The sequence below is a fragment of the Rhodopseudomonas sp. WA056 genome (genome assembly GCF_010906995.1).
GTDB classification, from domain to species: domain Bacteria; phylum Pseudomonadota; class Alphaproteobacteria; order Rhizobiales; family Xanthobacteraceae; genus Rhodopseudomonas; species Rhodopseudomonas palustris_G.
Map to the genome: position 1 here is coordinate 1 of NZ_QPFS01000001.1, position 55,646 is coordinate 55,646.

The 55,646-nt window shown below is 65.5% G+C and carries 57 protein-coding genes and 1 pseudogene; 36 read left to right on the forward strand and 22 right to left on the reverse strand.

Annotated elements, in window-relative coordinates; all coding sequences use genetic code 11:
* Positions 1-83: 83 nt before the first annotated feature.
* Complete coding sequence (locus tag DU475_RS00005; RefSeq protein ID WP_164629977.1) at positions 84-2,300, forward strand: 3-hydroxyacyl-CoA dehydrogenase NAD-binding domain-containing protein; 2,217 nt, start codon at positions 84-86, stop codon at positions 2,298-2,300.
* A gap of 310 nt (positions 2,301-2,610) precedes the next feature.
* On the opposite strand, the gene gstA is transcribed toward DU475_RS00005, so the two are convergent.
* Both gstA and DU475_RS00015 read right to left on the reverse strand, forming a co-directional pair.
* Entirely contained in the window at positions 2,611-3,225 is a 615-nt protein-coding gene (gstA, locus tag DU475_RS00010) for a glutathione transferase GstA (protein WP_164629979.1), read from the reverse strand.
* An 81-nt stretch (positions 3,226-3,306) separates the two neighbouring features.
* Entirely contained in the window at positions 3,307-4,218 is a 912-nt protein-coding gene (locus DU475_RS00015; protein ID WP_142881834.1) for a hydrogen peroxide-inducible genes activator, read from the reverse strand.
* Positions 4,219-4,321: 103 nt separating this feature from the next.
* Here DU475_RS00015 and DU475_RS00020 point away from each other — a divergent pair, with 103 nt between their 5' ends.
* The 6 genes from DU475_RS00020 (at position 4,322) to DU475_RS00045 (ending at position 9,334) form a co-directional block, all read left to right on the forward strand.
* On the forward strand, positions 4,322-4,963 hold the full coding sequence (locus tag DU475_RS00020; RefSeq protein ID WP_013500768.1) for a peroxiredoxin: 642 nt from the start codon (positions 4,322-4,324) through the stop codon (positions 4,961-4,963).
* Positions 4,964-5,038: 75 nt separating this feature from the next.
* Positions 5,039-5,482 (forward strand): Dps family protein, encoded by a 444-nt coding sequence (locus DU475_RS00025; RefSeq protein ID WP_164629981.1) that lies wholly within the window; start codon positions 5,039-5,041, stop codon positions 5,480-5,482.
* 66 nt (positions 5,483-5,548) lie between these two features.
* Positions 5,549-6,421, forward strand: a complete 873-nt coding sequence (locus tag DU475_RS00030) for an MBL fold metallo-hydrolase (protein WP_142881836.1) — start codon at positions 5,549-5,551, stop codon at positions 6,419-6,421.
* Positions 6,422-6,680: 259 nt separating this feature from the next.
* Positions 6,681-7,172 (forward strand): MarR family winged helix-turn-helix transcriptional regulator, encoded by a 492-nt coding sequence (locus DU475_RS00035; RefSeq protein ID WP_164629983.1) that lies wholly within the window; start codon positions 6,681-6,683, stop codon positions 7,170-7,172.
* A 93-nt stretch (positions 7,173-7,265) separates the two neighbouring features.
* Positions 7,266-8,636 carry a glutamate--cysteine ligase gene (locus tag DU475_RS00040; protein WP_164629986.1) on the forward strand — a complete coding sequence of 457 codons (1,371 nt, stop codon included), beginning with the start codon at positions 7,266-7,268 and terminating at the stop codon, positions 8,634-8,636.
* 146 nt (positions 8,637-8,782) lie between these two features.
* On the forward strand, positions 8,783-9,334 hold the full coding sequence (locus DU475_RS00045; protein WP_041807070.1) for a PAN domain-containing protein: 552 nt from the start codon (positions 8,783-8,785) through the stop codon (positions 9,332-9,334).
* 18 nt (positions 9,335-9,352) lie between these two features.
* Here the strand turns inward: DU475_RS00045 and lepB are convergent, their stop codons facing one another.
* Positions 9,353-10,123 carry a signal peptidase I gene (lepB, locus tag DU475_RS00050; protein WP_164629988.1) on the reverse strand — a complete coding sequence of 257 codons (771 nt, stop codon included), beginning with the start codon at positions 10,121-10,123 and terminating at the stop codon, positions 9,353-9,355.
* Complete coding sequence (tldD, locus tag DU475_RS00055; RefSeq protein WP_013500775.1) at positions 10,120-11,547, reverse strand: metalloprotease TldD; 1,428 nt, start codon at positions 11,545-11,547, stop codon at positions 10,120-10,122. The genes lepB and tldD overlap by 4 nt, the downstream gene beginning before the upstream one ends.
* 123 nt (positions 11,548-11,670) lie before the next feature.
* Between tldD and DU475_RS00060 the strand changes: the two genes are divergently transcribed.
* The 3 genes from DU475_RS00060 to DU475_RS00070 all read left to right on the forward strand — a co-directional run bounded on the left by DU475_RS00060 (position 11,671) and on the right by DU475_RS00070 (position 13,205).
* Positions 11,671-11,886 carry a DUF433 domain-containing protein gene (locus DU475_RS00060; protein WP_047308288.1) on the forward strand — a complete coding sequence of 72 codons (216 nt, stop codon included), beginning with the start codon at positions 11,671-11,673 and terminating at the stop codon, positions 11,884-11,886.
* A gap of 300 nt (positions 11,887-12,186) precedes the next feature.
* Entirely contained in the window at positions 12,187-12,657 is a 471-nt protein-coding gene (locus DU475_RS00065) for a MarR family winged helix-turn-helix transcriptional regulator (protein WP_164629989.1), read from the forward strand.
* 122 nt (positions 12,658-12,779) lie between these two features.
* Entirely contained in the window at positions 12,780-13,205 is a 426-nt protein-coding gene (locus DU475_RS00070) for an organic hydroperoxide resistance protein (protein WP_047308290.1), read from the forward strand.
* 222 nt (positions 13,206-13,427) lie between these two features.
* Here DU475_RS00070 and DU475_RS00075 read toward each other — a convergent pair whose 3' ends face one another.
* Positions 13,428-13,976 carry an invasion associated locus B family protein gene (locus DU475_RS00075; protein ID WP_013500780.1) on the reverse strand — a complete coding sequence of 183 codons (549 nt, stop codon included), beginning with the start codon at positions 13,974-13,976 and terminating at the stop codon, positions 13,428-13,430.
* Positions 13,977-14,398: 422 nt separating this feature from the next.
* On the opposite strand from DU475_RS00075, the gene coxB reads away from it, so the two are divergent.
* The 14 genes and pseudogenes from coxB (at position 14,399) to DU475_RS00145 (ending at position 25,913) form a co-directional block, all read left to right on the forward strand.
* Positions 14,399-15,256, forward strand: coding sequence for a cytochrome c oxidase subunit II (coxB, locus tag DU475_RS00080; protein ID WP_164629991.1), 858 nt, complete (start codon positions 14,399-14,401; stop codon positions 15,254-15,256).
* A gap of 68 nt (positions 15,257-15,324) precedes the next feature.
* Entirely contained in the window at positions 15,325-16,950 is a 1,626-nt protein-coding gene (gene ctaD, locus DU475_RS00085) for a cytochrome c oxidase subunit I (protein WP_164629993.1), read from the forward strand.
* 72 nt (positions 16,951-17,022) lie between these two features.
* A complete protein-coding gene (locus DU475_RS00090; protein ID WP_047308293.1) occupies positions 17,023-17,961 on the forward strand; it encodes a heme o synthase in 939 nt (312 codons plus the stop codon).
* Between the two features lie 11 nt (positions 17,962-17,972).
* A complete protein-coding gene (locus tag DU475_RS00095; RefSeq protein WP_013500784.1) occupies positions 17,973-18,140 on the forward strand; it encodes a cytochrome c oxidase system small membrane protein in 168 nt (55 codons plus the stop codon).
* A gap of 25 nt (positions 18,141-18,165) precedes the next feature.
* A pseudogene (locus DU475_RS00100) lies at positions 18,166-18,781 on the forward strand (cytochrome c oxidase assembly protein); the annotation flags it as partial.
* A gap of 71 nt (positions 18,782-18,852) precedes the next feature.
* On the forward strand, positions 18,853-19,707 hold the full coding sequence (locus tag DU475_RS00105) for a cytochrome c oxidase subunit 3 (RefSeq protein ID WP_164629997.1): 855 nt from the start codon (positions 18,853-18,855) through the stop codon (positions 19,705-19,707).
* A 161-nt stretch (positions 19,708-19,868) separates the two neighbouring features.
* The gene (locus tag DU475_RS00110; RefSeq protein WP_164629999.1) at positions 19,869-20,264 is read left to right on the forward strand and encodes a DUF983 domain-containing protein; all 396 of its coding nucleotides are present in this window, start codon (positions 19,869-19,871) and stop codon (positions 20,262-20,264) included.
* Positions 20,261-21,043, forward strand: coding sequence for an SURF1 family protein (locus DU475_RS00115; protein WP_164630001.1), 783 nt, complete (start codon positions 20,261-20,263; stop codon positions 21,041-21,043). Before DU475_RS00110 ends, DU475_RS00115 begins: the two co-directional genes overlap by 4 nt.
* A gap of 91 nt (positions 21,044-21,134) precedes the next feature.
* The gene (locus tag DU475_RS00120; protein WP_013500789.1) at positions 21,135-21,365 is read left to right on the forward strand and encodes a type II toxin-antitoxin system HicB family antitoxin; all 231 of its coding nucleotides are present in this window, start codon (positions 21,135-21,137) and stop codon (positions 21,363-21,365) included.
* A 1-nt stretch (position 21,366) separates the two neighbouring features.
* Entirely contained in the window at positions 21,367-21,603 is a 237-nt protein-coding gene (locus DU475_RS00125; protein ID WP_013500790.1) for a type II toxin-antitoxin system HicA family toxin, read from the forward strand.
* 208 nt (positions 21,604-21,811) lie between these two features.
* A complete protein-coding gene (gene thrC / locus DU475_RS00130; protein WP_164630003.1) occupies positions 21,812-23,230 on the forward strand; it encodes a threonine synthase in 1,419 nt (472 codons plus the stop codon).
* Entirely contained in the window at positions 23,227-24,516 is a 1,290-nt protein-coding gene (locus DU475_RS00135) for a M16 family metallopeptidase (RefSeq protein WP_164630005.1), read from the forward strand. Before thrC ends, DU475_RS00135 begins: the two co-directional genes overlap by 4 nt.
* Before the next feature lie 60 nt (positions 24,517-24,576).
* Positions 24,577-25,164 (forward strand): GNAT family N-acetyltransferase, encoded by a 588-nt coding sequence (locus DU475_RS00140; protein WP_164630006.1) that lies wholly within the window; start codon positions 24,577-24,579, stop codon positions 25,162-25,164.
* 95 nt (positions 25,165-25,259) lie between these two features.
* Positions 25,260-25,913, forward strand: coding sequence for a hypothetical protein (locus DU475_RS00145; RefSeq protein ID WP_142881850.1), 654 nt, complete (start codon positions 25,260-25,262; stop codon positions 25,911-25,913).
* A gap of 516 nt (positions 25,914-26,429) precedes the next feature.
* Here DU475_RS00145 and DU475_RS00150 read toward each other — a convergent pair.
* The 5 genes from DU475_RS00150 to DU475_RS00170 form a co-directional block, all read right to left on the reverse strand.
* Positions 26,430-26,921, reverse strand: a complete 492-nt coding sequence (locus DU475_RS00150; RefSeq protein WP_013500795.1) for a F0F1 ATP synthase subunit B family protein — start codon at positions 26,919-26,921, stop codon at positions 26,430-26,432.
* A 4-nt stretch (positions 26,922-26,925) separates the two neighbouring features.
* Positions 26,926-27,483, reverse strand: coding sequence for a F0F1 ATP synthase subunit B family protein (locus tag DU475_RS00155; protein WP_047309309.1), 558 nt, complete (start codon positions 27,481-27,483; stop codon positions 26,926-26,928).
* 57 nt (positions 27,484-27,540) lie between these two features.
* Positions 27,541-27,768, reverse strand: a complete 228-nt coding sequence (locus DU475_RS00160; protein WP_009796340.1) for a F0F1 ATP synthase subunit C — start codon at positions 27,766-27,768, stop codon at positions 27,541-27,543.
* Positions 27,769-27,816: 48 nt separating this feature from the next.
* Positions 27,817-28,563 carry a F0F1 ATP synthase subunit A gene (locus DU475_RS00165; RefSeq protein WP_013500797.1) on the reverse strand — a complete coding sequence of 249 codons (747 nt, stop codon included), beginning with the start codon at positions 28,561-28,563 and terminating at the stop codon, positions 27,817-27,819.
* A gap of 69 nt (positions 28,564-28,632) precedes the next feature.
* Positions 28,633-29,019, reverse strand: coding sequence for an AtpZ/AtpI family protein (locus DU475_RS00170; protein WP_013500798.1), 387 nt, complete (start codon positions 29,017-29,019; stop codon positions 28,633-28,635).
* A gap of 302 nt (positions 29,020-29,321) precedes the next feature.
* Between DU475_RS00170 and DU475_RS00175 the strand changes: the two genes are divergently transcribed.
* From DU475_RS00175 to DU475_RS00185, 3 genes are all read left to right on the forward strand, one after another.
* Positions 29,322-29,945 carry a 2-hydroxychromene-2-carboxylate isomerase gene (locus DU475_RS00175; protein ID WP_164630008.1) on the forward strand — a complete coding sequence of 208 codons (624 nt, stop codon included), beginning with the start codon at positions 29,322-29,324 and terminating at the stop codon, positions 29,943-29,945.
* Positions 29,946-30,008: 63 nt separating this feature from the next.
* Positions 30,009-30,599, forward strand: coding sequence for a hypothetical protein (locus DU475_RS00180; protein WP_164630010.1), 591 nt, complete (start codon positions 30,009-30,011; stop codon positions 30,597-30,599).
* 23 nt (positions 30,600-30,622) lie between these two features.
* The gene (locus DU475_RS00185) at positions 30,623-31,096 is read left to right on the forward strand and encodes a secondary thiamine-phosphate synthase enzyme YjbQ (RefSeq protein ID WP_164630012.1); all 474 of its coding nucleotides are present in this window, start codon (positions 30,623-30,625) and stop codon (positions 31,094-31,096) included.
* Positions 31,097-31,237: 141 nt separating this feature from the next.
* Here DU475_RS00185 and DU475_RS00190 read toward each other — a convergent pair whose 3' ends face one another.
* Positions 31,238-32,902 carry an MFS transporter gene (locus DU475_RS00190; RefSeq protein WP_164630014.1) on the reverse strand — a complete coding sequence of 555 codons (1,665 nt, stop codon included), beginning with the start codon at positions 32,900-32,902 and terminating at the stop codon, positions 31,238-31,240.
* A gap of 335 nt (positions 32,903-33,237) precedes the next feature.
* Between DU475_RS00190 and DU475_RS00195 the strand changes: the two genes are divergently transcribed.
* Positions 33,238-33,915: a response regulator transcription factor gene (locus DU475_RS00195; RefSeq protein ID WP_013500803.1), complete on the forward strand. Its 678-nt coding sequence runs from the start codon at positions 33,238-33,240 to the stop codon at positions 33,913-33,915.
* Between the two features lie 164 nt (positions 33,916-34,079).
* Here the strand turns inward: DU475_RS00195 and DU475_RS00200 are convergent, their stop codons facing one another.
* The 5 genes from DU475_RS00200 to DU475_RS00220 all read right to left on the reverse strand — a co-directional run bounded on the left by DU475_RS00200 (position 34,080) and on the right by DU475_RS00220 (position 43,491).
* Entirely contained in the window at positions 34,080-37,589 is a 3,510-nt protein-coding gene (locus DU475_RS00200) for a hybrid sensor histidine kinase/response regulator (RefSeq protein ID WP_164630015.1), read from the reverse strand.
* A gap of 177 nt (positions 37,590-37,766) precedes the next feature.
* Positions 37,767-38,996: a 5-aminolevulinate synthase gene (gene hemA, locus DU475_RS00205; RefSeq protein WP_013500805.1), complete on the reverse strand. Its 1,230-nt coding sequence runs from the start codon at positions 38,994-38,996 to the stop codon at positions 37,767-37,769.
* A 225-nt stretch (positions 38,997-39,221) separates the two neighbouring features.
* Positions 39,222-40,283, reverse strand: coding sequence for an MBL fold metallo-hydrolase (locus DU475_RS00210; RefSeq protein WP_142881856.1), 1,062 nt, complete (start codon positions 40,281-40,283; stop codon positions 39,222-39,224).
* Positions 40,284-40,423: 140 nt separating this feature from the next.
* Positions 40,424-42,562 (reverse strand): methyl-accepting chemotaxis protein, encoded by a 2,139-nt coding sequence (locus tag DU475_RS00215; RefSeq protein WP_013500807.1) that lies wholly within the window; start codon positions 42,560-42,562, stop codon positions 40,424-40,426.
* A gap of 224 nt (positions 42,563-42,786) precedes the next feature.
* Positions 42,787-43,491, reverse strand: a complete 705-nt coding sequence (locus tag DU475_RS00220) for an outer membrane protein (protein WP_047307079.1) — start codon at positions 43,489-43,491, stop codon at positions 42,787-42,789.
* A gap of 371 nt (positions 43,492-43,862) precedes the next feature.
* Between DU475_RS00220 and DU475_RS00225 the strand changes: the two genes are divergently transcribed.
* The 8 genes from DU475_RS00225 (at position 43,863) to DU475_RS00260 (ending at position 50,001) form a co-directional block, all read left to right on the forward strand.
* Positions 43,863-44,054, forward strand: coding sequence for a hypothetical protein (locus DU475_RS00225; RefSeq protein ID WP_349644143.1), 192 nt, complete (start codon positions 43,863-43,865; stop codon positions 44,052-44,054).
* Positions 44,055-44,056: 2 nt separating this feature from the next.
* Positions 44,057-44,806: a metal ABC transporter ATP-binding protein gene (locus DU475_RS00230; protein WP_164630020.1), complete on the forward strand. Its 750-nt coding sequence runs from the start codon at positions 44,057-44,059 to the stop codon at positions 44,804-44,806.
* An 8-nt stretch (positions 44,807-44,814) separates the two neighbouring features.
* The gene (locus DU475_RS00235; RefSeq protein ID WP_013500810.1) at positions 44,815-45,684 is read left to right on the forward strand and encodes a metal ABC transporter permease; all 870 of its coding nucleotides are present in this window, start codon (positions 44,815-44,817) and stop codon (positions 45,682-45,684) included.
* 5 nt (positions 45,685-45,689) lie between these two features.
* A complete protein-coding gene (locus DU475_RS00240) occupies positions 45,690-46,595 on the forward strand; it encodes a metal ABC transporter substrate-binding protein (RefSeq protein ID WP_164630022.1) in 906 nt (301 codons plus the stop codon).
* Between the two features lie 122 nt (positions 46,596-46,717).
* Complete coding sequence (locus tag DU475_RS00245; protein ID WP_047307085.1) at positions 46,718-47,767, forward strand: CobW family GTP-binding protein; 1,050 nt, start codon at positions 46,718-46,720, stop codon at positions 47,765-47,767.
* Positions 47,764-48,783, forward strand: a complete 1,020-nt coding sequence (locus DU475_RS00250) for a WD40 repeat domain-containing protein (protein ID WP_047307081.1) — start codon at positions 47,764-47,766, stop codon at positions 48,781-48,783. Before DU475_RS00245 ends, DU475_RS00250 begins: the two co-directional genes overlap by 4 nt.
* A 34-nt stretch (positions 48,784-48,817) precedes the next feature.
* Positions 48,818-49,540 (forward strand): MgtC/SapB family protein, encoded by a 723-nt coding sequence (locus DU475_RS00255; RefSeq protein WP_164630024.1) that lies wholly within the window; start codon positions 48,818-48,820, stop codon positions 49,538-49,540.
* A gap of 107 nt (positions 49,541-49,647) precedes the next feature.
* Complete coding sequence (locus DU475_RS00260) at positions 49,648-50,001, forward strand: hypothetical protein (RefSeq protein WP_013500815.1); 354 nt, start codon at positions 49,648-49,650, stop codon at positions 49,999-50,001.
* 269 nt (positions 50,002-50,270) lie between these two features.
* On the opposite strand, the gene DU475_RS00265 is transcribed toward DU475_RS00260, so the two are convergent.
* The 6 genes from DU475_RS00265 to DU475_RS00285 form a co-directional block, all read right to left on the reverse strand.
* The gene (locus tag DU475_RS00265; RefSeq protein WP_164630026.1) at positions 50,271-51,701 is read right to left on the reverse strand and encodes a homospermidine synthase; all 1,431 of its coding nucleotides are present in this window, start codon (positions 51,699-51,701) and stop codon (positions 50,271-50,273) included.
* A gap of 118 nt (positions 51,702-51,819) precedes the next feature.
* Positions 51,820-52,224 carry a nucleoside diphosphate kinase regulator gene (gene rnk, locus DU475_RS00270; RefSeq protein ID WP_164630028.1) on the reverse strand — a complete coding sequence of 135 codons (405 nt, stop codon included), beginning with the start codon at positions 52,222-52,224 and terminating at the stop codon, positions 51,820-51,822.
* A 264-nt stretch (positions 52,225-52,488) separates the two neighbouring features.
* The gene (locus DU475_RS00275) at positions 52,489-52,875 is read right to left on the reverse strand and encodes a RidA family protein (protein WP_013500818.1); all 387 of its coding nucleotides are present in this window, start codon (positions 52,873-52,875) and stop codon (positions 52,489-52,491) included.
* 96 nt (positions 52,876-52,971) lie between these two features.
* A complete protein-coding gene (locus tag DU475_RS23995) occupies positions 52,972-53,139 on the reverse strand; it encodes a hypothetical protein (RefSeq protein WP_205524146.1) in 168 nt (55 codons plus the stop codon).
* Positions 53,140-53,149: 10 nt separating this feature from the next.
* The gene (locus DU475_RS00280) at positions 53,150-53,737 is read right to left on the reverse strand and encodes a GNAT family N-acetyltransferase (RefSeq protein ID WP_013500820.1); all 588 of its coding nucleotides are present in this window, start codon (positions 53,735-53,737) and stop codon (positions 53,150-53,152) included.
* 212 nt (positions 53,738-53,949) lie between these two features.
* Entirely contained in the window at positions 53,950-55,092 is a 1,143-nt protein-coding gene (locus DU475_RS00285) for a type III PLP-dependent enzyme (protein ID WP_013500821.1), read from the reverse strand.
* Positions 55,093-55,646: the final 554 nt, after the last annotated feature.

Sequence of the window (55,646 nt, forward strand, 5' to 3'; positions counted from 1 at the left end):
CCGACCCCTCCCCGCAAGGGGGAGGGGAGATGAACAACAACCGCCGCGCCGCAATGGCTGCTGGCAGCGAAGGAGCTAATCAGATGACCTTCAAGAACTTCAAAGTCGAGACCGACACCGACGGCATTGCGCTCGTCACCTGGGATCTGCCCGGCAAGTCGATGAACGTGCTCGACGCCACGACGATCGAGGAACTCGGCGCGATCGCCGAGCAGACCAGTAAGGACGCCGCGGTCAAGGGCGTGGTGATCACTTCGGCCAAGGAGGCGTTCTGCGCCGGCGCCGATCTGTCGATGCTGGAGGGCATGAACCAGCAGTTCGCCCAGATCCGCAAAGACAAGGGCGAGGAAGCCGCCCAGAAGATGCTGTTCGATGAGAGCCGCAAGCTGTCGCAGATCCTGCGCGGCATCGAGACCTGCGGTAAGCCGTGGGTCGCGGCGATCAACGGTCTGGCGCTCGGCGGCGGCTTCGAAGTCACGCTGGCCTGCCACTATCGCGTCGCAGCCGACAATCCGAAGACCCGGCTCGGCCTGCCCGAGATCAAGGTCGGCCTGTTCCCGGGCGGCGGCGGCACCCAGCGGATTCCGCGCATTGTCGATCCGCAGAGCGCGATGACCATCCTGCTCAAGGGCGATCAGATCAAGCTCGACAAGGCCAAGGCGCTGAAGCTGGTCGACGCCGTGGTGCCGGCAGCCGAGCTGATCGACGCCGCGAAGGCGTGGATCAAGAACGGCGGCAAGGCGGTGGCGCCGTGGGACGAGAAGGGCTTCAAGCTGCCCGGCGGCCCGGTGTTCTCCAAGCAGGGCATGATGATGTTCCCGGCGGGCAATGCCATCTATCGCCGCGAGACCTACGACAACTATCCGGCCGCGCGCGCGATCATGAGCTGCGTCTATGAGGGCCTGTTGGTTCCGATCGACGTCGCGCTGCGCATCGAGTCGCGCTACTTCGCGCACGTCCTGCAGACCAAGGAAGCGGCGGCGATGATCCGCAGCCTGTTCCTGTCGATGCAGGAGCTGAACAAGGGCGCGCGCCGCCCGCAGGGCGTGCCGCCGACCAAGGTCAAGAAGCTCGCCATCATCGGCGCCGGCTTCATGGGCGCCAGCGTCGGCTACGTCTCGGCCAAGGCCGGCATCGAGGTGGTGCTGATCGATCGCGACCAGGAGAGCGCCGACAAGGGCAAGGCGCATTGCCAGTCGGTGATCGAAGGTCTCATCAAGAAGGGCCGCGCCAAGGAGGTCGACCGCGACGCGCTGATGTCGCGGATCACCGCAACCGCAGACTTTGGTGCGATCTCGGATGCCGACCTCGTCATCGAAGCGGTGTTCGAGGATCGCAAGGTCAAGGCCGAGACCTACGCCAAGGCGCAGCCGCTGCTGAAGGAAGGCGCGATCTTCGCCTCCAACACCTCGACGCTGCCGATCAACTCGCTGGCCGAAGAGTTCAAGGATCAGTCGAAGTTCATCGGCATCCACTTCTTCTCGCCGGTCGAGAAGATGATGCTGGTCGAAGTGATCCTCGGCAACAACACCAGCGACGCCACGCTGGCGGCCGCGCTGGACTACACCCGCCAGATCGGTAAGACCCCGATCGTGGTGAACGACAGCCGCGGCTTCTTCGCCAACCGCTGCGTGCTGCGCTTCACCGCCGAAGGTCTCGAGATGCTGATGGAAGGCGTCCCAGCGCCGATGATCGAGACCGCCGCCAAGATGGCCGGCATGCCGGTCGGCCCGCTGTCGCTGGCCGACGAGGTGGCGCTCGACCTGATCCTGAAGATCATGAAGGCGACCGAAGCCGATCTCGGCGAACAGGCGGTCGATCAGCAGCAGAAGAAGCTGATGGTCGAGCTGGTCGAGAAACAGGGCCGGTTCGGCCGCAAGAACGGCAAGGGCTTCTACGTCTATCCGGAGAAGGGCAAGGGTCAGAAGAGCCTGTGGGACGGCATCGCCGCGCTGCAGCCGAAGCACCTCGACCCCGACACCATCGACGTCGAAGAGCTGAAGCAGCGCTTCCTCGCCGTGCAGGCGGTGGAAGCCGCGCGCACCGTCGAGGACAACGTCATCGTCGATCCGCGCGAGGCCGATGTCGGCTCGATCCTCGGCTTCGGCTTCGCGCCGTTCACCGGCGGCACGCTCAGCTACATCGACTTCATGGGCACCAAGGAGTTCGTGGCGCTGTGCCACAAGCTCGAGGGCAAGTACGGCTCGCGCTTCACCCCGCCGAAGCTGCTCGAAGACATGGCCAAGACCGGCGACACCTTCTACCACCGCTTCGCCCCGAAGAAGCAGGCGGCGGCGTAAGGGCCGGGCACAGCCCTCATCCTGAGGAGCGCGCTCTTGCGCGCGTCTCGAAGGATGAGGAGCCCGGGGCTTCATGGTTCGAGACGGCGCTACGCGCCTCCTCACCATGAGGGTTTTGCAAATAACAAGGGCCGGATCATCGCGATCCGGCCCTGTTTATTTTCGTCGTCGTCTCACCTCGTCATTGCGAGGAACACCCGGATCGGCGCTTCGCGCCGTCCGAGCACAGGCTCCGCGACGAAGCAATCCAGCTTCGTGCTCGGCGCTGGATTGCTTCGCTGCGCTCGCAATGACGCTGCTGGGAAAGCGCTCACGCCTTCTGCATCAGCCCTTCTCGCTGCATCGCTTCCTGCACCTTCGGGCGTGCGGCGACGCGGGCCTTGAAGGCGGCGAGGTTGGGGTAGGGGGCGAGGTCGATCTTCATCCGGTCGCACCAGCTCAGGATCACGAACAGGTAGCCGTCGGCGACCGTGAACGACGAGCCCATCAGGTAGTCCTTGCCGGCGAGCTGCTTGTCGACGTAGCCGAGGTGGCGGGCGATGCGGTCCTTGAAAAAATTCTTGGCGTCCTCGCCGAGCGTCGGGGCGAACAGCGGGCCGAAGCTCTTGTGCAGGTCGGTCGAGATGTAGTTCAGCCACTCCTGCAGCCGGTAGCGTTCAATCGTCCCGGCCTTGGGCGCGAGCTTTCCGGAGCCTTCCTGGTCGGCGATGAACTGCACGATCGCCGGTCCCTCGGTGAGCACGCCGCCGTCGTCGAGGCCGAGCGCCGGCACCGAGCCCTTCGGGTTGATGGCGGCGTAGTCATCGCCGTTCTCGAGCTTCTTCGCCCGGAGGTCGACTTTGACGAGGTCGAACTGCAGGCCGGCCTCGCTGAGCGCGATGTGCGGCGACAGCGAGCAGGCGCCGGGCGAATAATACAGCTTCATGGGCGGGTCCTTCCGAGCCGGGGTGAGTGTCGGCGATGAAATGCAGATGCATGAAACTGTCAAGCGCGGCCCGGTCGCCGGTCAAGCCTGCGATGGACCGACGAGCCCGCGGGTGCGGCGGAAGATGTCGCCGAGCCGGCGAAACAGAGCGGCGCGGGCGCTGGTGGTCCGCCACGCCAGCACCACCCGGCGCGGGCAAGCGTCAGGTAGCGGCGCGATCGCCACGTCCTGGCCACCGATCACGCCAGCGTCGAGCGCCAGATCGGGGAGCAGGGTGATCCCCAGGCCCTCGCTCACCATCGAGATCAGCGTCGGCAGCGAAGTGGCCGAGAAGCTCTCGTCCTGCTCGATGTTGCGATCCGGAAAGGCGCTGAGGGCGTGGCGCTGCAGGCAATGGCCGCGCTCCAGCAGCATCAGCCGCGCCCCGTCGAGCTGCGCGCCGCGCACCGGCTCCGGCCCGAAGCTGCCCGGCGGTGCAGCCAGGTGATAGCCGTCCTCGAACAGTTCGATCGTCTCCAGCCCTTCGGCTTCGAACGGTAGCGCGAACAGAATCAGGTCGAGCCGGCCGCGCTGCAGTCCGTCGAGCAGTTGTTCGGTCATCTCTTCGCGCAGCAGCAGGCGCAGCTTCGGGAAGACGCGGCGGATTTCAGGGAGCGCACGCGGGATCAGATACGGGCCGATGGTCGGGATCGCGCCGAGCCGCAGGTCACCGCTGTCCGGAGCGCCCTCGGCGGCGGCCAGCGCCTCGATCTCCTGCGCGGCCAGCAGCAGCGCGCGGGCGCGCTCGGCGATGACCGCGCCGATCGGCGTCAGCAGGACCGAGCGCTTGGTGCGTTCGGCCAGCACCACGCCGAGCCGGTCCTCCAGTTCCTTCAGCCCGGCGCTGAGGCTGGGCTGGGTCACGAAGCACGCCTCGGCCGCGCGGGAGAAATTCAGGGTATCGGCAACGGCGACCAGGAAGCCGAGCTGCCGCAGGGTGATGGCAGGAGACATAGAAATAGGCTATCACAGATACAAATATAATCAATTTCACCAATGAGATCGCCTCGCCTACATCCGCAGTGCCCGGGACCTCCCGACCGCCAGGAGACTGCAGATGATCGAATTCGCAACGCCCGCCCCACAGCTCAACGCCCCCGCGCCTGCATTCAATGCACCGACCACCCACGGCCCCAAGACGCTGGCCGACTACGCCGGCAAGTGGCTGATCCTGTTTTCGCATCCGGCGGATTTCACCCCGGTCTGCACCACCGAATTCATCGCCTTCGCTAAAAAGCACGACGCGTTTGCGGCGCGCGGTGCCGAACTGCTCGGCCTGTCGATCGACAGCCACTACTCGCACATCGCCTGGATGCTCAACATCAAGGAGAAGTTCGGGGTCGAGATCAGATTTCCGATCATCGCCGATCTCAGCATGACCGTGGCCCGGGCCTACGGCATGATCCAGCCGGGTGCGTCCGACACTTCCGCGGTGCGCGCCACGTTCCTGATCGATCCCGAAGGCAAGCTGCGCGCGATGGTCTACTACCCGATGATCGCCGGCCGTTCGGTCGACGAGATCTATCGGCTGCTGGTGGCGCTGCAGACGGCCGACGCCAACAAGTGCGCGATGCCGGAGAGCTGGCAGCCGGGCGATGCGGTGATCGTGCCGCCGCCGTCGACGGCGGCCGCCGCGCTCGCCCGTGCCGGTGAGGGCTACGACACGGTCGATTGGTATTACTCGACCCGCACCCTTTGAGGCTCGCGCAAGCTCCGGTACGCGCCGGGGCTACTCCTTCAACTCACTCGTCTGATCACCACGGAGGACCAAGCCATGACCAATGCTGCGCAGACCACGACCGAAGCCCTCTCCCGCGTCCTCGGCCGCACCTTCGGCCTCTATGTGCAAACCCACGGCTACCATTGGAACGTCGTCGGCCCGGAATTCCGCCGTCTGCACGCTGCGTTCGAGGAGCAATACAACAACCTCTGGAACGCGCTCGATGACATCGCGGAACGAATCCGCAGTCTCGGCGCTCATGCTCCTGGTTCGCTGGCTGAACTGACGGCGTTGGCGGGGCCGGCACCGGCGCCGACGCAGTCCGCCGAAGCCATGGTCGGCGCGTTGATTTCGGGCCACGAGGCGCTGACCGACGAGCTGCGCCGCGCGATCGCCTCGGCGCAACAGGACGGGGACGAGCCGACGGTGGGACTGTTGAGTGATCGCCTGGCCTGGCATCAGAAGCAGCTCTGGATGATGAAAGCCGGCCGCGCCTGAAGATCGCCGCGGCGCCCCCTCCTGAACGGCGGGCGCCGCGGTCTACCGACACCGGAGAATCGAACGATGAGCAAGCCGATCGTGAAGCCGTTCTGGGACCAATCCACCGGAAGCTGGCAGTACGTGTTTCACGATCCGGATACGATGCAGGGCGCTGTCGTCGACCCGGTGTGGAACTACGACCCGAAAGCCGGCGCCACATTCACCCGCAGCGTCGACGAGATCGTGACCTATGTGCGAGAGGCCGGCATCGACATCGTGTGGGTGCTCGACACGCATCCGCACGCCGATCATTTCTCGGCGGCTCCGCTTCTCGCCGAACGCCTGAAGGCACCGACCGGAATCGGCGAGCGCGTCACCGAGGTGCAGAAGCTGTGGCAGAAGATCTATCATCTGCCGGAGTCGTTTCCGACCGACGGCCGCCAATGGGATCGGCTGTTCGCGGACGGCGACGTCTTCATGGTCGGCGACATTCCGGTGCGGGTGATGTTCTCACCCGGGCATACATTGGCGTCGGTCACCTATGTGGCCGGCGACGCCGCCTTCGTCCACGATACGCTGATGATGCCGGACAGCGGCACCAGCCGCGCCGATTTTCCCGGCGGATCGTCGAAGCAATTATATGCCAGCCTGCAGCGTATTCTGGCGCTTCCCAACGATACCCGGCTGTATGTGGGGCACGACTATGCGCCCGAGGGGCGCGACGCGCAGTGCATGGCGACGGTTGCCGAACACAAAGCGCGCAACATCCATCTTGCCGGCGGTCGCACCGAAACGGAGTTCTGCGCTGTCCGGGATCAGCGCGACGCGTCTCTGCCGCTGCCGAAATTGATGCTGGCGGCGCTGCAGATCAACATCCGCGGCGGTCGCAAGCCCGCGCCGGAAGCCGACGGGCGCTCGTACTTGAAGATTCCGCTCGACTATTTCGAGCCGCGCTGATCGCACCGCCCACGCGGCCGGAAGCCGGAAGCCGGAAGCACCCGGTCGTTGCACCGGTGTCTTCCGGCCTTGGCGCCATTTCTCGCGCTCGCCCATCCAGTCCGAGCCGCCGTCACCCGATCCTGGGCCGAAAGCAGCATTGTGAGGCTGCGATCTTGGCTTTCCCGGCGGCTGGCATTAAATGCGATTGCATGGAAGACACGCGATTGCCGCCTTTGCGGCCCGTGCGCTAGAGTTCGTGCGCACCATGGATGGAGCGATGAAACGCAAGCCGTCGACTGAGGCCACTGCCGCCTGGGTCCGCCTGATGCGGGTCCGGAGCCGGGTGTTGGACGCGGTCGAGCAGGATCTGAAGAAGGCGGGCTTCCCGCCGCTGGCCTGGTACGACGCGCTGCTCGAATTGTCGCGGGCGCCGGGCGGCGAGATGCGCCCGGTCGAGCTCGAAAGGCAGATGCTGATCCCGCAATATTCCACCTCGCGCCTAGTCGACCGGCTGGTCGACGAGCGGCTGGTGGTGCGCCGCGAATGCCGCAGCGACAAGCGCGGCCAGTTCGTGGAAATCACCGAGGCGGGACGCGAATTGCAGAAGAAGATGTGGGCCGCCTATTCGGCGGCGATCGAAAAGCACGTCGGCTCGAAATTATCCGATGCCGACGCCGTCCGGCTGTGCGGGCTGCTCGACCGGCTCGGCTGCTCGTGCGACGGCTCCGCCGCTGCGCTCGATGCGCGAGACACCGCAGTCTCGCGATGATAAACAGCTCTCGCTTCGTGTTCGCGGTTGCTTCCGGCCGCGGCTTCCACCACCTCGCGTCGCCCGATCCCGCGCGCTACTTCCGGACCCCCCATGGCGCGTGACCAACTCGATATGACCCCGCTGAATTCGCGTGACGAACTGGTCGCGTGGCTCGAAGCGGGCGTGAAATCGCCGGCTGACTTCCGCATCGGCACCGAACACGAAAAGACCCCGTTCACGCTCGACGGCCATCATCCGGTGCCCTACGAGGGCGCCCGCGGCATCGGCGCCCTGCTCGAAGGCATGCAGATCCTGCTCGGCTGGGAGCCGATCATGGAAGGCGCGCACATCATCGGACTGCACGACGTCACCGGCGGCGGCGCGATCTCGCTGGAGCCGGGCGGCCAGTTCGAATTGTCCGGCGCGCCGGTCGAGACCGTGCACCAGACCCATGCCGAGCTGATGGCGCATCTGGCGCAGGTGCGCGAAGTGGCGACGCCGCTGGGGATCGGCTTCCTCGGCCTCGGCCTGACGCCGTCCTGGTCGCGGGAGCAAATCCCGGTGATGCCGAAGGGCCGCTACAAGATCATGACCAACTACATGCCGAAGGTCGGCCGTTACGGCCTCGACATGATGTATCGGACCTGCACGGTGCAGACCAATCTCGACTTCTCCTCGGAAGCCGACATGGTCAAGAAGCTGCGGGTGTCGCTGGCGCTGCAGCCGGTCGCGACCGCTTTGTTCGCCAATTCGCCGTTCACCGAAGGCAAGCCGAACGGTCTATTGTCGTTCCGCTCGGAAATCTGGCGCGACACCGACAACGATCGCTCCGGCATGCTGCCCTGGGCGTTCGAGGACGGCATGGGTTTCGAGCGCTGGGTCGACTACGCGCTCGACGTGCCGATGTACTTCGTCAAGCGTGGCGACGACTATATCGATGTTGCCGGCTCGTCGTTCCGCGATTTCTTCGACGGCAACAACGACAAGCTGCCCGGTGAGCGGCCGACGCTGTCGGACTGGGCCAACCATCTGTCGACGATCTTCCCCGAGGTGCGGCTGAAGCGGTATCTGGAAATGCGCGGCGCCGACGGCCAGCCGTGGGGCCGCCTGACGGCGCTGCCGGCGTTCTGGGTCGGTCTGCTGTATGACGACACCAGCCTCGATGCGGCCTGGGAACTGGTCAAGGGCTGGAGCGCCGAGGAGCGTCAGACGCTGCGGGACGAGGTGCCGCGGCTCGGCTTCAAGGCCAAAATCGGCAATCGCTTCCTGTTCGAGATCGCCAAGGATTGCATGGTGCTGGCGCATGCCGGGCTGCGTCGCCGCGCCCGGATCGATGCCACCGGCCTCGACGAATCGCGGCATCTGGCGCCGCTCGATCGGATTCTCGATAGCGGCCACACCCCGGCCGAGGAGATGCTCGAGAAGTACCACGGCGCCTGGCGGGGCTCGGTGGAGCCGGCCTACGAGGAATATGCGTTCTGAACGCTAGCGGACCGAGGCCGCGCTGGCCTGTGCCGTTCATCCGCCATACAGGTTGCCGGCCGTCAGATGCGGCCTCGGGGCTGCGCCGCGGACCGGCCTGATGTCTATCGGCCAGGGGTCCGGGCCTAACGCGAAAGCAAGTCTGAATGCGAAGCGGCCTGCTCAGGGCATGTTGGCTCGTGCTCGCCGTGGCTGCGGCGGCGCTGTCGCCGCACGCCTCGCACGCGCAGGCCAATATCGACCGGATCGGCGGCGACTATCTGCGCACGCCGGTGACAAGCGGAGATCCGGCCGAATGCGCGCTGATGTGCGAACGCGACAAGCGCTGCCGGTCGTGGACCTTCAGCTATCCACGCTCGCCGGAAGACGGTGCGATGTGTTGGCTGAAGAGCACGGTTCCGCCGCGTACGCCGAATTCGTGCTGCGTGTCCGGCGTCCGCGGCGCCGGAGTGCTGGAGCCGCGCAACGATTCCAACGAGGTCTCGATCGACCGCTTCGGCGGCGATTATCGCAATTTCGAGCTGAAGTCCGGCGAGGGCGACGAGGCCTGCAAGGCGGCGTGCGTCGACGAGCACAAATGCCGGGCCTGGACCTATGCCCGTCCCGGCTATGTCGGCCGCAATGCCCGCTGCTTCCTGAAAAGCCAGATCAAGCCGCCGCGGCGCAAGCCCGGATTTATTTCGGGCGTGGTACGCTGACGCGCGAAACGCCGCGTCTCAATGCACCTTGGTGAAGAACCGCGCCACCCGGAAGCCGGACAGCCAGTCGCTGACCGGCTGGTGGCGAACGCCGGGATTCCACGAGCCGACGATGGCATCGACCCGGCCGACCAGATCGTCGATCGGGACCATGCCGACGCCGCCATCGCGCACCGGCACGCGGCTGTCGGCGGAATTGTCGCGGTTGTCGCCCATCACGAACAGATGGCCGGCCGGCACCGTGACTTCCGGCATGTTGTCGAGTCGGCCGTTATCGTACAGCTTGAAGATCGGGTGGGCGACGCCGCCGGGCAGTGTCTCGATGTAGCGCGCGGCCGTTTCGGAGGAACCGTTGTCGTCCTCCGCGCGACCGACGCCGTCCGGCGTCACCTTGGCGGCTTCGCCGTTGATGAAAACCCGGCCGCCGTCGATCTGCACCCGATCGCCAGGCAGACCAACCACGCGCTTGACCCAGACCTCAGAGCGGTCGCCGGCCCAGCGAAACACCACGACGTCGCCGCGGTGCGGCGTGGCGCCGAACACCCGGCCGCTCTCCGGCACCGAAACGTGGATCGGCAGCGATGCGGTCGAATAGCCGTAAGGATATTTCGAAGCGAGCAGCGCATCGCCGATCAGCAGCGTCGGCTCCATCGAGCCGGACGGCACGTAGAACGGCTCGGCCAGCGCGGCCTTGCCGACCAGCACGATCGCCACCACGGCGACGAGCTGCGTGAGCTGCGAGCCCCAGCGCCGTGCCGGCGCGCTTTCCGAATTCGTCTCCGACGTCATCCGCCGGTGCCTCCGATCGTGATCCTGTCCATCCGCAGCGTTGGCTGGCCGACCCCGACCGGCACGCCCTGGCCGTTCTTGCCGCAGGTGCCGATGCCGTCGTCGAGCTGCATGTCGTTTCCGATCATGGAAATGCGGTGCAAATCGGTCGGCCCGTTGCCGATCAGCATCGCGCCCTTCAGCGGCGCGCCAATCTTGCCGTTTTCGATCCGGTACGCCTCGGTGCACTGGAACACGTATTTGCCTGAGGTGATGTCGACCTGACCGCCGCCGAAGTTCACCGCGTAGATACCGTTTTTCACCGAGGCGAGGATTTCGGCCGGGTCGCGCTGTCCGGCCAGCATGTAGGTGTTGGTCATCCGCGGCATCGGCACGTGGGCGTAGGACTGCCGGCGGCCGTTGCCGGTCGGCTTCATGCCCATCAGCCGGGCGTTCTGGCGATCCTGCATGTAACCGGTGAGGATGCCGTCCTCGATCAGCACGGTGCGGCTGGTCGGGGTGCCCTCGTCGTCGATCGACAGCGAGCCGCGCCGCGCCGAAATGGTGCCGTCGTCCACCACGGTGACGCCCTTGGCGGCGACCTGCTGGCCGAGCAGGCCGGCGAAGGCCGAGGTCTTCTTGCGGTTGAAGTCGCCCTCCAGGCCATGGCCGACCGCCTCGTGCAGCATCACCCCGGGCCAGCCCGGGCCGAGCACCACGTCCATCTCGCCGGCGGGCGCCGGGACCGATTCCAGATTGACCAGCGCCTCGCGCAGCGCGCCGTCGGCGGCGTCGCGCCACGCCTTGGTCTCGATGAACCGCGCATAAGGCTCGCGGCCGCCGTAACCCTTGGAGCCGCTCTCCTGGCGGTCGCCCTGGCCGGCGACCACCGAGACGTTGACGCGCACCAGCGGACGGATGTCGCGATAGCTCTCGCCGTCCGGACGCAGGATCTCCACCACCTGCCAGGTCGCGCCGACCGACACCGACACCTGCCGCACCCGCGGATCCTTGTCGCGCACATAGGCGTCGATCTCGGCCAGCAGCTTGACCTTGGCCTCGAAGCCGGGCGCATCGAGCGGGTTGTCGTCGCCGTACAGCCGCACATTGGTGTGCGGCGGCGCCACCGACAGGCTGCCGCTGTAATCGCCACGCACCGCAGCAACCGCATCCGCCGCCCGGATCAGCGCCGGCAGCGACACGTCGGAGGAATGCGCATAGCCGACCGCGTCGTCCTTAACGGCGCGTAAACCGAAGCCCTGCGCGGTGTCGTAGGTCGCCTGCTTCAGCCGGCCGTTGTCGAACGCCAGCGCCTCGGTCTGGCTGTATTCGAGAAACAGCTCGCCATCGTCCGCCCCGGCCAGCCCGCGCGCGATCTCGCGCCTCACCTCGTCGCGATCGAGATTGGCGCGGTCGATGAGCGAGGTCTGGGCTGGGTTGGTCATGAGGTTCTGTTCCCGAAGTTGTTCGGGGCACAAGATAGGCGCTCGGCAGGTGTTCTGCGAGGGGGTGGCGACAGGCTTTGCCGCACGTCCGCACCAGCGAGATAAATATGCTATGCTTCTCGAATGGACTATCGCGGGATCATCACGCTCGAGCCGGGCAAGCGCGGCGGTCGGCCCTGCATTCGCCACATGCGGGTCGCCGTCGCCGATGTTCTGGGATGGCTCGCGGCGGGGCAAACGCCGCAGCAGATTCTAGCCGACTTCCCGGAACTGACCGAGGACGACATCCGGGCGTCGCTGGCTTACGCCGCGGATCGTGAGCGGCGTCTGAATCACTGAGATTCACGCGCCCAGCCACAGTTTCAGAATTTCGATGAGTTCGCGGGCGACGCTCAGCAACGCGAACAAAACGTCCAGTACACGATTCCAATCAATCGGAAATTTGGGTCCAACCATTCTTCTCTCCTGATCCGGTCGGAATGCTGTCGCTTCCCGATCAGGTCCGCTGTACGGGCGTGATGGTTGCCGCCACCCGTCCGGTTGGCCGATCTCCTTTCCGAGAAGGTGCTCGGTAGCGGCGCCAAAAATACTTGTTGGGGGTGCTTGCATTTATATCGCGCGCGATATAAATCACCGTCCATGAAATCGCCCCCGACATCGTCACGCGCGCCGCGATCGGCCGACAAGCAGAAGCTGGAGAACCAGCTCTGCTTTGCGCTGTACTCGACGCTGCTCGGGGTCAACAAGGTGTATCGCGCACTGCTGCGCGAGTTCGACCTGACCTATCCGCAGTATCTCGTGATGTTGGTGCTGTGGGAAAGGGACCAGCTCAATGTCTCGGAGATCTGCGATCAGCTCTATCTCGAGACCACCACGCTGACGCCGTTGTTGAAGCGGCTAGAAGCGCGCGGGCTGATCAGCCGGCGGCGGTCTGCCGAGGACGAGCGGCAGGTGATCGTCGGCCTCACCGAGGAGGGACGCGCCCTGCGCCAGCAGCTCAAGCATGTTCCGGACTGTCTCGGCGCCGCGATGGGCGGCTCGCTCGACGACATCGTCGAGCTGCGTGACAAGCTGACCAAGGTCCGCGCCAAGCTGTTTCAGGCGGCGTGACGCGGAAAGGGCGGCCGGACAAATCGACAAACGGTACCGAAAATATCGTGCGCGATAATTATGTGGACGATCTAAATCGATCACCAGAGTTCCAGACCCCTCAACCCGAGAAGGACCACACCATGTCAGTCGAGAAAGTTCTCTACCGCGCCACCGCGACCGCCACCGGAGGCCGTGACGGCCGCGGCGTCAGCAGCGATGGGCATCTCGACGTCGCCCTCACGACGCCGAAGGAGCTCGGCGGCGGAGGCGGCGCCGGCACCAATCCGGAGCAGTTGTTCGCGGTCGGCTATTCGGCCTGTTTCCTCGGCGCGATGAAGTTCGTCGCCGGGCGCGACAAGCTGCCGATCCCGAAGGACGTCAGCGTCACCGGTTCGGTCGGCATCGGCCCGATTCCGACCGGCTTCGGCATCGAAGTGGAGCTGAAGATCAGCCTGCCGGGCATGGATCCGGCCCAGGCGCAGACGCTGGTCGACCGCGCCCACATCGTCTGCCCGTATTCCAACGCCACGCGTGGCAACATCGACGTCACGCTGACGCTGGTCTAATGGCTCGCTGCCGCCTTTCGGCGGCAGGCGAAGCTCAATCCCTTCTCGTCGCAAAGATCGTCATGCCCGGGCTTGTCCCGGGCATCCACGATTTCGGGCGAGGCTGTGCTTGTGGCCGTGGATGGCCGGGACAAGCCCGGCCATGACGGTGCTTACGGGGATACGCTGCAATTAGTTGAGGCGTCGCGATGAAACACGCCGAGGCATCTCGATCGACGCTGCCTACGGCAGCTTGTCGTAGCCTTCGCCGATGCCGTTGAGGCTGAGCGGGAAGCCGATGCCTTCTTCCGGCGTTTCGAAGATGATGAACGTCGCGGTCTTGGCGGTGCGGAGCTGGCCGAGCAACTTGTCGTCCATCACCACTTCGGCGACGCAGCCGTTCGGCAGGCAGCGCACGAACCCCGCGCGGCCGATGTCGGCGTTGTCGAGCTTGAGTCCGAGGCCCGACGGCAGCAGCACGCCGAGCGGCGCCACCACGCGCATCAGCTTGCTCTTCTGATCGGCGGTCTTGAGGATGATGACGGTGAGCCCGGCGTTGGAGCGGTCTTCCGCAACCACGCTCTGAATCAGCGCGCACTGCTCGGCCTTGGCGCCCGGCGGGGTGTCGCAGCGGATCTGCCAGTCGCCGTGCACCGACCGCACCGCGCCCTGGGCGAGGGCCGTGCCGCTGCCGACTGCAGCGGCCAGTGCGATCAACCCGGCCGCCAACATGGCCCCGGACGCAGCGCGGCGGCTCGAGGCGAGGATCGGCGAAAGTCTGGCGAAGCCCATCAGCGATGTATCCGAGGTGGTGACGGTTGAACGGCGTGGTCGGCGGCGGGTTCCGACTGACCGGCAATGACGGCGCCATGAAGGCAGCTCGCGCGCCAGCGAATCAGGCTTCCGTGACGTCCCGATGCTTTGCCTACAGCGAGGGGCACATCTGTCAAGCCGGCCTCACATGGGGCGGCGCGGTCCGCGCGCCGCTGTGTCAGCTCTCCGAGACGGAATCTCCGGCGCCGCGCAGGCCAGGGCTGTTTGCTCGCGCGATCCCTCACTCCTGCATTGCGAGGGGCTTCGAATTGTGATTTGAAAAGTAGAATAAGAAGCGTTCGCACTTTGGCTACGCTCTTGTGCCGAGCGCAACAAACTGCACGGCCGGTCACGCCGAATACGGCGGGCTTGCTGTGACTAGTCATAGGGAGCGCGGCGGCATGAGGATGTCGAAGGGGCGAATGGGCCGGTGGTCGCTGGGATTCGCGATCGCCTGCTGTGTGGCGACGGCCGGCGGGGCCGCATTCGCCCAGACCGGACAGCCTGCACCCTGGGAAATGACCCTGCAGCAGCCCGCCTCACCGGTGATGGAAAACATCGTCTGGTTTCACAGTTTCATGCTGTGGTTGATCACGTTGATCACGCTGTTCGTGCTGGCGCTGCTGGTCATCGTGGTGGTGAAGTTCAACGCCAAGGCCAATCCGATCCCGTCCAAGACCACGCACAATACGCTGATCGAAGTCGCCTGGACGATCGTCCCGGTGCTGATCCTGGTAGCGGTCGCGGTTCCATCATTCCGGCTGCTGTTTCTCGAACTGGATATTCCGAAGCCGGACCTCACCGTGAAGGCCACCGGCAATCAGTGGAACTGGACCTACACCTACCCTGACGACAAGATCGAGTTCACCTCGATCATGCTGACCGACGAAGAGCGGGCCAAGATGAATCCGGTGCCGCCGCGGCTGCTCGGCGTCGACAACGAAATGGTGGTGCCGGTCGACAAGGTGGTGCGGATCCAGACCACCGCCTCCGATGTGATCCATTCCTGGGCGATCCCGTCCTTCGGCGTGAAGATCGACGCCATTCCCGGTCGACTCAACGAGGCCTGGTTCAAGGCCACGAAGGAGGGGCGTTACTACGGCCAGTGCTCCGAACTGTGCGGCCGCGACCACGCTTTCATGCCGATCGTCGTTCGTGTCGTGAACGATCAGGAGTACGAAGCCTGGAAGAAACAGCAGCAGGTCGCCTCGCGCACGCGCGACGGCTCCTACGCCTCGGCCGCTGCCGCCCCGCGCTGAGCGCGGCGGGATCGCAAGACGTCGAACGGGGACCGTAAGGTCCGAGGTTTTCAAGTCAGGATCTGAAGATGGCAATGGAAGCTGCAAGGGTCGCTCATTCCGATCATGCGCACGACGATCACGCTCATGCGCATCCGACCGGATGGCGACGCTATCTGTATTCGACCAACCACAAGGATATCGGCACCATGTATCTGGTGTTCGCCGTGATGGCGGGCATCATCGGTGCGGCGATGTCGATCGCGATCCGGGTCGAGCTGATGTTCCCCGGCGTGCAGATCTTCCACAACAGCCACACCTACAACGTATTCGTCACCTCGCACGGTCTGATCATGATCTTCTTCATGGTGATGCCGGCGATGATCGGTGGTTTCGGCAACTGGTTTGTGCCGCTGATGATCGGCGCCCCCGATATGGCGTTCCCCCGGATGAACAACATCTCGTTCTGGCTGCTGCCGGCGGCGTTCGCGTTGCTCGTCATCTCGACCTTCGTCGAGGGCGAGCCGTCGTCGAACGGCGTCGGCGCCGGCTGGACGATGTATGCGCCGCTATCGACCACCGGGCATCCCGGGCCGGCGGTCGATTTCGCCATCCTGGCGCTGCATCTGGCCGGCGCGTCGTCGATCCTCGGCGCGATCAACTTCATCACCACCATCTTCAACATGCGGGCGCCGGGCATGACCCTGCACAAGATGCCGCTGTTCGTCTGGTCGGTGCTGATCACCGCGTTCTTGCTGCTGTTGTCGTTGCCGGTGCTGGCCGGCGCCATCACCATGCTGCTGACCGATCGCAACTTCGGCACCACCTTCTTCTCGGCCGAAGGCGGCGGCGACCCACTGCTGTTCCAGCACCTGTTTTGGTTCTTCGGCCACCCAGAGGTCTACATCCTGATCCTGCCGGGCTTCGGCATGATCAGCCAGATCGTGTCGACCTTCTCCAAGAAGCCGGTGTTCGGCTATCTCGGCATGGCCTACGCGATGGTGGCGATCGGCGTGATCGGCTTCGTGGTGTGGGCGCACCATATGTACACCGTCGGCATGTCGAGCACGACGCAGGCCTATTTCGTCGCCGCCACCATGGTGATCGCGGTGCCGACCGGCGTGAAGGTGTTCTCGTGGATCGCCACGATGTGGGGCGGGTCGATCGAGTTCAAGACGCCGATGCTGTGGGCGGTCGGCTTCATCTTCCTGTTCACCGTCGGCGGCGTCACCGGCGTTGTGCTGGCCAATGCCGGCGTCGACCGGGTGCTGCAGGACACCTACTACGTCGTGGCGCACTTCCATTACGTGCTGTCGCTCGGCGCCGTGTTCGCGATCTTCGCGGGGTGGTACTACTGGTTCCCGAAGATGACCGGCTACATGTACAACGAGACCATCGGAAAGCTGCACTTCTGGCTCACCTTCATCGGCGTCAACATGGTGTTTTTCCCGCAGCACTTCCTCGGCCTGTCCGGGATGCCGCGGCGCTACGTCGACTACCCGGACGCGTTCGCCGGCTGGAATCTGGTGTCGTCGATCGGCTCCTACGTCTCCGGGTTCGCCGTGCTGGTGTTCTTGTATGGGATGGCGCTCGCCTTCATCCGCAAGGGGCGCGCGGCCGACAATCCGTGGGGGGCCGGCGCCACCACGCTGGAATGGACGCTGTCGTCGCCGCCGCCCTTCCATCAGTTCGAGGTGCTGCCGCAGGTGCGCTGAGGCCGGTGTTGGAACCTGCGTCCGCCGCCGTCGTTGCGGCAGCGGATGCAGCTCGAAAGAAGAGGTGAGCCCGTGTCGGTCATCGACGTCAATCCGATCCCGCTTGCGCCCCGGATCTCCGAAGCCGGCGTCGCCGACTACATCGCGCTGCTGAAGCCGCGGGTGATGTCGCTGGTGGTATTCACAGCCCTGGTCGGCCTGTTGATGGCGCCGGGCAGCTTCCATCCGGTGCTGGCGATCACAGCGATCATCTGTATCGCGGTCGGCGGCGGCGCCGCCGGCGCGCTGAACATGTGGTACGAGGACGACATCGACGCCAAGATGACGCGTACCGCCAACCGTCCGATCCCGCGCGGTCGGGTGACGCGGCCGGAGGCGCTGACCTTCGGCATGACGCTGGCGTTCTTCTCGGTGGTCACGCTCGGCATTTTGGTGAACTGGATCGCCGCCGCGCTGCTCGCCTTCACCATCTTCTTCTACGTCGTGATCTACACGATGTGGCTGAAGCGCTGGACCGCGCAGAATATCGTGATCGGCGGCGCCGCCGGTGCGCTGCCGCCGGTGGTGGCGTGGGCGTCGGTCACCGGATCGCTGGCGGTCGAGCCGATCCTGCTGTTCCTGATCATCTTCTTCTGGACGCCGCCGCACTTCTGGGCGCTGGCGCTGTTTCGCAACGACGACTACGCCCGCGCCGGGGTGCCAATGTTGCCGGTGGTCTCCGGCCCCGATCACACCCGGCTGCAGATCTTGCTCTACACCGTGGCGCTGGTCGCAGTCGCCGCCGCGCCGTGGCCGCTCGGCTATTTCGATGCGATCTACGGCGTCGCCTCGCTGGCGCTCGGCGGCTGGATGCTGGTGCTGGCGATGCGGGTGTATCGGCATCGCACCGGCAGTGCCGCGCTGCGCGCCACTCGCAACCTGTTCAAGTTCTCGATCCTGTATCTGTTCGCGCTGTTCGCGATCCTGCTGGTGGAGGTCGTCGTGGCGGCTGTGCTGCGGCTGATCGGATGACGGAGGACGCGATGGAGCCAGTTCACAAGCCGCCGCCCGGTATCGTCCTCACCGATGCGCAGAAGAAGCGCCGGCGCGAGCGCTCGATCGCGATCGCGGTGGCACTCGGCGTGCTGGTGGTGCTGTTCTTCGCCGTCACGCTGGTCAAAGGACCAGCGGTGCTGCACCGGCCGATGTGAGAAAGGTGCCGCCGATGTCGCCACCGCTTCCGCACGCCCCGCAGCAGCCGTCGCCGCGCCGCGGCCTCGGGCGCGACACGGCAGTGGCGGCGGTGTGCGGTCTGGTGGTCGCCCTGATGGTCGGGGCCTCGTTCGCAGCCGTGCCGTTCTACAACTGGTTCTGCCGCACCACCGGCTTCAATGGCACCACGCAGGTGTCACGCGCCGCGCCGAGTTCGGCGCCGCTCGACCGCACCGTCACGGTCAGCTTCGATTCCAACGTCAACGGGCTGCCGTGGAAGTTCGAGCCGGAGCAGCGCGACATCGAGGTGCCGGTCGGCAAGGTGGTGACGGTGTATTACCGCATCACCAATCTGTCGCGCGCCGACACCGTCGGGCAGGCGGCCTATAACGTCACGCCGCTGACGGTCGGTTCCTACTTCACCAAGATCAATTGCTTCTGCTTCACTGAACAGACGCTGGCGGCCGGCGAGAGCCGCGACATGCCGGTGGTGTTCTACATCGATCCGGCGTTCGCCGCAGATTCCGAGAACGACACCGTCAAGACCATCACCTTGTCCTACACCTACTACCCGGTGCGCGATCCGGCGCCGAAGCCGGTGGCTTCAAGCGAACCGGCACCGCGCAAGGGCAATCTCTGACAGCAAACGCCGCAACAAAAACGACCGGGACACGCATCACCATCCCGGAGGGATCGAAACGGAGAGCGACAATGGCCACGGCGCACGTCAAGCACCACGACTATCATCTCGTCGATCCGAGCCCCTGGCCGTTCGTCGGCTCGGTGTCGGCGTTCGTCATGGCGCTCGGCGCGGTGGCGTGGATGCACAACATGTTTCAGGGCGCAGCGATCGTGTTCGGCGTCGGCCTGATCGGCGTGCTCTACACCATGGCGAGCTGGTGGAGCGATGTGATCCGCGAGGCCGAGTATCAGCACGACCACACCCGCGTGGTGCAGCTCAGTCACCGTTACGGCATGATCCTGTTCATCGCCTCGGAGGTGATGTTCTTCGTCGCCTGGTTCTGGGCCTACTTCAATGCGGCGCTGTTCCCGGCCGATCCGGTCCACGCCGTCCGCGCCGAGCTGTTCGGCGGGGTGTGGCCGCCGAAGGGCATCGAGACCTTCGATCCTTGGCATTTGCCGCTGCTCAACACCCTGATCCTGTTGACCTCCGGCACCACGGTCACCTGGGCCCATCACGCGTTGCTGCACGGCGATCGCAAGGGCCTGAAGCAGGGGCTGATCTGCACCATCCTGCTCGGCGCGACGTTCTCCTGCGTGCAGGTTTACGAGTACACCCACGCCACCTTCTCGTTCGCCGGCAACGTCTACGGCGCCACCTTCTTCATGGCGACTGGCTTCCATGGCTTCCACGTGCTGGTCGGCACCATCTTCCTGCTGGTGTGCCTGATCCGCGCCTATGCCGGTCACTTCACGCCGAAGCAGCATCTCGGCTTCGAGTTTGCCGCCTGGTACTGGCATTTCGTCGACGTGGTGTGGCTGTTCCTGTTCGTCTGCATCTACGTCTGGGGCCATGGCGCCTCGACCATGGCGCACGGCGGCTGAGCCGGGCCGATCGCAGAAGGCGGCTTGCACGGCCGCCCACCGTACTTTCAAGGCTGAACGATGATGAGCCGACACCAATCCGTCATGGCGAGGAGCGAAGCGACGAAGCAATCCAGGAACGCCAGGCACCGGGGCCTGGATTGCTTCGCCTTCGGCTCGCAATGACGGAGCGGATTGACCAGGCTCCCACCGTTCTGCGGAGTGCGCTGCGCGGCGTGGCCTGCCGTTGTCCGCGCTGCGGCGAGGGGCGGCTGTATGCCGGATTCCTGACGCTGGCGCCGCGCTGCGAGGTTTGCGATCTCGACTTCGGCTTCACCGACGTCGGCGACGGCGCGGCGGTCTTCACCATCCTGGTCGGCGGCGCGATCGTGGTGCTGTGTGCGCTGATCGTCGAAGTCAAATATCAACCGCCGTTCTGGCTGCACGCCGCGCTGTGGCTGCCGTTGGTGTTGATCACCACGCTTTTGCCGCTGCGCTCCATCAAGGCACTGCTGATCGCACTGCAATTCCACCATAAGGCGCAGGAGGGCCGACTCGTCGGCCGCGAACCGCAATGACATCGGCTGCGGCGCACCGGCGCGGTATCGCCGGGATGAGCCTGATCGCATTGACGATGGTGGCGGTACTGCTGTCGCTGGGGATCTGGCAATTGCAGCGGCGGGACGAGAAGCATCGGTTGATCGCAGCCCTGCACCAGCGGCTTGCCGCCGAGCCGGTGGCGCTGCCCGCCGCGCGCGACTGGCCGTCGCTCGATCCGGTCGACGATGAATTCCGCCGCGTCCGCTTTGCCGCGACCTATCTGAAGCTTCCGGACGCGATGGTGTATTCGTCGGGCTCGGCGGTGCGCGACGACATCGCCGGACCCGGCACCTGGGCGTTCCTGCCGGCACGGTTGCCGGATGGCCGCACGATTGTGATCAATGCCGGATTCGTCCCCAACACCATGCAGCAGCGCGGCACCGAGGATCGCGCGATCGCGCCGTTGCTCACCGGCGAGCCGGCGACGCTGACCGGCTATTTGCGGTTTCCCGAGCACCCCGGCCTGTTCGCCGCTTCGCCTAACGTCGACAAGCGACTCTGGTTCACCCGCGACGTCCCGGCGATGGCCGCCGCGCTCGGTTGGGACCGACCGGCCGAACTGGCGCCGTTCTACGTCGATTTGGAAGCGCCGGTACCCGCGAGCGGCGTGCCGAAGCCTGGGCCGCTGGGCGTACATCTGCGCGACAACCATCTGCAATACGCGATCACCTGGTTTGGCCTGGCGCTGGCGGTTGCGGTCGCATTCGTGTTCTGGCTGCACGGCCAGCGGCGGCGTTCCGCCCCCGTGCCCGGTTGACGCCGCGGGCTTGGCCGGCTCCCGGCATATCGTGTAGGATCTCCTGCAAGCATTGGTCCGGTTCAGTCCTTGTGGGCCCAGGAGCCACCTCATGCCGTCAAGCTATAGCTACTCGGTCATTCTCGAGCCCCAGGAAGGCGGCGGTTTCACGGTGCTCGTCCCGGCGCTTCCAGAGGTCGTGACGGAGGGGGACACCGAGCAGGAAGCGCTGGCTAACGCCGAGGAGGCGATCCGTGCAGTCCTCGCCTACCGACGGGACCAGGGAAGGGCGCCTCCATCCGATGCCCATCCCGAAATTCGCTACGTGACCGTAGCTGCCTGACATGGGCGACGGCCGGCTGCCAGTCATCGGCGGCAGGCGGGTGATCCAGGCGCTCATGAGAACGGGTTTTGTCGTCGATCGGATCGTTGGCAGCCACCATGTTCTGGTCTATCCGGGCGATCCGGCGCGCACCGTGACGGTTCCGGTCCATGCAGGACGAGATCTGAAGCCGGGCACGCTGCGATCGATTATCCGGCAGACCGGGCTGACGGTGGAGGAGTTCAACGACCTTCTTTGAAGCGGCGTCACCCCTGCTGCATAGGGGGCAACGTGCAGCGACAATGTCCCGTTGCCGGTCAGAGCCACGATCGGGGGGCTTCTCCGCGGGCAGCGATTTCCCCTGCGCCTCAAACTCCTTTATGGTGAGGCCGATTTCACCCGCGCGTGAGACTGAACTCGATCAATATCAAAGGCTTGGGCGTTAGGCCGGGCCTTTGGAGGCACCCTTGACGACCTATGTTTCGACCCGGGGCGATGCCCCGCGCCTCGGCTTTTGCGACGTGATGCTGACCGGGCTCGCCCGCGACGGCGGGCTTTACATCCCTGAAGTCTGGCCGCAGCTCACCCCCGACACCATTACCAGCCTGTTCGGCCGGCCGTATTGGGAGGTCGCCGTCGAGGTGATCCGGCCGTTCGTCGCCGGCGAGATTTCCGACGCCGAACTCGGCCGCATGGCCAACGAGGCCTACGCCACCTTCCGCCATCCCGCGGTGGTGCCGCTGCGCCAGACCGGCCCGAGCCAGTTCGTGCTCGAGCTGTTCCACGGCCCGACGCTGGCGTTCAAGGACGTCGCGATGCAGCTTCTGTCGCGGCTGATGGATCATGTGCTGGAGAAGCGCAAGCAGCGCACCACCATCGTGGTGGCGACCTCCGGCGACACCGGCGGTGCCGCGGTCGACGCCTTCGCCAACCTGAACAATGTCGACCTCGTCGTGCTGTTTCCGCACGGCCGGATCTCCGACGTGCAGCGGATGATGATGACGACGTCCGGCGCGTCGAACGTGCATCCGTTGGCGATCGAAGGCCATTTCGACGATTGTCAGGCGATCGTGAAGGCGCTGTTCAATCACCACAAATTCCGCGATCAGGTGGCGCTGTCCGGCGTCAACTCGATCAATTGGGCGCGGATCGTCGCGCAGGTGGTGTACTATTTCACCAGCGCGGTGGCGCTCGGCGCGCCCAACCGGCTGGTCGACTTCACCGTGCCGACCGGCAATTTCGGCGACATCTTCGCCGGCTACGTCGCCAAGAAGATGGGCCTGCCGGTACGCCGGCTGAAGATCGCCGCCAACGTCAACGACATTCTCGTCCGCACCCTGAAGACCGGGATCTACGAGGTCCGCGAGGTTCATGCCACCCGTTCGCCGTCGATGGACATCCAGGTGTCGTCGAATTTCGAGCGATTGCTGTTCGAAGCCTCCGGCCGCGACGCCGCGCTGATTCGCTCGCTGATGGGTTCGCTGCATCAGTCCGGCCGCTTCGTGCTGCCGGATGCGGTGCTGGCCGCGGTGCGCGACGAATTCGATGCCGGTCGCGCCGACGAGGCGGAAACCGAATCCGCGATTCGTGCCGCCTGGCGCGAGGCCGGTGACCTGATCGACCCGCACACCGCGGTGGCGCTGGCGGTGGCCGACCGCGACACCACCGATTCGACCGTGCCGAACATCGTGCTGTCGACTGCCCACGCCGCAAAGTTCCCGGACGCGGTCGAAGCCGCCTGCGGCATCCGGCCGGAGCTGCCGGCCTGGCTCGACGGGCTGATGAGCAAGCCGGAATCGATCAAGATCATGCCGCGCGATCCGGTCGCGATCGAACGTCACGTGCTGGCGGTCAGCCGTGCCGCCAAGCAAGGAGCAGCCGGATGACCGTCGAAGTCAGCAAACTTCCTTCTGGCCTGACGGTGGTCACCGACACCATGCCGCATCTCGAGACGGCCTCGCTCGGGGTCTGGACCGGGGTCGGCGGCCGCGACGAAAAGCCCGACGAACACGGCATTTCGCATCTGCTGGAGCACATGGCGTTCAAGGGCACCACGCGCCGCAGCTCGCGCGAGATCGCCGAGGAGATCGAGGCGGTGGGCGGCGATCTCAACGCCGGCACTTCGACCGAGACCACGGCGTATTACGCGCGGGTGATGAAGGCCGATGTGCCGCTGGCGCTCGACGTGTTGTCCGACATCCTCGCCAATCCGTCGTTCGAGGCCGAAGAGCTCGAACGCGAGAAGAGCGTGATCGTGCAGGAGATCGGTGCCTCGCAGGATACGCCCGACGACGTCGTGTTCGAGTACCTCAACGAGCTGTGCTACCCGGAGCAGCCGATCGGCCGGTCTCTGCTCGGCACTGCCAAGACGCTGAAGAACTTCAGCCGCGAGAAGCTGCAATCCTACCTGTCGACGCATTATCGCGGGCCCGACATGGTGGTGGCGGCGGCCGGCGCGGTCGATCACGCCCGCATCGTCGAAGAGGTGTCGCACCGCTTCGCCAGTTTCGACGCCACGCCGGCACCGAAGCCGCAGCCTGCAATGTTCGGGGCCGGCGGCTCCCGCGTGGTGCATCGCGATCTCGAACAGGCGCATCTGACGCTGGCGCTGGAGGGGTTGCCGCAAGGCGCGCCGACGCTGTTCAGTATGCAGGTGTTCACCAATATCCTCGGCGGCGGAATGTCGTCGCGGCTGTTCCAGGAGGTGCGGGAAAAGCGCGGGCTGTGCTACTCGATCTACACCTTCCACGCGCCCTACAGCGATACCGGATTCTTCGGGCTCTACACCGGCACTGATCCGGCCGATGCGCCGGAGATGATGGAAGTGATCGTGGACGTCATCAATGACGCGGTCGACACCCTGACGGATGCGGAAATCTCCCGAGCCAAGGCCCAGATGAAGGCCGGGCTGCTGATGGCGCTGGAGAGCTGTTCGTCGCGTGCCGAACAGCTCGCGCGTCACATCCTGGCCTACGGACGGCCTTTGCCGGTCGACGAGCTGGTCGGGCGGATCGACGCCGTCACCATCGACACCGCGCGCGAGGCGGGCCGCACACTGCTGTCGCGCAGCCGGCCGGCGGTGGTGGCGCTCGGCAGCGGCCGCGGCCTCGACAGGGCGGTCGGGTTCGCTGAAGGCTTGACACAATCCAAGGCCAAGACGTCCTATCATTGAGGTGACGCCGCGGCTGCGGCGTTCGGGGCCCGGCGATCCCGCGGGCCGGGAGTGTCGTCGATGGCGCTGTTTCGCATGCCGTCCGTCGGACCCGCCGCTCTGGCGCCGCGTGGCAACGGGTTGCTGCTGCGCGCCCCGCAGATGGCGGATTTTCCGCAATGGGCCGAGCTGCGCGAATACAGTCGGGCTTATCTGACGCCTTGGGAGCCGATCTGGCCGTCCGATGATTTGACGCGCTCCGGCTTTCGTCGCCGGTTGCGGCGCTACGCCGAGGATATTGCTGCCGACCGCTCCTATCCGTTTCTGGTGTTTCGGGAGGAGGACGGCCATTTGGTCGGCGGCGTCACCGTCGCCAATGTCCGCCGCGGCATCGTCCAGGCCGGCACCATCGGCTACTGGATCGGTCAGCCGTTCGGCCGACAGGGCTACATGACGGCTGCGTTGCGCGTGCTGCTGCCGACGCTGTTCGGCGAGCTCAATTTGCACCGCGTCGAGGCCGCCTGCATCCCCACCAATGCCCCGTCGATCCGGGTGCTGGAAAAATGCGGCTTCACCCGCGACGGATTGGCGCGGCGCTATCTGTGCATCAACGGCGTCTGGCAGGACCATCTGCTGTTCGGCCTGCTGCACGAGGATTTCCGCGGTTGATGCGGCTCGGCAGCGAACACCTGCGGCCTTTGGTTCGCCTGCATTGCTTTGCTATAACCCCGGCGGTCGAAACGGATTGCAGCCGGGTAGGGTGAATGGTTCAGGAGATTGAACGGGCGGCGACGCGGCGCCGGGCTTTGCGTGCGGTGCAGGTCACTGTCGCGGTGGCGATCTGCGGTGCGGTGATGGCGGCGACCCCGGCGTGGTCGCAGTCGATTACCGATCGTTTCAAGAGCCTGTTCGGCGGCTCTTCGGAGCAAGAGCCACCGCCGAATGTCTCGGGCGGTCCGCCGGTCGAGAGCCAGCTCACCTGTCCGTCGGTAACGGTGCGCTCCGGCGCCTCGACCTATGCGATCGGACTGCCGGGCAAGGAAGCGGCCGGAGCCGATCTTCGCTATCAGGCGGTGATCAGCCGCACAGCGCGCGAATGCAACCTCAACGGCGGCATCGTCACTGCCAAGATCGGCATCCAGGGTCGGATTATCGCCGGCCCGGCCGGGGCGCCGACCTCGGTCGATGTGCCGCTGCGCGTCGCGGTGGTGCAGGAAGGCGTATCGCCGAAGACGATCTTCACCAAGGCATATCGCACCAGCGTGTCGATGCAGCCGGACGGCAGTGTGCCGTTCAGCCTGGTGGCCGAGGACGTCGCCTATCCGGCGCCATCGGTCTCCGACAACGATGCCTATGTGTTTTATGTCGGCTTCGATCCGCAGGCGCTGAAGCCGGAGCCGCGAAGCAGGCGGAAGTAAGCGAGACGCCGCCCTTCACGTTCCCCGGAGGGGGAGGGGTGCTCGCGCACCGAGCGGGGTGGGTTGGTGAGAACACCGAGAGGCATGCCCGCGCCTGTTCCGGCGGGCTCGTTCCGCGCGTTAGAGCAGTTCTTCTTTTCATCGAATCAGAGTTGATCCGCACCGCCTGCCACACGCACAACCTCATGGTGAGGAGGCGCGTAGCGCCGTCTCGAACCATGTGACGCACGGAATGCGTTGCCCCATCCTTCGAGACGCCCGGCTTCGCCGGGCTCCTCGGGATGAGGGCTCAGTGCCTTCGGAAAGGTCGGATCGTTTCAATCAAACGATGAACCGCTCTAAATCCAGGATCGCCGGATTCGTGGCTCACCCTCACCCCCCGCCCAGCATCCTGCCCCGCAGGCGGCTGGTCGACCTTTCCTCTCCACGGGATGGCGGAGACGATCGGCAAATCAAACGAAAAAGGCCGGCGCGATCGCTCGCGCCGGCCTTTGATTGGGTCGAGGAGGCGTCGGCTCAGTTGAGCTTGCCGCGGACTTCCTGGATGCCCTTGGTGAGCAGCTCGTCGGCGAGGTTGCCCTTGACCGATTCGGACAGGATTCGCGAGGCCGCAGCCACCGCGGCCTCGGCGGCCGCCGCGCGGACGTCGGCGAGCGCCTGGGCTTCGGCGAGAGCGATCTTGCTTTCCGCGCTCTTGGTGCGGCGAGCGACGAAGTCTTCCAGCTTGGCCTTGGCTTCCGCCGCGATCCGTTCGGCGTCAGCCTTGGCGCTTTCGACGATCGCCTGCGCTTCGCGTTCGGCCGAGGCACGGCGCGCCCGATAGTCGGCGAGCAGCTTGGCGGCCTCGTCCTTCAGCTTGCGCGCTTCGTCCAGTTCCGCCTTGATCCGGTCCCGACGCTTGTCCAGCGCCTGCAGAACGGTGCGATGCACGCCCAGATAGGCGAACACGCCGAGCAGAATGACGAACGAAATCGCGACCCAGGTTTCTGCTTCTGCGAAGATTGCCATCAGCTCAGCCCTTCAACGAAGCATCGACCGCGCCGTCCACCGCCTTGCCGTCCGGCGTGACGCCGGCGAGCTGCTGGACGATCGCCGAAGCGGCGTCCGACGCGATGTTGCGCACGTTACCCATCGCCGCCGCACGGGTGGCCGCGATGGTCTTTTCGGCGTCGGCGAGCTTCGCCGCGAGCCGCTGTTCCAGAGTCTTCCGCTCGGCGTCCGCCTGCGCGTTGAGCTTCTCGCGGGTTTCGGCACCGATCGCCTGGGCCCGGGCGCGGGCATCGGCGAGTTCGGCCTCGTAGGCTTTCAGCGCGTCGTCCGCCTCGCCCTTCAGCTTCTGCGCCGCCGCCAGATCGCCGTCGATGGTCTTCTGCCGCTCTTCGATCACACCGCCGACGCGCGGCAGTGCGATCTTGGAAACGATCAGGTAGAGCGCAACGAATGCGATCGCCAGCGACACCAGTTGCGAGGCAAAGGTTTCCTGCTGGAAGGGCGGGAACGGCGCCTTGTGGCCTCCGTCCGCTTCCGTGTGGGCAGTGCTGCCCTTGGCGTCGCCATGACCTTGAGCCACGGGCTTCTCCTGTTCGGCCGGTCGCGACCCCGGAAGGTCAGGACCGGATTTTGGATCTTAGAGGGCGAACAGCAGCAGCAGCGCGATCAGCAGCGAGAAGATGCCGAGCGCTTCGGTCACCGCGAAGCCGAAAATCAGGTTGCCGAACTGACCCTGGGCAGCCGACGGATTGCGCACCGCAGCGGCGAGGTAGTTGCCGAAGATGATGCCCACGCCAGCGCCAGCGCCGCCCATGCCAATGCAGGCAATACCAGCGCCAATGTACTTCGCGGCAATCGGATCCATGTAACGAACTCCTGTTGGGGTTGGGTGTAGACGTTTGCGAGTGGGTCTTTAGTGGCCCGGATGAATTGCATCGTTGAGATAGATGCAAGTCAGAATGGCGAACACATAGGCCTGCAGGAACGCGACCAGCAGTTCGAGCGCGGTCAGCGCGATGGTCAGGCCGAGCGGCAGCACGGCGCCGAACCAGCCGACGACGCCGAGCGCGCCGAGCATCGCCACGAAGCTCGCGAACACCTTCAGCGCGATGTGGCCCGCCAGCATGTTGGCGAACAGACGCACGGAGTGCGAGACCGGCTTGAGGAAGAACGAGATCACTTCGATGAAGACGACCAGCGGCAGGATGTAGATCGGCACGCCGGACGGAACGAACAGCTTGAAGAACTTCAGCCCGTTCTTCGAGAACCCGTAGATCAGCACCGTGAAGAACACCAGCAGCGCCAGCGCGACGGTGACGATGAGATGGCTCGACACCGTGAAGGTGTAGGGCACGATGCCGATCAGGTTCGACACCGCGATGAACATGAACAGCGAGAACACCAGCGGGAAGAACTTCAGCCCTTCCTTGCCGGCCGTCGACCGGATCATGTTGGCGACGAATTCGTAGGACAGCTCCGCGATCGACTGGAACCGGCCCGGCACCAATTGGCGGCCCGGCACCAGCATCAGGATGGCGATCAGCGCCACCGTGCCGAACATGTAGGCCGACGAATTGGTGAACGCGATTTCTTGTCCGCCAACGTGACCGAGGGTGAAGAGCTTGGTGATCTGGAACTGATGGATCGGATCGGCGGCCATTCGTCTCTCAGTCTGTCGGTGTCGCGAGCTTGCGCGGGATTCGAACGATCGGTGCGCCTTGGATCCCGTTCAGAGCCGCTCGGACTGCTTCGCCATCACGCCCGCTGCCCGCATCACATTGATCACGCCGGCGGTGAAGCCGAGCAGCGAAAACACGATGAGGCCCCAGGGCGAGGTCGACAACAAACGATCGAAACCCCAGCCGAGAGCCGCTCCGCCGAGAACACCCGCAATCAATTCCGAGGAAAGCCGAAATCCGAGCGCCATTGCCGAGGCCTTGGCATGTCCGGTTTCACTTTCTGTTTCGGATTGATCCGTCTGGAGTTTTCGGCCTGCCCGAGAATGGGCCAACCGTTGCTCCAGGCTTCCGAGCCGTGCGGAAAGCGCAGCCTCCTCGGGCGATCCGTCGCGCGTTCCATGCGCTCGTCGGCTGCTGTCGTGCGTGTCGTCCGCCATGTCGTGGAGACCCGAACTAGCTGCCGCTAACGATGAAATAACGCCCCAGAAACCCTTAAAAGCCGCGCGGACCATACTGACCGCCTGTAGGCAAGTCAAGATTCGGTCGCAGCCTCTTAGGGCGTTGTTTTGGCTGATTTTATTGAGGATTTGCGAGTCCGTGCGATAACTTGTCCGCAGTGCATTTGCGGCGCTGCGCCATGATCCGGCTTGCACGGCGGGAATGGCTCTGATCCGATGCCGCGGCTTCCGGCAAGCCGTTCGCAGTGGCTCGGCGGAAGACCCTCGCCATCGGAGACCATATGTCGCGCCGGATCGACTACTACTTCTCGTTTCAATCGCCCTGGGCCTATATCGGCCACCAGCCGTTGCGGCGGCTGGTCGAGACCTACGAGCTGCAGCTCGCCTACAAGCCGGTGCTGCTCACCGGCCTGTTCTCCGAGACCGGAGGTATGCCGCTGGCGAAGCGCCACCCGGCGCGGCAGCGTTATCGTCTGGTCGAGTTGCAGCGCTGGCGCGACAAGCGCGGGCTCGACTTCAAATTGTGGCCGAAACACTGGCCGTTCGACGCTCGATTGGCGGACAGCGTGGTGATCGCGGCGCTCGCCGCCGGGCTCGATCCCGAGCCGTATCTGCAGCGTGCTTATGCCGCGGTGTGGCAGCAGGAGCTCGACCTGGCGCAGCCGGCGGTGCTGGCCGAGCTCGCCGATGCGGCCGGCCTGCCCGGGGAGAAGCTGGTGGCGCATGCAGGCTCGGACCAGATTCGCGCCGCCTATGAGCAGAACCGGCTGGATGCGATCGCGGCCGACGTGTTCGGGTCGCCGGCCTATGTGCTCGACGGCGAGGTGTTCTGGGGGCAGGACCGGATCGAACTGCTCGAGGATGCGTTGAAATCCGGCCGTAGCCCGTACCGTCCGGCGCGCTGAGGCCCCATATAGGCCGAGGCTCCGCTGCAGACGGGGCTTCATCCGAGAGGCGGAGCATTTCCGATGAGCTTTGCACCTTTGGCCGCGATCTCGCCCGGCCGCGCGCGGCGCGGCCCCCGCATCGCAGCGCTGACCTTGCTGCTCGCGGTCGGCAGCGCCGGCGGCACATGGGCCGAAACCCCGTTGCCGGACAGCGAGAATGGTCGTTACACCTTTACGCCTTCTGCGGAAGGCGTGGTGCGGCTCGACACCCGCACCGGCAAGGTTTCGACCTGCACCGACAAGGGCAGCGGCTGGGCCTGCTATGCGATTGCCGATGAGCGCGCCGCATTCGATGCCGAGACCGGGCGGCTGCAGGCCGAGATCGATCGGCTGAAGCAGGAGGCCGGCGCGCTCCGCGCCGCCAACGACAGCCTGAAAGCGCAGCTCGCCAGTGCCGGCCAGCCCGGCGGCAAGACCGATGAGGCGCTGCCCAAGAGCGACAAGCTGCCCCAGCCGCAGATCACCGAGAAAGATGGCCAGCGCAAACTGGAAATCCCGCTGCCGAGCGACCAGGACGTCAATCGGGTGATGGGCTTCCTCGAACGCGCCTGGCGGCGCCTGGTCGAGACGGCAAACCGGCTGCAAAAAGACTTCAGCGGCGACAAGATCTGACCGGCCGCGATGCGAGGTCTTCGATGAGTTCATCCCGCACCCTGAGCCGCGCACCGCTGGCGCGCGCGACCGCCACTACCGTGGCCTCGTCGGTGCTGACGGTGCAGACCGGCGGCACCGGATTCACCGATATCACCCGTGAAGTCGCTGCATTCGTTGCCGAGGCGCGGGCCAAAGACGGCGGCGTCACGGTGTTCGTGCGTCACACCTCGGCGTCGCTGACGATTCAGGAGAACGCCGATCCGACGGTGCTGGCCGATCTTGCCACGGTGCTGAACAAGCTCGCGCCGGAGAATGCCGGCTGGCGGCACGACACCGAGGGGCCGGACGACATGCCGGCCCACGTCAAGACCATGCTGACGTCGGTGTCGCTACAGATCCCGGTGTTGCAGGGCCGGCTCGCGCTCGGCACCTGGCAGGGCGTCTATCTGGTCGAGCACCGTGCCAGGCCCCACCGCCGCGAGGTCGTGCTGCAGTTCATCGGCACGACGGTGTAGTCTGTCTTCTCGCCGGCTTCGTCGCTTCGCTCCTCGCAATCGCGGTGTGGCGGATTCCGGCGTTCCAAAACAAACGGCCGCGGATCGCTCCGCGGCCGTTGTTATTTGGCTGGTCCGGCGCAGGTGCCGGACCGCTGATCATCAGGTCTTGCTGATGTCGACGTTCTTGGTCTCCGGCAGGAAGATCAGGCCGACCACCACGGTGATCGACGCGAACACGATCGGGTACCACAGGCCGGCGTAGATATCGCCGGTCGAGGCGACGATCGCGAACGCGGTCGCCGGCAGCAGGCCGCCGAACCAGCCGTTGCCGATGTGATAGGGCAGCGACATCGAGGTGTAGCGGATCCGGGTCGGGAACAGCTCCACCAGCAGCGCCGCGATCGGCCCGTAGACCATGGTGACGAACAGCACCAGAACGAACAGCAGTCCGATCACTGCGGCGACGTTGGCTTTGAAGATGTCGAACGGATGCGACATCTTGATGATCTCGGGGTTGCCGGCCTTCGGGTAGCCGGCCTCCTGGACCGCCGCCAGCACCTGCGGATTGGAGGTCTTGGCGTCGGTGTAGGGCACCTCCTTGTCGTTCACCAGAACCTTGACGCCGGAGCCGGCCGGTCCACTGACGGTCGAGTACTTGACCGACGATTTCGACAGGAAGTCGCGCGCAGTGTCGCAAGGTGCGCTGAACACCCGGGTGCCGACCGGATTGAACAGGTCACCGCAGCCCGCCGGGTCGGCGACGACCTGGACCTTGACGGTCTCGACCGCTCGTTCCAGTGCCGGGTTGGCGTAGGTGGTGATCATCCGGAAGATCGGGAAGAACGACAGCGCCGCGATCAGGCAGCCGACCAGAATGATGGGCTTGCGGCCGATCTTGTCCGACAGCCAGCCGAAGATGATGAAGAAGCCGGTGCCGAGCAGCAGCGACCATGCGATCAGCAGGTTCGAGGTGTAGCCGTCGACCTTCAGGATCGATTGCAGGAAGAACAGCGCGTAGAACTGGCCGGTGTACCAGACCACGCCCTGGCCCATCACCGCGCCGAGCAGCGCGATCAGGACGATCTTGGCGTTGCCCCAGTTGGCGAAGGCTTCGGTCAGCGGCGCTTTCGAGCTCTTGCCTTCCTCCTTCATCTTCTTGAACACCGGCGACTCGTTCAGCCGGAGCCGGATCCAGACCGAGACGCCGAGCAGCAGTACCGAGACCAGGAACGGGATTCGCCAGCCCCAGTCGGCGAACGCGGCCTCGCCGACAATGCTTCGTGTCGCGAGGATGACCATCAGCGACATGAACAGGCCGAGCGTCGCTGTGGTCTGAATGAACGAGGTGTAGTAGCCGCGCTTGCCGGGCGGAGCATGCTCGGCCACGTAGGTCGCGGCGCCGCCGTATTCGCCGCCGAGGGCGAGGCCTTGCAGCAGGCGGAGGCTGATCAGGATGATCGGCGCGGCGATGCCGATCGTTGCCGCATTCGGCAAGAGGCCGACGATGAAGGTCGACAGGCCCATGATCAGGATGGTGACAAGGAAGGTATATTTGCGGCCAACGATGTCGCCGACCCGGCCGAACACGATCGCGCCGAACGGACGGACCAGGAAGCCGGCGGCGAAGGCCAGCAGCGCGAAGATGTCCCGGGTGGCCGGCGGATAGGCGCTGAAGAACTGAGCGCCGATGATCGCGGCCAGCGAGCCGTACAGATAAAAATCATACCATTCGAAAACGGTGCCGAGCGAAGATGCGAGAATGACGAAGCGCTCATCGCGGGTCATTCCGCCCGAACGCTTGCTCGTCGCGGCAAGTGTAGCCATCAGAGGGTGCCTCCCTGGGTTGTTTCGAGGGCTATGTTGTTGTTTTTATTGAGACCGGCCGCGCCTTTGCGGCGCAGGGTCATCGTGCGTCAGTGTACGCTAGCACCGCTGCCGCCCTGCGGCATTACGACTTTCGACGCCGAAAACCCGCATAGTTGCGCTTGCTCAATGTTTTCGGCTGCGTGTGAGGGCATGATGGTATGGACAAGGCAGTAACGTCCGCCTTGCCAGCCGTCCAGCACAGGGCGACACTTGCCTCCCCATCTTGCCATCGGTTCGCTAAGGCGAGCCGGGAGCGGTGATGGTTTGGTTCCAGCTTGCGAGTAAGGGACATCATGAGCACCCCCGCCAGCACGCATTTGATCATTGCCGATGACCACCCGTTGTTCCGCGATGCGCTCCGTTTGGCGGTCGCGAGCGTGGTCTCGGCGGCGAAGATAGACGAGGTCGGGTCGTTCGAGGATCTGACGGCGATGCTCGAGCGCGAGGGCGATGTCGACCTGGTGCTGCTCGACCTGAAGATGCCGGGGATCAGCGGTTTCTCCGGGCTGATCTATCTGCGGGCGCAATACCCGGCGATCCCGGTGGTGGTCGTGTCCGCCAGCGACGACGTCGAGACCATCCGCCGCTCGCTGGATTTCGGCGCCTCCGGCTTCGTGCCGAAGCGGTTCGGCGTCGAGAAGCTCGGCGAGGCGATCCTGCGGGTGCTGGACGGCGACGTCTGGGTGCCGCCGGATGTCGACCTGTCGGCGGCGGCCGATCCCGAGACCTCCAAGCTTCGCGACCGGCTGGTGACGTTGACGCCGCAGCAGGTCCGGGTGCTGATGATGCTGTCCGAAGGCCTGCTCAACAAGCAGATCGCCTATGAGCTCGGCGTCTCGGAAGCCACCATCAAGGCCCACGTCTCGGCGATCCTGCAGAAGCTCGGGGTCGAAAGCCGCACCCAGGCGGTGATCGCCGCCGCCAAGATCTCCGGCAGCCAGTGGCGCCAGGAAGAACCGATCGCGTCGTAAAGTCAGTCGTTTTGTACGACTGAAAAAGCCTTTCCCTCATGGTGAGGAGGCGCGAAGCGCCGTCTCGAATCATGAGGCGGCACTGTCTTGCCTCCCAGCTCATCCTTCGAGACGGCGCGCCGCGCGGTCTCCTCAGGTTGAGGTCCGTGTGCCGGGATAAGTGATCACTCCGCCGCCGCCACCGACTGCTGGGCGTGCCACTGGCTCAGCAGCGCGCGCAGCGAGGCGGCCTTCACCGGCTTGTTCAGCACCGCGATCTCTTCCTGACGCGCGGAGGCGCGGACCCCGGGGCTGCGGTCGGCGGTGATCAGGATCGCCGGGATGCTCTGGCCGAAGCGCTGGCGGATCTCGCGGATCGCGGCGATGCCGTTGCCGCGGTCGAGGTGGTAGTCGACCAACAGGCCGGTGACGCGGTGCTCGCTGCTCTCGATCGCCCGGATCGCGGCTTCCGGATCGGCGACCGCGATCACCTTGGCGTCCCAGGTGGTCAGCAGCGTCTTCATGCCGTCGAGGATCGCCGGATCGTTCTCGATGCACACCACCAGCATGCCGCTCATCGAGGCGCGTGACAGCGGCGTCGCGCTGGTCACCGCCGCGGTGTGGTTGACCACTTCGGCGACCGGGACCGTCACCGAGAAGCAGGAGCCGCCGCCGCGATTGGAATCGAGCGCAATGCCGTGGTCGAGCACCCGCGCCAGCCGCTCGACGATCGACAGCCCGAGGCCGAGACCGCGGGCGATCCGCGCGCCCTGTTCGAGCCGGTGGAACTCCTTGAAGATCTCGCCGCGCTTGAGGATCGGCACGCCGACGCCGGTGTCGTAGATGCCGATCCGGAGCGACGGCCCCTGACGCCGGCAGCCGACCAGCACCCGGCCCTGCGGGGTGTATTTGATCGCGTTGGAGATCAGGTTCTGCAGCAGCCGCCGCAGCATCAGCCGGTCCGACCGGACCGGCAGCGAACACGGCACGAAGGTCAGATCCAGCCCCTTGGCGCGCGCGGTCGGGGCGAATTCGATCTCCAGCGATCGCATCAGATCGCCGATCACGAAGTTCGACAGCGACGGCGTCATCGCGCCGGCGTCGAGCCGGGAGATGTCGAGCAGCGCGCCGATGATTTCCTCGATCGCCTGCAGCGATTCGTCGATATTCTCGACCAGCCGGGAGTCTTCGCCGCCGTTCTGGCGCTCCACCAGGCTGGTGGCGTAAAGCCGTGCCGCGTTGAGCGGCTGCAGGATGTCGTGGCTGGCGGCGGCGAGGAAGCGGGTCTTGGAGATGTTGGCTTCTTCGGCCGTGCTCTTGGCCAAGGCGAGCTGCGAATTCAGCCGGGTCAGCTCCTCGGTGCGTTCACGCACCCGGCGTTCCAGCGTGGCGTTGGCCCGCTCCAGCGCCTCGGCGGCTTCGAAACTCGGGGTGACGTCGGAGAAGGTGATCACCAGCCCGCCGTCGGGCATCCGGTTGGCGCGGACCTCGACCACCAGATGGCGGTCCGGAAAGCGCTCGATGAACGGCTCGCCCTCGGTGGTGTAGGCCGCCATCCGCATCTGGGTGTGAGCTTCGGCGTCGGTCGGGGCGATGCTGTTGCTGGCGAGGAATTCCAGGATTTCGATCAGCGGAATGCCGATCTGGATGATGTGCGGCGGCAGCCCGAGGATCTCGCCGAACTGCCGGTTCGAGCAGATCAGTTGCAGCTCGGGATTGAACACCGCGATGCCCTGCCGGACGTGGTTGAGCGCGGTCTGCAGGATCTCGCGGTTGAAATGCAGCGCCGCGTGGGAGTCGTCGAGCAGCTTCAGCGCCGCTTCCGCCGACACCGTGCGCTTGCGGAGCAGCAGCGACAGCACCAGCCGCGACGACGCCGCGCCGATCGACGAGGCGATCAGATGCTCGGCGTGCTTGAGCAGCTCGAAATCCGCCGGCGCGGCCGGATCGAGCGTGATGCGGCGGCCGGTGGCGAAGCTGCGGAACGAGTCCCGGGCGCGCTCCGGGCCGAGATATTGCGACACTGCGCCGACGATGTCCTGCACCGTGACGGTGGTGCGCCAGCGCCGGAACGCCGGCGTCATCGGCGTCAACGCGTCGGGCACGAACACTTCGGCCTGCAGCCGCTCGATCGACGATGGTTGCCGCAGCAGCGACAGCACGATGTAGGCGACAAGATTGAGTGACAGGCTCCACAGCACCCCGTGCAGCAACGGCGGCAGGTCGGCTCCGAACAGCGCCTGCGGCCGCAGCGCCTCGATACCCCACGGGCCGTGCTGCAACAGCAGCAGCCCGGCGGTCGAGTTCTCCATGAAGCTCGGGATGAACAGCGTGTAGGCCCACACCACGAATCCGACCACGAGCCCGCCGATCGCGCCGCGTGCGGTGGCGCGGCGCCAGATCAGGCCGCCGAAGAATGCCGGGGCGAATTGCGCGATCGCCGCGAACGACAGCAATCCGATCGCAGCGAGCTGGGTGTTGCCGAGCGCCCGGTAGTACAGATAGGCCAGGATCAGAATCGCGAAAATCGCGACCCGCCGCACCGTCAGCAGGAAGCTGCCGAAATTGCGCTGCTCGTAGGGGCGCGGTGCGCCCTGGCGCTTCAGCACCAGCGGCATCACCAGATCGTTCGACACCATCACCGCCAGCGCCACGCATTCGACGATCACCATCGCGGTGGCGGCCGACAATCCGCCGATGAACACCGCGACGCTGAGCATCGGCGCGTTGGCTTCGATCGGCAGCGCCAGCACGTACATGTCGCTGTCGACCTTGCCGAACGGGAATTTGACCAGTCCGGCGAGCGCGATCGGAATTACGAACAGGTTGATTGCGACCAGATACAGCGGAAACAGCCAGCGGGCGCGGCCGACCTCGGCATCGTTGGAATTCTCGACCACGCTGACGTGAAATTGCCGTGGCAGCATCATGAAGGCGCAGAACGACAGCGCCGTCATGGTCAGGAAGTTGGCCGGCGAGGTCTGGTCGAGGGCGCGGACCGCCTCGGGCATCTGCATCGCCCTCTCGATCAGCGCAGACGGGCTGAACATCCAGAAGGTGACGAAGATTCCGGCGGCGAGAAACGCCACCAGCTTGACGATCGACTCGGTGGCGACCGCGAGCATCAGCCCGTGCTGATGTTCGGTGGCGCTGGCCTGCCGGGTGCCGAACAGCACGGTGAACACCGCCATCGCCATCGCCACGATCAGCGCAAGATCGCCGACGATCGGGATGTCGGCGATGTTGTGATTGTCGCCCAGGATGGTCTGGAGCGACGACGACACCGCTTTCAGTTGCAGCGCGATATAGGGCACCGAGCCGATGATGGCGATGATCGCCACCGCGGCGGCGACCTTCTGGCTCTTGCCGTAGCGTGCCGCGATGAAGTCGGCGATCGAGGTGATGTTCTGCGATTTAGCCAGCCGGATGACGCGGCGCAGCAGCGGCGCCGCGGCCACGACCAGCAGGATCGGGCCGAGATAGATGGCCAGAAAATCGAAGCTCGATCGACTGGCGAAACCGACCGAGCCGAAGAACGTCCAGGAGGTGCAGTAGATCGCCAGCGACAGCGGATAGATCAGGACGCCGGCACGTTCGCGCTGGCCTTGCGACAGCCGATCGCCCCAGCTCGCGACGTAGAACAGAAACCCGATGTAGGCGAGGGCGGCTGCGATCACGCCCCAGTCGTGCAGCATCGCGGTCGTGCTCCCTCGCGCCAGGCGGATGAACGGTCACCCCGCCCGGGCCGACAGAGGCCCGCGGGACGCGGTCGCCACTCTACCAAACTCGAAGGGGCGCCCGCGACAGGGATTTTCCCAGCCGCGGGCGCCCCCGCCGAAAACTCGTCACCGCGTCGCGCCAGCGATGCGGGATTACTCCGCTGCGATCGCCTTGGCGCCGAGCGGCAGGTCCAGATCGTTCCAGACCTGCACCAGCGCTTCCGCCAGCGCGTCGATCAGCTTGTCGTCGTGATACGGCGACGGCGTGATCCGCAGCCGCTCCAGGCCGCGGGCGACGGTCGGGTAGTTGATCGGCTGGATGTAGATGCCATGCTGATCGAGCAGCAGGTCGGACGCCTTCTTGCACTTCTCGGCATCGCCGACGAACACCGGCACGATGTGGGTGTCGGTCGGCATCACCGGAATGCCGGCGTTGTTCAGCACCGCCTTGACGCGGGCGGCGCGGTCCTGATGACGTTCGCGCTCCCAGGTCGAGGCGCGCAGGTGCTTGATCGCCGCAGTTGCCGCGGCGCAGATCGGCGGCGGCAGCGCGGTGGTGAAGATGAAGCCCGGCGCGTAGGACCGTACCGCGTCGATCACTTCGGTCTTGCCGGTGATGTAGCCGCCGAGGCAGCCGAACGCCTTGGCCAGGGTCGCTTCGATGATGTCGATGCGGGCCATCACGCCGTCACGCTCGGCGACGCCGGCACCGTGCGCGCCGTACATGCCGACCGCGTGCACCTCGTCGCAATAGGTCATCGCGTTGTACTTCTCGGCGAGGTCGCAGATCTTCGCCAGCGGGGCGGTGTCGCCGTCCATCGAGTACAGGCTCTCGAAGGCGATCAGCTTCGGCCGGTCCGGACCGGCGGCGATCAGCAGTTCCTCGAGATGCGCCGTATCGTTGTGGCGCCACACCACGCGCTCGCAACCCGACTGGCGGATGCCTTCGATCATCGAGTTGTGGTTCAGCGCGTCCGACAGGATCAGGCAATTCGGGATCAGCTTGCCGAGCGTCGACAGGCCGGTCTGGTTGGAGACGTAGCCCGAGGTGAACAGCAGTGCCGCTTCCTTGCCGTGCAGCGAAGCGATCTCCTGCTCGAGCTGTACCAGCGGATGATGCGTGCCGGCGATGTTGCGAGTGCCGCCGGCACCGGTCCCGATCCGGGTCGCAGTCTCGACCATGGCGCCGACCACCTTCGGGTGTTGGCCCATGCCCAAGTAATCGTTCGAACACCAGATCACGACATCGCGAGGTCCGGAGTTCGAATGCCAGGTGGCGTGTGGGAACCTGCCGGCCATCCGCTCGAGATCGGCGAACACCCGGTAACGACGCTCGTCGTGGAGGCGGGTGAGAGCGTCTTGAAAGAACTGATTGTACTGCATCGCGATGACCTGTTGGGGAGGCGGATCGAACGACAGAACGCCGTATCGGCCGGCGAACTATTTGAACTCTTCCATCACCGAAGTCGAGGCGCAAGTCGACCATCGAGCCGCGCCGGATGCGATCCATATCACTGCTTTCGCAGGTGATTGCTTGATGAAGATCAATGGTGCGGAAGGCGGCGTGGCGGCTTGTCCGGGAACACGCGGACAGCGGGGGGCGAAACCTCAAGTGGTCGTGAACCTCAGCACGCCATCGGAGAACGGTGCCACCTGCAGGCGGTTCTGGCCCAGCATGTAGTTGACGTGGGCGATCAGCTCGCCGACCGCGAAACCGGTCTGGTGCGCATCGAGCACGTGTTTGTGAAACACCACCGGCACCAGTTCGGCCGAATTCATCGGCCGTTCGCGACAAGCGTCGGCGATCAGTCCGCAGCGCTCCTCATGATGATCGGCGAGCTGGCGGATACGAATCTTCACGCCGGTGAACGGCAGGCCGTGTCCCGGCAGCACCAGCACGTCGTCTGGAAGCCGCGTCTCGAGCTCGGCAAGCGAGGCCAGATACGAGCCGAGCGCGTCTTCGTCGGGTTCGTGCGCCCAGACGCTGACGTTCGGCGAGATCTTGCTCAGCACCTGATCGGCGGAAACGAATAGTTTGTCGGCCGCGCAATACAGCATCACCTGATCCGGCGAATGGCCGGCGCCGGTGATGATGCGAAACGTTCGCTCGCCGATCGTGATGTCCTGCCCCTTCGAGAGGCGACGATAGGCTGCCGGCAGCGGTACGGTCTTCTTCAGATAGTCCTGACCGCGTCCGACCAATTGCTCGATCACATTTTCGTCAATGCCGTGCCGCTGGAAGAATGCGCGATTGTTGACCAGCCGTTCGTCGGTGCGCCGGTTCTGGTGATACACGCCCTGCAGATATTCGATCTGCGACATGTAGAACGGGCAGCCGAACCGCTGCACGATCCATCCGGCCATGCCGACATGATCGGGATGCGCATGGGTGACGATCACCCGGCTGATCTTGAAGCCGGCGAGGGCGCCGTCGAACAGCGTTTCCCAGGCCGCGATGGTGGCGTCGTTGCCGAACCCGGTATCGACCATCGCCCAGCCGTCGCCATCGGCGAGCAGGTAGATGTTCACATGGTTGAGGCGGAACGGCAGCTTTAGCCGGAGCCAAAGCACGCCGGGCACGATCTCGACCGCCTGCTCCGGTCCCGGGTGGCTTTCCAGCAGATAATGGAGTTCGTCGTGCGGCGTGGTGGCGTCGGTCTTCTTATGCATTCGGCGCAGGCTCCCTGATCCGGCTTAGCGGGAGCGGAGCGGCGGCGCCAGCCGAAAAACCGCCGGGCCGGTTGCGGCGATCACAGGGCTGGATCGAACGGCCGGGGCGTACGCCATCGGCCGTTCGATCCGGATGCCGGTCACGCGGCGCGGATATTGACCAGGAAGGCGTCGATTTCCTGCCGCAGCAGCGCCGCTTCCTGGCGCAGCGAGCCGGAGGCGTTCAGCACCTCGGAGGCGGCCGAGCCGGCCTGGGAGGCCGCGGCGCTGACGCCGACGATATTGCTGGAGACTTCGCTGGTGCCGCCGGCCGCATGCTGGATGTTGCGGGCGATCTCGCGAGTCGCCGCGCCCTGTTCCTCGACCGCCGCGGTGATCGCAGTCGTCACCTCGTTGATCGAGGTGATGGTCTGGCCGATGTTGCGGATCGCGCCGACGGCGTTGCTGGTCACGCCCTGCATCGCGGCGATCTGCGCCCTGATCTCCTCGGTCGCCTTGGCGGTTTGGCTGGCGAGATCCTTGACCTCGGCTGCAACCACGGCGAAGCCGCGGCCGGCGTCGCCGGCGCGAGCGGCTTCGATCGTCGCGTTGAGCGCCAGCAGGTTGGTCTGCGAGGCGATGCTCTGGATGAGGTCGATGACCGCGCTGATCCGTTCGGCATTGTCCGCGAGGCCCTGCATCGTGGTGTCGGTTTCGCCGGCTTCGCGCACCGCCCGGGTGGCGATCTCCGCCGAGGTCGTGACCTGGCGGCTGATCTCGGCGATCGACGAGGCGAGCTGCTCGGTTCCCGTCGCTACGGTCTGGACGTTGACCGAGGTTTCCTCCGCGGCCGAAGCGACGGTGGTCACCAGCGCGCTCGACTGCTCCGACGTCGTTGCCATCGCGTGCGCGGTCTCCTGCATCTGGTCGGCGGAGGATTGCAGCTTCTCCATCGTGCTGCGCACGGTGGCTTCGAACTCGGCGATCCGTGCCTCGATCCGTTCCGTCCGCTCGGCCTTGGCGGCGCGGTCCTTGTCCTGCTCGGCGCTCAGGGTCCTGGCCCGGACCATGTTGTCGCGGAACACTTCGAGCGACTCGGCCATCACCGCGATCTCGTCGCGGCGCTGGCCTCGCTCGATGGTGGTGTCGAGATCGCCGGCCGACAAGCTTTGCATCGATTTCTGCAGGCCGCCGATCCGGCGCAGGATGCTGCGGCCGACATACAGCCAGACGAACAAGGCCGAACCGATCAGGGTCAGCGCGCCGAGCGTGATCATCGCTTGCGTGGCGAGCGAGATCTGCGCCTGCGCCTCCGACGTTCCAACGGTGGTTTCGTTGCGGACGCTGTCGACGAGCTGCTTGACGCTGATGCCGAGGCCGACATTGAGCTTGCGGGTCTCGTCGAGCAGCAGATCGCGATAGTCGCGGGCGTCGAGTTCGAGTTGCCGCAGCTTGAATGCCCCGGTCTTGCCGTCGCCGAGCGCCATCAACTTCTGCGCTGCGGCCTTGATCCCGGCCGTCGTCTGGTTCTCGGGGAGACCGTCGAGATTGGCGTTCACCACCTGACGGGCTTCCTTGAAGCTGGCTTCGGCCGGGTCGAGCTGGTCGGTGCCCGAGGCGGACAGTGCTGCCATCAGGTCAGAGGCGATCAGATTGCTGAGGGCGATGATGGTGCCGAGCTGTTCGATTCGTCGTCCGGCGGCGGTTGCTTCGTCCTGAGACAGGTCGACCGAGCCGAGCACCGCATTCATCTGCGTCTGGGCGTCGAGCATCGCCGGATTGGCGACCGCGATGAAGGCGTCGTGCGAGCGGCGCAGCTCCTCGTAAAGTTTGGCGTGTTGGGTGGTCAGGTCGACCCGTTCCTGGGCCGCGGAGCCGAGGCTGCGGATGGTGTCGTCGATGCTCCTCAATGTCTCGGTGAGGGCCGACACCACTGCTTTTTCACCGCCAAAAGTGGTGATGTCGGCGAGCTTTTCCATGGCGACCTGCTGCGCCGCCTTCATCCGTGACGAGCGTGCGCGAAGCTGTTCGTCCGACATCGATTCGAGCAGGATCGGCGCCTGGCTGGCGAGCCTCTCGCTCTCGGCGGCGAGCTGCAGGCTGGCTGCGAGCTTGGGAATGTCGCGTCCGCTGAGCCCGGACATGGTTTGACCGAGCTGGTGCAGGCTGAATCCTGCCCAGGCGCTGATCAGGATCGCCATGCCGGCAATCACGGTGAATGCGGCGAACAAACTGCCGCGAATTCCGAATTGCGGAAAAGTCGGCCGCAGACGTCGGAGCTTCGCGAATTTCCCGGACATATTTCCCCCACCTGACTCTTTGCGATTCTCTGCAAACCCGCGTCGACCGCCTGTATGCCGGCGGAAGTATCAGATTAGGGGGTTAATATTCTTCACGTGTTCTTACGAGGATTGGTCGCTGTTTGAGCGATTGGTTCGGTACCGTCCGGCATGGTTTCAAAAATGAAAAAGGGCCGGCGCGAGGCCGGCCCCTTCCAACTTCCAGAAGAGGAAGTGATCAGGTCTTAGTACTTGGCGACGACCGGACCGCCCCAGTTGAAGCGGTAGTTCAGGCCGGCCTTGACCACGTGCTCGTCGTTCTTCGCGGTGAAGCCCGGGGCGAGGGTGACGTTGCCGAAGTCGTAGTACTGGTACTCGATCTTGCCCGACCAGTTCGGAGCGAACAGGTATTCGAGACCGCCACCGACGGTGTAGCCGTCGGTCTTGCTGTCGACCGCAACGCCGACGCCGTTGAAGGTCAGGCTGCTCGAGTAGTCGGCGTAAGCCCAACCGCCCTTGACGTAGAGCAGAGCCGGACCCCAGGTGTAGCCGAGGCGGCCGGTGACCGACGCCAGACCACGCTGGTTGTCAGAATAGGTGAACACCGCACCCGGCGCGCCCCACGACACGGCGCTGTTGGTGCCGCTCAGCCAGGAGTACTGGCCTTCAACACCGAGCACCCAGTTCGGAGCGAACTGCCAGTCGTAACCGGCCTGCACACCGCCGAGGAACTTGCCGTTGTCGGAGGCGGTGACGCCGGTGCCGATGCTGTTGTCGCCCGAGAAGGCGCCACCGATGTGACCACCGATGTAGAAGCCGGTCCAGTTGTAGATCGGGGCCGGGGCGTAGGCCGGAGCCTTGGTGTACGGGCGGGCGGCGAGGTCCGCGGCGACGGCCGGGGCCGCGCCGAGGGCGATCAGGGCCACGGTGCCGAGCAGAATCTTCTTCATGTCATTGTCTCCAGACTTTGTCAGACGCACCGTTCGTCGGCGCCATCTGCCGAATGACTTAGCGGGATTTGACGCAAAATGCTGTCACCGGGAGGCCACACTCCGTTTGGAACTAACCTCATGACTGGGCACAATTTTTTATGGCTAATGGAACCTTAAATAGATCTAAATTCCGCCTTAATTCGGAACCGGGCCGGCCGCCCGAAAGGGCGTCAGATTTTTACATCTGCTCAAATTTGCGGCGCTGCGGCAGGGCGTGTTTAAGGCTTTGATTTATGACGGTTATGTGCGCTCGTGGACGCTTGCCACCAGTCGGCGTGATGATGTTATAGTATAACGAGTGATCGACGATACCTTCCGGATGGATGGACGTGAGCAAATCTCCTTCTTCTCTTTCCCACCCGGCCGGGAATGTCCGCGTGCACGTTCACGGCGTTGAATCGCCGCACCCACCGCAGGCCGCCCCTTGGTCGCTCCTGAGGATGGGCCTCGCCAGCCGAATCGCCGCGGCGCTGGTCATGAGCGCCGCGCTGTGGGCGCTGGTGCTGGTGGCGATGAGGTGACGATGCCGGCGCAACTCTCCTTCCATGACGTGACCCTTGGCTACGACCGCCACCCGGCGGTGCATCACCTCTCCGGGCAGATCGCTGCCGGCACGCTGCTGGCCGTGGTCGGCCCGAACGGCGCCGGAAAATCGACTCTGTTTCGCGGGATCGTGGGCATCCTCAAGCCGCTGTCAGGCTCGATCGATCGCAACGGCATCGATGTCCGCGACATCGCTTATCTGCCGCAAAGCGCCGAGATCGATCGCTCGTTTCCGATTTCCGTGTTCGATTTCGTCGGGACCGGGCTGTGGCGGTCGACCGGTGCGTTCGGCAGCCTCGGCCGCGACGCCAAGAACCGGATCGCTCGCGCCCTGGCGGCGGTCGGCCTGTCGGGATTCGAAACCCGGAACATCGGCACCCTGTCGGGCGGCCAGATGCAGCGCATGCTGTTCGCCCGCGTGCTGCTGCAGGACGCCCGTGTCATCGTGCTCGACGAGCCGTTCAACGCCGTTGATGCACGGACCACGGCCGACCTCGTCAATCTGGTGCGGCGCTGGCACGAGGAGGGGCGAACCGTGATTGCGGCGCTGCACGATCTCGATCTGGTGCATGCCAGCTTCCCGCAGACGCTGCTGCTGGCGCGGACCGCGGTGGCCTGGGGCACGACCGCCGAGGTGTTGACGATCGACAACCAGACCGAGGCGCGGCGGATGTGCGAGGCGTTCGACGACAGCGCTGCCGCTTGCACCGCCGCGTCGCAGGCAGCCTGAGACCGATGATGCTGGATCAGGCGCTGGTGGCGCCGTTCACCGAGTTTGAATTCATGCGCCGGGCACTCGCCGGCATCGTCGCGCTGTCGCTCGGCGGCGCGCCGATCGGCGTGTTCCTGATGCTGCGCCGGATGAGCCTGGTCGGCGACGCGATGGCGCATGCCATCCTGCCCGGCGCCGCGATCGGCTTCCTGCTGTCCGGTCTCAACCTGTTCGCGATGACGTTCGGCGGGCTGATCGCCGGATTTGCGGTGGCGATTCTGGCCGGGCTGGTGTCGCGCGTCACCGAACTGAAAGAAGACGCCTCGCTGGCGGCGTTCTATCTGGTGTCGCTGGCGCTCGGCGTCACCATCGTGTCGATGCGTGGCACCAATATCGATCTGCTGCATGTGTTGTTCGGCAACATCCTGGCGATGGACGACCGCACCCTGCTGGTGATTGCTTTCAATGCCACGCTGACGCTGGTTGCGCTGGCGGTGATCTGGCGACCGCTGGTGATCGAGTGCGTCGATCCGCTGTTCCTGCGCACCGTCAGCCGCGCCGGCGCCCCAGCGCATCTGATCTTCATGGCGCTGGTGGTGATCAATCTGGTCAACGGCTTTCACGCGCTCGGCACGCTGCTGGCGGTCGGGCTGATGATCCTGCCGGCCGGCATCGCCAAATTCTGGGCGCGCGACATCTCCGGGATGATGCTGGTGGCGGTCGGCAGCGCGATGCTGTCGGGCTATTGCGGCCTGGTGCTGTCGTATCACGCCGGCCTGCCGTCGGGGCCCGCGATCATTCTGGTCGCTGCGGCGATCTATCTGTTTTCGCTTTTCTTCGGCCGGTCCGGGGGCGTGGTTCGCAAGCTCTTTCCCGGTCGCCACCTGGAGGCTTGAGTGCGATGATTCGTTTGGGTGTGATGCTGATTGCGGCGCTGCTGATGGCGGCGCCGGCGCAGGCGGACGACCGGGTCCGTGTGGTCGCGAGTTTCTCGATTCTCGGCGATTTCGTCCGCAACGTCGGTGGTGATCGGATCGAGGTCGCGACGCTGGTCGGGCCGAACGGCGACGCCCACGTCTACACGCCGTCGCCGACCGACGCCAAGACCATCGCAGACGCCAGGCTGGTGGTGGTCAACGGCCTCGGTCTCGAAGGCTGGCTGCCCCGGCTGGTGAAGTCGTCCGGCGGCAAGGCGACCATCGTGACCGCGACCAAGGGCGTCAAGCCGCGCGCCGCGGACGACGACCATGATCACGGTCACGGTGGTCACGACCACGGCAAGACCGACCCGCACGCCTGGCAGTCGGTCGGCAATGCCAAGATCTACGTGACGAACATCCGCGATGCGCTGATCGCCGCCGATCCGGCCGGCGCCGAGGCCTACAAGGCCAATGCCGAGGCCTATCTCGGCAAGCTCGATGCGCTCGACCGCGACGTCCGCGCCGCCGTCGCGGCGATCCCCGCCGCCCGCCGCAAGGTGATCTCGACCCATGAGGCGTTCGGCTATTTCGCCGACGCCTACGGGGTGACCTTCATCGCCCCGCAGGGCGTTTCGACCGAATCCGAGGCCAGCGCCCGCGACGTCGCCGCCATCATCAAGCAGATCCGCAAGGACAAGGTGCCGGCGGTGTTCCTGGAGAACATCAGCGACCCGCGGCTGATGCAGCGGATCAGCGCCGAGACCGGCGCCAAGATCGGCGGCACGCTGTATTCCGACAGTCTGACGGCCGAAAACGGCGAAGCTCCCACTTACATTGACATGGTCAGGCACAATATAAAGACGCTGACCGGCGCGCTGAGCAGTTAGCGGCCCCGGTCCCGCTGCATCCGGCAACCCGGCGGAGCGCGGTCCCCGCCATTTCCGGCCCCGACCTTCGAGACGCGCAAGCCGTGTGTTCAGGCCGGGGCTCCGTGCTGGAGCAAGTGCTGATGACCTCTACCGCCGCCTCGAAGATTCCCGTCACCGTCCTCACCGGCTATCTCGGTGCCGGCAAGACCACGCTGCTGAACCGCATCCTGTCGGAGAATCACGGCAAGAAGTATGCGGTGATCGTCAACGAGTTCGGCGAGATCGGTATCGATAACGACCTGATTATCGGGGCCGACGAAGAAGTGTTCGAGATGAACAACGGGTGCGTCTGCTGCACCGTGCGTGGCGACCTGGTGCGGATTCTCGCCGGACTGATGAAGCGCAAGGGCAAGTTCGACGCGATCATCGTCGAGACCACCGGCCTCGCCGACCCGGCGCCGGTGGCGCAGACCTTCTTCGTCGACGAGGACGTGCAGAACGCCGCCCGGCTCGATGCGGTGGTCACCGTCGCCGACGCCAAATGGCTGAGCGAGCGGCTGAAGGATGCGCCGGAAGCCAAGAACCAGATCGCGTTCGCCGACGTCATCGTGCTGAACAAGACCGATCTGGTGACGCCCGCCGAACTCGCCGAGGTCGAGGCCCGGATCCGCGCGATCAACCCCTACGCCAAGCTGCATCGCACCGAGCGTTGCCAGGTCGCGATCGCCGACGTGCTGGAGCGCGGCGCTTTCGATCTCGACCGGATTCTCGAGATCGAGCCGGACTTCCTCGAGGCCGACGATCACGACCACCATCATGATCACGACCATGGTCACCATCACCACGGCCACGATCATCATCATGGCCACGGTCTGAAGCACTACCACGACGAGGACATGCAATCGCTGTCGCTGAAGAGCGACAAGCCGCTCGACCCTGCCAAGTTCATGCCCTGGCTGCAGCAATTGGTGCAGACCGAAGGCGGCAAGATTCTGCGCTCCAAGGGCATCCTCGCCTTCAGGGGCGATGACGACCGCTACGTATTCCAGGGCGTTCACATGATGCTCGAAGGCGATCATCAGCGCGCCTGGCGGGACGGTGAGGTGCGCGAGAGCCGCGTGGTGTTCATCGGTCGCGATCTGCCCGAACAGGCGATCCGCGACGGCTTCGACAAGTGCATCGCGTCATGAGCGGCTTCGATACGCCCGGCGAAGCCGGGTCGATCGCCTCGGTCACCGATCGGGTGAAGCCGGTCACCGTCGAAGGCGGCGCCGGCGCGGTCCACTTCCTCGGCGACACCGCGGTGTTCGTCGGCACCGAGGAGAACGCGACACTGGTGACCGCAGACGGCACCGTCTCGACCGTTGAGCTGCACGGCGGAGGCATCCTCAGCGTGGCCTGCGACGGCAAGCGCATCGTTACTGGCGGCGACGACGGCAAGGTGATGCTGCTGGACGGCTCGGGTAGGTCTGAGACCTTCGCCACCGATGCCAAGCGGCGCTGGATCGACAATGTCGCGCTGCATCCGGACGGCGCGGTGGCGTGGTCGGCCGGCAAGATCGCCTATGTCCGCGCTCCGAAGGCCGAGGACAAGTTCTTCGAGGTGCCGTCCACGGTCGGCGGCCTCGCCTTCGCGCCAAAGGGGCTGCGGCTGGCGATCGCGCACTACAACGGTGTGACGCTGTGGTTTCCCAACATGGCCGGCAACGCCGAAGTGCTCGAATGGGCGGGCTCGCATCTCGGCGTGATGTTCAGCCCGGACAACCGCTTCCTGGTGACCGCGATGCACGAGCCGGCGCTGCACGGCTGGCGACTGGCGGACTCCAAGCACATGCGGATGACCGGCTATCCCGGGCGGGTGCGGTCGATGGCCTGGACGGTCGGCGGCAAGGGGCTCGCGACCTCCGGCGCCGATGCGGTGATCATCTGGCCGTTCGCCAGCAAGGACGGGCCGATGGGCAAGCAGCCGGCGATGCTGGGGCCGCTCGAGGCACGGGTCAGCGCCGTCGCCTGTCATCCCAAGAACGACATTCTTGCGGCCGGCTACAGCGACGGCACCGTGCTGCTGGTGCGGATGAGCGACGGCGCTGAAATTCTCGCCCGCCGCAACGGCACCCCACCGGTCGCCGCATTGGCCTGGAACGCCAAGGGCACGCTGCTGGCGTTTTCCGACGAGGATGGTGCGGCCGGCATCCTTCCGCTGTAAGAGGAAGCCGTCTTTCGACTGCGGACGGCTTCCGATGCGTTTCCTGACCACCTTCCAGACCGCCGATTTCCTCGACACGCTGGTCAGCCTCGCCGTCGCCTTCGTGCTCGGCATGCTGATCGGCGCCGAACGGCAGTATCGGACCCGCGCCGCTGGCCTGCGTACCAACGTGCTGGTGGCGGTCGGCGCCGCCGCTTTCGTCGATCTGGCGATGCATCTGGCCGGCGCCGACGGCGCGGTCCGGGTGATCGCCTATGTGGTCTCCGGCATCGGCTTTCTCGGCGCCGGGGTGATCATGAAAGAGGGCATGAATGTCCGCGGCCTCAACACCGCGGCGACGCTGTGGAGTTCGGCCGCGGTCGGCTGCTGCGCCGGCGGAGACCTGGCGGCGCAGGCGGTGGCGCTGACCGTGTTCGTGATCGCCGGCAATACGCTGCTGCGGCCGCTCGTCAATGCCATCAACCGTATTCCGTTCGACGAGCGCACCTCGGAGGCGACCTATTCGGTCCGCCTCACCGCAGGCAGCGCCGCCGCCGGCCGGCTGCGCGAGCATCTCGAAGAAAAGCTGGAGCAGGCCGACTATCCGGTCGCGGATGTCGAGGTCGAATCCGTCGAGCACGCCGACGACAAGGTCGAGATCGTCGCCACGCTGGTCTCGACCGCTGTGGAGCCCAATGAGCTCGATGCGGTGGTGGCAGAACTCGGCAAGGAGCCGGGCGTCGAACACGCCGCCTGGGAAACCAGCACTAAAGATTGATTTAACCTTGTCGGCAAATGCGACCGTTCCGGAACCCGGTGCGACACCGGAACCCGGAACGATGCCCCCGCGCGCCGGTTGGTTCGGGCGAGGAAGGGACGAGGATCATGACAGCAGACGACAACGACAAGGAGCGCGGTCTGAGGCGGGATCTGGTGCTGGCCGGCGTGCTGATCGCCGCGGGCGTGGCGCTATCCGGGCTGTCGCTGACCCAGATCGACACCCGCACCGGCGGGCTGCAGTTCGCCCAGGCGACCCCGCAGCCGCCGAGTTCGACACCCGGCGCGGAGCACAGGCCGGCTGCATCGCAGGACGCGCAGCCGACCGGCGCGCGGCCCCACGACATTCCGCCACAGCCCGCCCGTCCTGACCAGGACGCGGTGCAGTCCGGCGCCAGGCCGGCGCTGCCGCCTGCGCCGCCGGAGAAGATCGGCGAACCGATCAAGCCGAAGGGCGGCTGAACCGACGACAGTTAGAAACGGAAGATTGAACCTGGCCGGGCCGCGTTTCGCGAGCCCGGTCTTTCTTTGCTGTGCGCACGGCAGCGATCGCGCGGTCGGCAGGAGATTCGGGTTCGCGCTTCGCGCGCCCCGGAATGACTCGGGGTGGGGCAATTGGGATCACACCGTCATTCCGGGGCGCGAGCGCAGCTCGCGAACCCGGAATCTCGAGGTGTTCTGGCAGAAGGCGGACAACGCGAACGCTGTCCGCCCAAAGGCCGTCCGGCGACTCAGCGCACCAGGACGTTCTTGAACTGCCACGGATCGGAGGTGTCGATGTCCTCCGGGAACAGGCCGGGGCGGTCGGTGAGCGGGGTCCAGTCGGTGTAGTAGCCCTTCACCGGGCCGAGATACGGCATCTGCACCTCGAGGCAGCGGCGGAAGTCCATCTCGTCGGCCTCGACGATGCCGGCTTCGGGGTTTTCCAGCGCCCACACCATGCCGGCCAGCACAGCCGACGACACCTGCATGCCGGTGGCGTTCTGATACGGGCAGACCTTGCGGGTTTCCTCGATCGAGAGCTGCGAGCCGTACCAGTAGGCGTTCTTGGCGTGGCCGTAGACCAGCACGCCGAGCTCGTCGATGCCATCGACGATCTCGTTCTCGTCCAGGATGTGCCACTTCGGCTGCATCTTGCCTTCTGCGCCGAACATCTCGTGCAGCGACAGCACCGCATCGTTGGCCGGGTGATAGGCGTAGTGGCAGGTCGGCCGGTACACCACGTTCTGGCCGTCGCGCACCGTGAAGTAGTCGGCGATCGAGATCGACTCGTTGTGGGTGACGAGGAAGCCGTACTGCGCGCCCGGGGTCGGGCACCAGGTGCGGACGCGGGTGTTGGCGCCCGGTTGCAGCAGGTAGATCGCGGCCTGACAGCCCTCGGTGTGCTTGCGGCCGTTGTCCGGGATCCACTTCTCGTGCGTGCCCCAGCCCAGTTCGGCCGGCTGCAGGCCTTCGGACACGAAGCCTTCGACCGACCAGGTGTTGACGAACACGTTCATCGGCTTCGGGGTCTTGGCGCGCTGGGTATCACGCTCGGCGATGTGGATGCCCTTGACGCCGAGCTTCTGAGCGAGCTGGCCCCAGCCTTCGCGGCTCTTCGGTTCGTTGATTTCGGTGCCGGTGTCGCGGGCGATGTCGAGCAGCGCCTGCTTGACGAACCACGACACCATGCCGGGGTTGGCGCCGCAGGTCGACACCGCGGTGGTGCCGCCGGGATTCTTGGCCTTGGCGGCCAGCAGCGTCTCGCGCAGCGCGTAGTTGGAGCGCTTCTCCGGGCCGGCATTCTTGTCGAAATAGAACCCGAGCCAAGGCTCGACCACGGTGTCGATGTACAGCGAGCCGATCTCGCGGCACATCGTCATGATGTCGACCGAGCCGGTATCGACCGACAGATTGACGCAGAAGCCCTGGCCGCCGCCTTCGGTCAGCAGCGGGACCAGCAGTTCGCGGTAGTTGTCCTTGGTGACCGCCTGCTTGATGAAGCGGACGCCGTGCTTCTCGGCGAGTTCGCCGTCCGCGTGCGGATCGATGATCACGAACCGCTTCTTGTCGTACTCGAAGTGTCGCTCGATCAGGGGCAGCGTGCCCTTGCCGATCGAGCCGAAGCCGATCATCACGATGGGGCCGGTGATCTTGGCGTGGATCTTCGAAGTGGACGACATCAGGTTTGAACTCCGGACAGTGGGACAGGGATCACGCCGCTATGTGCGGACAGGACAGTTCGGGAATGTGACGGCGAGGTGAACTTCGGATGTCACCTGCGACCCGTAGGACGAGTGGTCAGTTCGGTTCGGACACGCTGAGTACCGTCAGGGAACGCCGTTCGCCCGACGGGGTCTCGAAACGGATCGACTGTCCGACCGAGAGGCCGATAAGGGCGGCACCGATCGGGGTCAATATCGAAATACGACCAGCTTCGACGTCCGCCTCGGTCGGATATACCAGCGTCACGTGTTTTTCCTTGCCGGTGGTATCGTCCCGGAAGGTCAGGGCGGATTCCATGCAGACGATCCCCGGCAGGGGGGCGCTGTCAGGGGCGACACTGGCGCGGGCGACCTCGCCGGCGAGGAATTCGGCCGTGGCCGGATAGCGCTGCGCGGCGACCTCGGCGAGTTGGCCGAGCCGTTCGGCATCACGGCTGCGGAGGGTAATCGGCGGGCGCTGGGTACGAATGGTCTGAATCATGTCTTTCACGGATCCTTGTCACGCCGCGCGCCTGATGCGCATCGGCATTCACGGGATAAGTAGCAGTCTGAAAAAAGGGGAGAGGTCGTCGACGAGATCGTTAAGCCCGGACGGCGCACGCGCGCGCCCGGGTCACCTTCCTGCGTGAAGGCGACCGGCGCGCAGCATCAAACGGTTGCGGGGCAAGATCGTCATGATCGTCGGAACGTAGGGCTCCCCGCCCGAAAGTCAACGGGGAGCCGATTATCGTACAAATAGATGGACTTAGCTGCGGCGCTTGGCGGTGACTTCGATCTCGATCTTCATTTCCGGCTTGTACAGGCCGGCGACCGCGACAATCGTGGCCGCCGGGCGGATCTCGGAGAGGTTCTCGCCGCACACCGCGAACACCGCATCGGCGTCCTTCGGGTCGGTGATGTAGTAGGTCGCCCGCACGATGTCTTCCATCGCAAAACCGGCTTCCTTCAGGGCTGCGCCGATCGTCTTGAAGCAGTTCCGGGTCTGCGAGGTGACGTCCTCGGGCAGTGTCATCGTGGTGTAGTCGTAGCCGGTGGTCCCGGAAACGAAGACGAAATCACCGTCGACCACGGCGCGGCTGTAGCCGGCAGTTTTTTCGAACGGCGATCCGGTGGAAATCAGGCGACGCGACATTGAAGCAATCCTGGAACTGAGAGAGACGGCAGCCAATGCCGCGTCTGGTTTTGCAAATCAAGGCCGAGACTGTCTCAGCCCTGACACACGATCGGGTTAAGCTGCGGTTGTTTCGGCTCCGCGGCCGCGCCGCCGGCGCAAGGCGTCGACGGCGATCTTGAGAGCGAACACGGCGAGCACCAGCACCGTGACACGCGGGCGCTTGGCCGGATCGCGCGGTGCGAAGGCGCGGTGAGTCGGGCGCGGCAATCGAAGAAAACGCATCGGCCCCTCCTTACGCGGCGCGACGAAGACGCGCCCGCTCGGCGCGTGCCGGCTTGGCGGTGGTACCGGTGGCGACGATCAGGCCGGCGGCACCGTCGAGCGCGCCCTTGCGCAGTTCGAGGCCGAGCAGGCGGTCGCGCTCGAATGGGCCGGGCAGCGCCAGCGCATCCATCTTATCAGTCGTGAAGCCGAACCGCGCGTAGTACGGCGCGTCGCCGAGCAGGATCACCGCGCCGTGGCCGCGCGCGGCGGCTTCCGCCAGCGCCGCGCGCATCAGTGCGCCGCCGACGCCGAATTCGCGGCAGGACGGATCGACGGCGAGGGGGCCGAGCACGAGTGCGGCCCGGCCCCCTGCGTCGACATGCCAGAGCCGAACGGTGCCGACCAGCCGGCCTTGACGGACCGCGGAGAAGGCGAGGCCTTCCGCGGGCGCGCGTCCATCACGCAAACGCTGGCAGGTGCGCGCGTGGCGGTTTTCGCCGAAGCACGCATCCAGCAGGCGCTCACGCGCGGCAATGTCGGAGCTCTTTTCCGCACGGATCGCGAACGGAACGGCTGCGACGTTCAAGGCAGTCAGGGGGGCGAGGGTGTTCGTCATGGCACGTCGATCCCCACGCTCTCCGGCGAACCGCGCCGGCAGCGTGTTGTCAGCAAACAGCGATGTGACTGGGAGAGGCCGGCAAGCCGGCCTCGATTCTTCTGCTCCCTCTCCCACTCGCGGGAGAGGGCCGGGGATGAGGGCGAGTCGCCCTTCCCCTACCCGGACCGCCTCCGATCCAACCTCCTCCGCAAGCGGGGAGGTGAACGGAGTTAGATGTGGTAGGTCGCCAGCGGCGGGAAGCCGTTGAACGCCACCGCCGAGTAGGTCGACGTATAGGCGCCGGTGCCTTCGATCAGCAGCTTGTCGCCGATCTCCAGCGTCACCGGCAGCGGATACGGCAGCTTCTCGTACAGCACGTCGGCGGAGTCGCAGGTCGGGCCGGCGAGCACGCAGGGCGTCATCTCGGCGCCGTCGTGGCGCGATTTGATCGCGTAGCGGATCGACTCGTCCATCGTCTCGGCCAGACCGCCGAACTTGCCGATGTCGAGATACACCCAACGCGTCTCGTCGTCGTCGCTCTTCTTCGAGATCAGAACGACTTCGGTCTCGATCACGCCGGCGTTGCCGACCATGCCGCGGCCCGGCTCGATGATGGTCTCCGGGATCTGGTTGCCGAAGTGCTTGCGCAGCGCCCGGAAGATCGAGCGGCCGTACTGCACCACAGGCGGAACCTCCTTCAGATACTTGGTCGGGAAGCCGCCGCCCATGTTGACCATCGACAGGTTGATGCCGCGCTCGGCGCAGTCGCGGAACACCTGCGCGGCCATCGCCAGCGCACGGTCCCACGCCTTCACTTTGCGCTGCTGGGAGCCGACATGGAACGAGATGCCGTAGGCTTCCAGGCCGAGACGCTTGGCGACGTCGAGCACGTCGACCGCCATCTCCGGATCGCAGCCGAACTTGCGCGACAGCGGCCACTCGGCGCCGGCGCAGTCGTACAGGATGCGGCAGAACACCTTCGAGCCGGGCGCCACGCGCGCGATCTTCTCCACCTCGGCGGTGCAGTCGACCGAGAACAGGCGAATGCCGAGCTCGTAGGCGCGCGCGATGTCGCGCTCCTTCTTGATGGTGTTGCCGAACGAGATGCGGTCCGGGGTCGCTCCCGCGGCCAGCGCCATCTGGATTTCCTGCACCGAGGCGCAGTCGAAGCACGAGCCGAGCGAGGCCAGCAGCGACAGCACTTCCGGCGCCGGGTTGGCCTTGATCGCATAGAACACGCGGCTGTCCGGCAGCGCCTTGGCGAAATGCATGAAGTTGTCGCGGACCACTTCGAGGTCGACGACCAGGCACGGCTCGACGTCCAGACCCTTGGCGCGGCGGTCGCGCAGGAATTCGCGGATACGTTCGGTCATGGCACTCTCCCACGCGCCCAGCGACGGGCGCGAACCAAAACGATGGCGCTGGTCCGACGGCTTCAGCGCCGTCGCGCGATGGAGGCGCGACGAGCGATCAGCTCGGACGAGCAGTGCTGCCTTGGATTGGTTGGGAAGGATCCCGCCCGCTCACTGGCAATGAAGGACAAGCCTCTTCGGTATTCGCGCCGGCTGATGGAAAGCCGGCAGAGACCAAAAAAGCCCGCTCCGTCGTTGCTTTAAGTCGCGTCCCCCGTTGAGAACGAGGTGCGCCGGTTCGCCTCCGGCTGTCAGTCACGGTTGCAAGAGAGGAAGACACCTTCAACGGCATCTCTTGAGAGAGATGCTGGCCTCGTCGCGTGAACGCTCGGAGACCCTCGGCTCTTCATCCCTTGGCGGCTGTCCGGCCTCTTGTCCGGATACCTACCGACTGACACACGACCACGGGCACGTGCGAAATTGGGCAAGGGTGCAAATAGGTGTTTCGATGCCGGGTCGCAAGATTTTTTTTGTCTTAACCAGACAATTATCCGCCGTCGTCGCGGAGCGTTGCC

Excerpts from the sequence above, each read along its gene's own strand:
- DU475_RS00215 (WP_013500807.1), bottom strand. The coding sequence starts at position 42,562 with ATGTCCGGGAAATTCGCGAAGCTCCGACGTCTGCGGCCGACTTTTCCG.
- DU475_RS00210 (WP_142881856.1), bottom strand. The coding sequence starts at position 40,283 with ATGCATAAGAAGACCGACGCCACCACGCCGCACGACGAACTCCATTAT.
- DU475_RS00020 (WP_013500768.1), top strand. The coding sequence starts at position 4,322 with ATGATCGAATTCGCAACGCCCGCCCCACAGCTCAACGCCCCCGCGCCT.
- DU475_RS00045 (WP_041807070.1), top strand. The coding sequence starts at position 8,783 with ATGCGAAGCGGCCTGCTCAGGGCATGTTGGCTCGTGCTCGCCGTGGCT.
- DU475_RS00015 (WP_142881834.1), bottom strand. The coding sequence starts at position 4,218 with ATGTCTCCTGCCATCACCCTGCGGCAGCTCGGCTTCCTGGTCGCCGTT.
- DU475_RS00255 (WP_164630024.1), top strand. The coding sequence starts at position 48,818 with ATGCGTTTCCTGACCACCTTCCAGACCGCCGATTTCCTCGACACGCTG.
- DU475_RS00005 (WP_164629977.1), top strand. The coding sequence starts at position 84 with ATGACCTTCAAGAACTTCAAAGTCGAGACCGACACCGACGGCATTGCG.
- hemA (WP_013500805.1), bottom strand. The coding sequence starts at position 38,996 with ATGCAGTACAATCAGTTCTTTCAAGACGCTCTCACCCGCCTCCACGAC.
- DU475_RS00125 (WP_013500790.1), top strand. The coding sequence starts at position 21,367 with ATGGGCGACGGCCGGCTGCCAGTCATCGGCGGCAGGCGGGTGATCCAG.
- DU475_RS00275 (WP_013500818.1), bottom strand. The coding sequence starts at position 52,875 with ATGTCGCGTCGCCTGATTTCCACCGGATCGCCGTTCGAAAAAACTGCC.
- DU475_RS00025 (WP_164629981.1), top strand. The coding sequence starts at position 5,039 with ATGACCAATGCTGCGCAGACCACGACCGAAGCCCTCTCCCGCGTCCTC.
- DU475_RS00250 (WP_047307081.1), top strand. The coding sequence starts at position 47,764 with ATGAGCGGCTTCGATACGCCCGGCGAAGCCGGGTCGATCGCCTCGGTC.
- DU475_RS00070 (WP_047308290.1), top strand. The coding sequence starts at position 12,780 with ATGTCAGTCGAGAAAGTTCTCTACCGCGCCACCGCGACCGCCACCGGA.
- DU475_RS00280 (WP_013500820.1), bottom strand. The coding sequence starts at position 53,737 with ATGACGAACACCCTCGCCCCCCTGACTGCCTTGAACGTCGCAGCCGTT.
- DU475_RS00110 (WP_164629999.1), top strand. The coding sequence starts at position 19,869 with ATGACGGAGCGGATTGACCAGGCTCCCACCGTTCTGCGGAGTGCGCTG.
- DU475_RS00060 (WP_047308288.1), top strand. The coding sequence starts at position 11,671 with ATGGACTATCGCGGGATCATCACGCTCGAGCCGGGCAAGCGCGGCGGT.
- DU475_RS00115 (WP_164630001.1), top strand. The coding sequence starts at position 20,261 with ATGACATCGGCTGCGGCGCACCGGCGCGGTATCGCCGGGATGAGCCTG.
- DU475_RS00145 (WP_142881850.1), top strand. The coding sequence starts at position 25,260 with ATGGTTCAGGAGATTGAACGGGCGGCGACGCGGCGCCGGGCTTTGCGT.
- DU475_RS00150 (WP_013500795.1), bottom strand. The coding sequence starts at position 26,921 with ATGGCAATCTTCGCAGAAGCAGAAACCTGGGTCGCGATTTCGTTCGTC.
- DU475_RS00120 (WP_013500789.1), top strand. The coding sequence starts at position 21,135 with ATGCCGTCAAGCTATAGCTACTCGGTCATTCTCGAGCCCCAGGAAGGC.
- DU475_RS00190 (WP_164630014.1), bottom strand. The coding sequence starts at position 32,902 with ATGGCTACACTTGCCGCGACGAGCAAGCGTTCGGGCGGAATGACCCGC.
- DU475_RS00170 (WP_013500798.1), bottom strand. The coding sequence starts at position 29,019 with ATGGCGGACGACACGCACGACAGCAGCCGACGAGCGCATGGAACGCGC.
- DU475_RS00245 (WP_047307085.1), top strand. The coding sequence starts at position 46,718 with ATGACCTCTACCGCCGCCTCGAAGATTCCCGTCACCGTCCTCACCGGC.
- DU475_RS00195 (WP_013500803.1), top strand. The coding sequence starts at position 33,238 with ATGAGCACCCCCGCCAGCACGCATTTGATCATTGCCGATGACCACCCG.
- DU475_RS00035 (WP_164629983.1), top strand. The coding sequence starts at position 6,681 with ATGAAACGCAAGCCGTCGACTGAGGCCACTGCCGCCTGGGTCCGCCTG.
- DU475_RS00165 (WP_013500797.1), bottom strand. The coding sequence starts at position 28,563 with ATGGCCGCCGATCCGATCCATCAGTTCCAGATCACCAAGCTCTTCACC.
- DU475_RS00240 (WP_164630022.1), top strand. The coding sequence starts at position 45,690 with ATGATTCGTTTGGGTGTGATGCTGATTGCGGCGCTGCTGATGGCGGCG.
- tldD (WP_013500775.1), bottom strand. The coding sequence starts at position 11,547 with ATGACCAACCCAGCCCAGACCTCGCTCATCGACCGCGCCAATCTCGAT.
- DU475_RS00075 (WP_013500780.1), bottom strand. The coding sequence starts at position 13,976 with ATGGGCTTCGCCAGACTTTCGCCGATCCTCGCCTCGAGCCGCCGCGCT.
- DU475_RS00105 (WP_164629997.1), top strand. The coding sequence starts at position 18,853 with ATGGCCACGGCGCACGTCAAGCACCACGACTATCATCTCGTCGATCCG.
- lepB (WP_164629988.1), bottom strand. The coding sequence starts at position 10,123 with ATGACGTCGGAGACGAATTCGGAAAGCGCGCCGGCACGGCGCTGGGGC.
- coxB (WP_164629991.1), top strand. The coding sequence starts at position 14,399 with ATGAGGATGTCGAAGGGGCGAATGGGCCGGTGGTCGCTGGGATTCGCG.
- DU475_RS00180 (WP_164630010.1), top strand. The coding sequence starts at position 30,009 with ATGAGCTTTGCACCTTTGGCCGCGATCTCGCCCGGCCGCGCGCGGCGC.
- DU475_RS00185 (WP_164630012.1), top strand. The coding sequence starts at position 30,623 with ATGAGTTCATCCCGCACCCTGAGCCGCGCACCGCTGGCGCGCGCGACC.
- DU475_RS00235 (WP_013500810.1), top strand. The coding sequence starts at position 44,815 with ATGCTGGATCAGGCGCTGGTGGCGCCGTTCACCGAGTTTGAATTCATG.
- ctaD (WP_164629993.1), top strand. The coding sequence starts at position 15,325 with ATGGCAATGGAAGCTGCAAGGGTCGCTCATTCCGATCATGCGCACGAC.
- DU475_RS00140 (WP_164630006.1), top strand. The coding sequence starts at position 24,577 with ATGGCGCTGTTTCGCATGCCGTCCGTCGGACCCGCCGCTCTGGCGCCG.
- DU475_RS00285 (WP_013500821.1), bottom strand. The coding sequence starts at position 55,092 with ATGACCGAACGTATCCGCGAATTCCTGCGCGACCGCCGCGCCAAGGGT.
- DU475_RS00265 (WP_164630026.1), bottom strand. The coding sequence starts at position 51,701 with ATGTCGTCCACTTCGAAGATCCACGCCAAGATCACCGGCCCCATCGTG.
- DU475_RS00030 (WP_142881836.1), top strand. The coding sequence starts at position 5,549 with ATGAGCAAGCCGATCGTGAAGCCGTTCTGGGACCAATCCACCGGAAGC.
- DU475_RS00160 (WP_009796340.1), bottom strand. The coding sequence starts at position 27,768 with ATGGATCCGATTGCCGCGAAGTACATTGGCGCTGGTATTGCCTGCATT.
- gstA (WP_164629979.1), bottom strand. The coding sequence starts at position 3,225 with ATGAAGCTGTATTATTCGCCCGGCGCCTGCTCGCTGTCGCCGCACATC.
- DU475_RS00200 (WP_164630015.1), bottom strand. The coding sequence starts at position 37,589 with ATGCTGCACGACTGGGGCGTGATCGCAGCCGCCCTCGCCTACATCGGG.
- DU475_RS00175 (WP_164630008.1), top strand. The coding sequence starts at position 29,322 with ATGTCGCGCCGGATCGACTACTACTTCTCGTTTCAATCGCCCTGGGCC.
- DU475_RS00135 (WP_164630005.1), top strand. The coding sequence starts at position 23,227 with ATGACCGTCGAAGTCAGCAAACTTCCTTCTGGCCTGACGGTGGTCACC.
- DU475_RS23995 (WP_205524146.1), bottom strand. The coding sequence starts at position 53,139 with ATGCGTTTTCTTCGATTGCCGCGCCCGACTCACCGCGCCTTCGCACCG.
- DU475_RS00220 (WP_047307079.1), bottom strand. The coding sequence starts at position 43,491 with ATGAAGAAGATTCTGCTCGGCACCGTGGCCCTGATCGCCCTCGGCGCG.
- DU475_RS00095 (WP_013500784.1), top strand. The coding sequence starts at position 17,973 with ATGGAGCCAGTTCACAAGCCGCCGCCCGGTATCGTCCTCACCGATGCG.
- DU475_RS00230 (WP_164630020.1), top strand. The coding sequence starts at position 44,057 with ATGCCGGCGCAACTCTCCTTCCATGACGTGACCCTTGGCTACGACCGC.
- DU475_RS00040 (WP_164629986.1), top strand. The coding sequence starts at position 7,266 with ATGGCGCGTGACCAACTCGATATGACCCCGCTGAATTCGCGTGACGAA.
- DU475_RS00260 (WP_013500815.1), top strand. The coding sequence starts at position 49,648 with ATGACAGCAGACGACAACGACAAGGAGCGCGGTCTGAGGCGGGATCTG.
- DU475_RS00065 (WP_164629989.1), top strand. The coding sequence starts at position 12,187 with ATGAAATCGCCCCCGACATCGTCACGCGCGCCGCGATCGGCCGACAAG.
- rnk (WP_164630028.1), bottom strand. The coding sequence starts at position 52,224 with ATGATTCAGACCATTCGTACCCAGCGCCCGCCGATTACCCTCCGCAGC.